Raw genomic sequence first — 57,671 nt, 5'->3', positions numbered from 1 at the left:
TGAAAGCAACTTTAGTGATGTTTTAGAACAAGCCTATGATCATCGTCTAAGCAAAAAAGGCTCTGTTTCTGAACAACAATTAACAGCAACATTACAAGATACTAAAATTGAATTGTCTTTAGTTGAACCTACTTCAACTCCTGTAGAACCTCTTCAACTTGAACGCAACTCACTTCAATTAGAGCCAAAGCCGCAGCCAGATCCTGCACCAACACATCAAGATACTGCTGCCCAAGATATACAAGCCAAACCAATTTTCAAAAATGCACCGATCCTAGAACAGATCATGCAATCTCTCGATAAAGGTGAAATTCAGCTTAAATATCAACAGCTTTATGATAAGCATGATAGTAGTCTTAATACTTATGAAGTCACCAGTGGTTTTATTTTTGAAAATCAATGGAAAAAAGTCAGCAATTTAATTGAACTCGATGACGATATTGAACTATCTATTAAACTTGATCGCTGGATTTTAGTTGAAGCCTGCAAGCAACTTCATAACTTTATTACTCAATATCCACAAGCAAAATTAATTGTTAATTTGAATCGGCATGTATTATTCCACGATAAGCAATTTCCAGAGCTTATTTCTAAACTCCTGACCATTGTTGGCAGCCGTCAATCACATCCATTGATTCTACAGTTTGACGAAGAAGATATTGCAAAAAGTATTCTCGAGACACAAAAGCAATTTGCAATTCTACGCGACCACGGTGCTGAGATTTCAATCCGTCGCTTTGGCTCAAGCATTTCCAGCGAAACGATATTAAAACAGTTAGATGTCAGTTTATTAACGCTGGATGAGAAATTCACACAGAAGCTAAATAGTGATACGACCATGGCTCAATTTCAGCAGACACTTGAAAAGTATCAAACCATTAAACCTGTGGAAATGCTGCTTAAAAACCTAAATGATATGAGTTTATTCGCAAATGCTTGGAATGTTGATGTTCGATTCTTACAAGGTGAATATTTCCAGAAAAAACTCGATCATCTAACCGATGTTCAAGATCAATAAATAATGCTTATTTAAGATTGAGTATAGGGGTTCAATACTCAATCTTTTATACATCAATCTTTTTCATTGATCATAGACACAAAAAAACGGGCAAAAGCCCGTTTTTTTATGTTTTGTCGTATTAACGCTTAACAGAGCGTGACATACCAGCAAAACGTTGTTTGAACTTATCGATACGACCGCCAGTATCAACATTCTTCTGTTTACCAGTATAGAATGGATGGCAAGCTGAACATACGTCTAGGTAAATCGTTTCTTTACCTAAAGCAGAACGAGTTTCGATAACGTTACCACATGAACAAGTAGCAACTAATTTTTCGTATTTTGGGTGAATATCGGCACGCATGGTCGATTCTCCTAAGTTAAGAAAGGTTTAGCTGTCATCGCAATTAACCACTCTCAAACATCTAAAAAAGCTTTGAGGAAGGCTGAACATCTTCAGCAGGTTAACACCACAACAGACCATTTCTTTTGGCCCACCGAGACTATAAGTGTCAGAGCTAAGCACAACAAGTGGGCAACATTATACGTGATAAATATTTCGATTGCGATCTATTTTCAACAATTTGATTAAATTTACTCGCCTGAATGTTGCTGTTTAGACCAATAGTTTGCTATGACTCCACAGACCATTAACTGTATCTGATGAAAAATCATGATCGGCAATACAATCATACCTAAAGGTTGACCAATAAATAAAATTTGTGCCATCGGTACACCACTGGCGAGAGTTTTCTTCGAACCACAGAAGAAAATAGAGATTTGATCTGCCTGACTAAAGCCCAACCACTTTGGAATGTATAAGGCTAATAGCATAATCGCAGTCAATAAAACCGAGCAAGCCAATACCAAATAGATTAATGTCGTTAAGCTGACTTGATGCCATAGCCCCGCAACAACTGCCCCACTGAATGCGCCGTACACCACCATTAAAATAGAACCTTGGTCAAAAACTTTGACAATTTTTGGCATTTTTTGCATTAAAGGAAATACATAAGGACGCAAAACCTGTCCAAGAATAAAAGGCACCAACAGCAATAAGGTAATTTCAATGATCGATGAAGTTGGATCGTAATTGTGCTTCGATTGTCCAAATATAAACAAGCTGACTAAAATTGGTGTAATAAACATCCCGATTAAATTTGAAAATGATGCACTACATACTGCTGCCGCCACATTACCTTTTGCCACCGAAGTAAATGCAATGGATGATTGCACCGTGGATGGTAAAAAGCACATGAACAGAAAGCCCCAATACAATTGTTGCCCCAATAAAGGTTCAAGTACGGGTTTAGCCATCAATCCCAATACAGGAAATACAATAAATGTGATCGCAAAGACCAAAGCATGTAATTTCCAGTGCAGAATACCTTCAACCACAGCTTCACGAGATAGCTTTGCCCCATGTAAAAAAAACAAAACTGCAATTGCGATTGTGGTAACTTTACCAAAAATAGCGGCTGCTTGACCTGAAATGGGTAAAAATGAAGCTAAAAGCACCATTGCTACCAACAGTATCGTAAAGCGATCTAATGCCAATAGTTTCAACATTTTCATAAGCAACTTCCTGTATTTAAAATATGAAAAAGCTCAGTAGTTTAATTTTACTTTGAGGTAAAATTCAATCTTACTGAGCTCCAAAAATAAAGCTACTAATTTGGCTAAATGTTCACTATTTATTTACGACACATATCAACTTAATTTAACACACTGTTAGGTGATTAATTGTTTCTTGCATTTTGATCTTGCTGGATTAATTCAATTTTATAGCCATCTGGATCTTCAACAAAGGCTATTACAGTTACTCCACCTTTCATTGGTCCAGCCTCACGCACGACATTTCCACCACGTGCTTTAATCTCTTCACATGCTTTATATGCATCTTCAACACCAATCGCAATATGTCCATAAGCATTGCCTAACTCATAGCTTGCAGTGTCCCAGTTATGGGTGAGTTCCAATACAGTATTATGCTCTTCATCACCATAGCCGACAAAAGCAAGGGTAAAACGCCCTTCTTCATAGTCACGTTTACGAAGTAATGTCATACCGAGAACTTCAGTATAGAACGCCAAAGACTGTTCTAGATTGCCTACGCGTAACATGGTATGTAGCATGCGCATGATTGATTGTCCTGTTAAATCAGATATTGCCTGTCAATATAGGCAATACTGTTCGATATTTCAATTTTTACCTATTTGGCAAGATTAAAGCACATATCAGATGAATGAAGTTTGACCACAAACTGACTTTTTTACTGAGTCCAGCCTCAAATGAAGTTTTGCTTTGACCCTTAATCCAAACTTCCATACGGTATAAATTGCCTTTCACTTTCGATTTGTCAATCTCGATAAAAAAACCTATTTTATCTTCACGATAAAATAGGTCATTTTCCAAAACATTCCATCAAATTGAGCGATGAAAATAAATCGTTTTAATCTTGCGTCTCTCTTAATTGATGTTCTCTTAATAACTTTGCCACCCACAATACCAACAATAAAATTGGGATACCAATTAAGGTGGTCATTAAGAAAAATTTTGGATAGCCGATATTGGTCACAATAGTTCCAGAATATCCACCTAATATTTTAGGCGTTAAGGTCATTAATGAACTAAAAATTGCATATTGAACAGCAGTGAATGACACACTCGTTAAACTAGACAAGAATGCAATAAAGGCAGCACCTGCCAACCCTGAAGCTAAATTATCCACCACAATCGCAAAATATAACCATCCTGAGCTATATTGTTCAATCACCTTACCTTTAATTTCAACAGATGTATTGGTATCTGCTTTCACCACAGGGACAGGCTGAATATCAACGTCAATATCTGCTTTTTTCTCAGTCAATTGATAGCGCTGATCAGTGTAAAGCGATGTTTTTGGATTTTTATAATTGACGACTGCAATGATCGTTTTAGATGCTGATGCTTGTAAATCTTTTCCATCGATCGTCCCACTAAACAAACCATCTTTGTCCAGTTTAGCAGCATAGGTTTTAGCATCCAGTTTTAAAGTAATCGGTTTATCTTCTTGAAGATCAGTAAGTTTCAACCCAACTGTTTGACCTTTAATCACAATACTTTGCTTGGACTCGGCAGCAGTTAAGCTATTATCACTAGTGACCGGAAATAATTTAATTTGGGCAGTACCATTGTCAATTAAATAAGGCACTGTATATTGCTGAGCTACTGTTTGATCTGCTAGAGCAGCATCGATACGTAATGTTTTAGTTTGAACCAAATCTTGGCTTGGTATTGTAACTTTCCAGTACCCCACCTCATCAGGTGTTGCTTGAAAAGTTTTATCAGCAACATGGATTTGAACCGCTTGCATCGGCGCGCCAGACTTCACCAAACCAATAAAAATCAAGTTAGTTGAACTTGCCAGAACCGCTCCAACAAACATTAATTTCATAATGTTCATACGTTGTGCAAGTAATCCACCAAGAAAACCACCCAGTAAGCTAAAAATTACACCATATATTTTAACAGCTTCAGCAATTTGTTCTTTGGTAAAGTTGAGATCTTGATAAAAAACGTTTGAAATAACGCCTGCAATAATGTCTGAAATTCGATAAAAACCAATGAGCAACAATAAAACCAATGCCAACTTTAAACCATAACGTTTAAAAAAGTCTGCGATCGGATTCACCCATGTTTCATAAGCCATCTGTTGATTGACAACCCCCAATCGAATCAACACAGATGCAACAAATACAGCACCAGCACCTGATCCCAAAAACCGTACAGCTTCCATTAAAAATTTAAGAAAACTATCTTCAATTTTCCAAATTGATTGCAGGTATTGAATGAGGTCATCTGAATAAATGTAAAAACATACAAAGCTTGCAACCGCTAAAACAAATACGAGAACCAGACGATAATAATCAATATTCTTATAGTGCTTAACAACACGGTTAACCTGTGGTTCACGGATCAAAAGTGTGGTAACTAACCCCACAACCATGACAACAGCCATCGTTAAATATGTGTATTTCCATGCCTCATAAATATAATTGCCTTTTGCTGTTCCTAATGACGCAGCTAAAAACAGTGCACCAGCACCCGCAACAATCATCCCCAAACGGTAACCTGCGTTATAGGTGGATGCCAGTACAGTTTGCATTTCAGTTTCAGCTAACTCGATTCGATAGGCATCGATAACAATATCTTGGGTTGCGGCGGAGAACCCTAGCAATACAGCACCCACAGCCATTTGGTAAATATAACTTTGACCCAATGCTGGATCTGAAAATGCCATAATACAAATTGCACAAATAATCAGTAATTGTGCGATCAACAGCCAAGCTCGTCGACGACCCAATTTTTTCGTTAAAACAGGTACTGGCAGTTCATCAATCAATGGCGCCCAAACAAATTTAAAAGAATAGCCCAAAGCTGCCCAACTAAAAAAAGTAACAGCACTTTTTTCAATTCCAGCCTCTCCCAGCCATAGAGATAAACTCGAAAAAATCAATAAAATCGGAATACCTGCTGAAAAACCAAGAAATAGCATGATTGCAGCGCGGCGGTCTAAAAATGCAGCAAAAGCAGATTTCCATCCATTTTTCGCGGTTGAATTCTGCTCAGACGATTGCTGAGATAGTTGCGTTGTCATTGCGTTGTTATTTTCTGAAAAATGAAATAATGCTATTCAACCTTTTAATGCTTAGAGTTTCAATCACTTTTATGCAACTAAGGTCGCCTTTTACAGATATTTCCGCTATAGATGCTTGATCTTTACCCCCAATCCTGTATACCTTAAAGCTTTCAACCCATATAAGTTTTGGATTTCACCTGTGACCCAAAGACACGATCAATTAAGCTCTACCGCTGTTTCAAATATTCACACTGCAAGCCTAATACAAAAAACTGAAACCCATTTTCCATCTGCTTTTGATCAAACGGAAATTCAAAATACCTTGACACTCACAGCCCTAAAACCTGAACAACTGACGCATATTCCTGATCTCTCCAAGATTCCTTCTTCAACCAGAAGAATCAAACCCTTAAACAATTTTTTGGGTCAAGATCGTGCTAAAGCCTCTGTTGAGGCAGGTATTGCCCTACCTTATTCTGGCTATAATATTTTTGCTGTAGGTACAGCAGGGCTAGGCAAACGTACCATGATTAAACGTTTGCTTCAGCAACATGCCAAAGCGATGCAAACACCAGATGATTGGGTATATGTCTATAATTTTAAAAATGCACGCCAGCCTATTGCATTACGCTTTCAAGCAGGGCAAGCCAACAAATTCCAAACACTGTTACATCAAACTTGGCAAACCATTCTTAAGCAGCTCGAACGTCGTTTTAGTGCAGAAACCTATCATAACCGTATCGAACGTATTCGCCAGATTACAGGCAATGAGCAACAGCTTGCATTAGTTGAACTGACCAAAGAAGGTGAAGATCTCGACTTAAAGCTAGTCAATCGAAACGACGAACATATTTTTGTACCCATTCATGTCAAAGATGACAAAGTATTGGAAATGTCACAAGAAGACATTAATGCACTTGATAGCAAACAACGTGCAGAAATCAACTCCAATATGCGTTATATGGATAAAAAGCTGGAACGCCTCGGTCTGCAATTAGGTGATCTTGAAGATGATGCACGTGATCAAGTTTCTGAACTCAATCGTGATATTGCCAAGCAAGTGGTGCTTCCTCGTATTGAGCAGATTCTCAATAAATTCAAAACTGTGCATGGATTAGAGCAATATTTAAAGCTTTTTGCGGCTGATATTATTGACAATGTTGAGACAATTTTAGATCAAGAAGGCGAAGAGTTTTCTCCATCGCTCTTTAATCGCGTCCCTTCCAGATACCAAGCCAATGTTGTGGTGAGCAACAAACCAAACTCTGGTGCACCTGTAATTTTTGAAGACTTCCCTACCCATTACAATTTACTTGGGCATGTGGAGCAACTCACACAAAACGGAACCATTACCACAGATTTCACGCTGATTCGTCCAGGTTCATTGCACCAAGCAAATGGTGGTTTCTTAATCTTAGAAGCTGAACAACTCTTAGAACAGCCATATGCATGGCAAGGATTAAAACGTGCTTTAAAATCAGGTCAGCTCAAACTGTCATCTTTAGAACATATGCTGACTTTGACAGGAAGTATTTCTATAGAACCGGCTTCAATTCCACTCAACCTTAAAGTGGTTTTACTCGCTGAACCAGAAATATATTATGAAATTTTAGAAGTAGAACCTGAGTTAGGCAGTGTCTTTAAGATTCGTGCAGATTTTACTGATACCTTGCAACGAAATGATGACAATGAACAAGCCTACATGCAGTTGATTGCAGACTATGTTCAACAAGACAAGTTATTACCTTTTGATCGCTCAGCTTTGGCTGCTTTACTTACAGACTCTAGCCGTCAAGCAGAAGACCAAAGTTCTCTGTCATTACATGCATTGACTTTAGGAGATTTGATCCGTGAGTCACACCATCATGCTGCACAATCGGATGAAAAGCTCGTAACCTCACATCACATCAACACGGCGCTCAAACATCGTCAGTATCGCTTAGGTTATTTAAGAGAGCTATATTGGCAAGACCTTTCCCGTGGCACACAGCTGATTGAAACGCGTGGGCATCGTTTAGGTCAAATCAATGCCTTATCTGTGATCCAATATGCGGATGTTGAATTTGGCTTACCATCACGTTTAACTGCTTCAGTATACCAAGGTGGTGGTGATATTCTTGATATTGAGCGTAGTGTTGAATTAGGCGGCTCTTTACATGCAAAAGGCGTTTTGCTCATGTCCAGCTTCCTTAAAGCGCACTTTGGACGTGAACAAATCCTTCACTTCTCTGCGGCACTTGCCTTTGAGCAAAGTTATGGACAAGTCGATGGTGACAGCGCTACGGTTGCTGAGTTGTCAGCTTTAATCTCTGCAATTTGCCAATTGCCAATTGATCAATCTTGGGCAATTACAGGTTCAATGAACCAATTGGGTCAAGTACAACCTATCGGTGGGGTTAACGCAAAAATCGAAGGTTTCTTTGATGCATGTAAACTGCAAGGTTTGACTGGAAAGCAAGGCGTCATTATTCCACGTCAAAATATGCAACATTTAATGCTACGTCAAGACGTTATAGATGCAGTAAATCAAAATCAATTCCATATTCATGCCATAGACACGATTGATCAGGCATTGGAAATTTTAATGGCTCGTCCAGTCGGCAGTTTGGATAAAAAGGGACGTTATACCAAAGGTTCTATCTATGCTGCTGTGATGGCTCAACTTGAATATTGGCAAGCACTTGAGGATGGTGTTGAAATCGAAGAAAAACCAAAGAAAAAGAAAAAAAAGAAGGATAAAAAAGCCAAGAAAGTTGAGATTGACCCTGCATTATTAACTGAAGATGCCGCAGACCTTGTAACTCAGCAAAATAAATGCAAGTAAAACCTATACAAGCTAAGCTTGGTGAAGCCCCTAAATTGGAGCTTCATCTATTATTGTATTTTGCAACATTAGGCAATAAAAAAGCACCTTACGGTGCTTTCTTTGCATCAGTGGCTTATTTTGCTTCTGGTGCTGGGCTATATTGTTCAATCAATGGTTTTAATTCACCATTTTGGAACATTTCTAGCATGATATCGCTACCGCCAATCAACTCACCATTGATCCACAATTGTGGGAATGTAGGCCAATTTGCAATTTGTGGCAAAGTTGCACGAATATCTGGATTTTCCAAGATATTTACATAAGCAAATGGACGACCAATTTGGCTAAGTGCCTCTACTGCACGAGCAGAGAAACCACATTGTGGGAATTGTGGTGTACCTTTCATATAAAGAAGTACAGCATGTTTAGCAATTTGGTCGCGAATTAACGCTTCTGTATCACGCGCTTGTTCAGTCATTGATTAAATCCTCAACTCATCTGCCTGCATTATACCTAAATCCACAATAAAGAGTATGTCTAGACGATTATTTCCAATTTTATTTACATTTAGGCTTTAAATCTTCCGCATATTTTGGTTAGATAATCCTTTCTTTTCCCTCCTAACAGATAAGAGTTAGTCATGAACAACATTACCCTTGCTCCGGTACAAACTGATCAACCTTCACATTTGATGCCTGTATTCAGCCGTCAACCGATCAGCTTTGTTCGAGGGCGAGGTTCTTATCTTTATACTGAGGATGGAACTGAATATCTTGATGCATTAACAGGTATCGCTGTCTGTGGTCTTGGTCATGCACATCCTGTATTGGCTGAGGCAATCGCTGAACAAGCTGCAACACTTATCCATACCAGTAATATTTATGAAGTTCCTTGGCAAACAGCAGCTGCACAAAAGCTGGCTGAAGTTTCAGGTATGGAAGAGATCTTTTTCTCAAATAGTGGTGCTGAATCCAATGAAGGTGCAATTAAAATTGCGCGCAAATTTGGTCACTTACAAGGCATCGCCAATCCTAAAATTATTGTAGCAGATCATTCATTCCACGGTCGTACACTTGCCACACTCTCTGCCACAGGCAATAAGAAAGTACAAGAAGGTTTTGCACCTTTGGTTGATGGTTTCATTCGTGTACCTTTTGGAGATGTAGAAGCGATTGAAGAAGCAGCAATTAATCATCCTGATATTGTGGCAATTCTGGTTGAACCGATTCAAGGCGAAGGTGGTGTAAATACTGCCCCTCAAGGCTTTAGTTATCTTGAAGATATTCGTGCTATTTGTAACCAACACAATTGGTTAATGATGTTAGATGAAGTGCAGACTGGTAATGGTCGTACTGGTCAATATTTTGCTTATCAACACACCAATATTGTTCCTGATGTTTTAACTACGGCAAAAGGTCTAGGCAATGGTTTCCCGATTGGTGCAGTAATGACTCAGGGTCGTGGGGTTGGTGTTTTGACTGCTGGAAATCATGGTTCGACTTATAGCGGTACACATTTAGGTTCACGTATTGTGTATACCGTGATTGATTTAATCCAAAAAGAAAACATCATGTCCAATGTGAATGAAATTGGTACTTATTTGGTGGATCAGTTCCGCATTCAGCTTGCAGCACAAAATGTGATTGTCCGTGGTTTCGGTATGATGATTGGGATTGAACTTCCAAAAGACTGTGGTGAATTGGTGAATATTGCTCGTGATGAACATCATTTAATTATCAATGTGACTTCTGGCAATGTAGTTCGCCTATTACCTGCATTAAATATGAATCGCCAACAAGCTGATGACCTCCTACAACGCTTAGTTCCTGCAATTCAGAAATTTCTTGGATAAGACTGTTTTTAAATATCATTTAAGGAGATTAAGTTGATGATCTCCTTAAATCCAAATTTCAAATATAGAAAAGCCGCTTTAAAGCGGCTTTTTTATTCAAACTTATTAGAACTTGGGCTTTTAAGAAGCTTCTTGGAAAATTCTACCACCAGGTAACTGGCTAAAATATTGTTTTAAAGCATCCAAACAGCGGTGAATTTTCATCGGTTGCTGTTCACGCTTTAAAGTAACTGCACTTAGCGTGAAAGTTGGTAGTTTCCATTCAGGAAGCACTTCAACCAAAGTACCGTTCATCAATTCTTTTTGTACATCTAAATAAAGAATACGTGCAATGCCATGTCCGTGTTGGCACAATGATTTTGCAACAAATACGTTATTTGTTTGAAGACGATGCTTCATTTCTAAATTTACAACTTCACCTGTTGCACTATGCTGAAATGAAAAATGTTGATAATTTTTCATAATATTCACAGGAATCAAATCATGATTCTGTAAATCTTCAGGTCGTGAAATGGGCACAGTCTGATTTAAGTAGCTTGGCGATGCGACTAAGATTTGATCTACTCTCGCAAGTGGCGTACAACTTAAATTATTCGCATCTTCCATTTTAGAAGACATACGAATTGCAATATCTATGCGTTCCTCGATTAAATCGATATATTGGTTATCCGCTTCAAAATGAACCATCAAACCACGATGCGCAGACATCCAATGTGATAATGCAGGCACAACATGTGTAGCACCTATTTCCGGGGTGGTCGCTATGCGTAAATCACCGACTAAATCGTCTCGCAACTCATTAATACGGATTTTTCCACGCTCAGCCGCAGCGAGCATTTCTTGACAGCTGTGGAAAAAAGCTTGACCAGCTTCAGTTAGACTCAGCTTTCGTGTAGAACGATGTAGAAGTGTAACTTCCATCTCTTGTTCTAAAGATCTAATTTGCTGACTAACCGCACTAGTTGTAATGCCAAGATCACGCGCGGCACCACTAAAAGAGCTTTTTTCAACAACGCAAGCAAAGACACCCATTGCTCGAAGTTGATCTAACATAAATTTCCCTCTGAAATTATGAGCTGCTTCACATTTTTTATTTAAAGCAACTCATTGTATTATACGAAGAAAATTACATTTTGCATTAAAATATTTAATTTATTGGTAAAATATTTGCAGGATTGATAGGTTTTCCGTCCAAACGCACTTGGAATTCCAGCATTGTGCTTGTCGCACCAGAAGATCCCATCTCTGCAATCTTCTGTCCTGCGGTCACATTTTGACCACTTTTTACCAACATTTTACTATTATGTGCATATGCAGTAATGTAACCATCAATATGTTTCACCAAGACAAGGTTACCATATTCTTTCAATCCATCTGCAGCATAAACTACCTGTCCATCTGCTGCAGCAAAGATAGGATCGCCTTGATTTCCACCAAAACGCAATCCCTTAATATTATTCGCAAGATTATAACTTGCAATCACAGGTCCTGTAGACGGTTTAACCCATCTTAAACGAGTAGATTGTACTGTCGTTGTTGTTTGAGCTGGCACTGTTGTGACAGACGGTACTTTTGTTGTTACAGACGGTGATGTTGTCGTTTGCTGCGTCGGCAACTTAATGGTTTGGCGTTGAATTTGTGGCTCATTGTTTGTCAAAGCTTTGGTTGTTGAACGGTTAGCATTCGCCCCACCCTTTTTCAAACGCAATGACTGTCCAACATAAATTCGATATGGCGCAGCGATATCATTCATTTCAGCTACACTTAAATAACTCAAACCGTAACGCATAGCGATGCCGCTAAGCGTATCACCCGAACGTACAGTATAATACTCTGGTGCAACTGCATAACGTGTTGGATTATTAATCTGTGGCTTCGATGCACAACCAGTAACAAGTATTGTAGAAGTAATGGCAACTGAGGATAAAATGATTTTTACCCATCGCTTAGGCATTTGAATATAAAGCTTTGATCGAGCCAAAAGCATTGATTTCCCTCTCTACAATCTTAAATTTAAAAATATTTGCTTAAGATTAGCAAAAAACACACTTATTTCACTGTTTCGCAGTTCTTTTTCACAAACTTATAACACTCACACATCAAAATGACTATGTGAGAGCTGAGATTGTAAAGTTTCCAAGATTCCATAGTTGGTCGCATCCATTTGAATCGGTGTGATACTGACAAAACCATTGGCGATAGCAAAAAAATCTGACTGGATATGCTGTAAGTTCTTTTTAGGGTCTGTAACCGCCTCGCCTGCCAACCCAATCCAATACACTTGACGACCACGCGGATCAACCTGACTGGTGATTGGTTTTGACTGTACCCGTCGCCCTTGATAGGTAATCTGAGCGCCCTGAATTTCAGCAACATCTGGGATATTAATATTTAAAATATGTCGCGGTGGTAGCTGTGGTAGTCCTTGAGCAATAAATGTGTAAACCCACTGTGCTGCTTGTGCATAATCATCAGCACGCTCATAAGCCCGAACATTACTACCTGCTAATGAAACTGCGATTGCAGGTAAAGTCATTAAACGCCCCTCAAATGCAGCACCTACTGTTCCAGAATAGAGTACGTCATCTCCTAGATTCGCTCCGCTGTTGATACCACTGACAACCAAATCAAATTCAAAATCAAATAAACCATTCATTGATAAATAAACACAATCAGCAGGAGTGCCATTGACTGCCCACATATCTGGAGCAACTTGAATTGGACGTAATGGTCGATCTAAGGTTAAAGCGCTAGAATAACCGCTACGTTCACTTTCAGGTGCAACAATTACAACACGTCCTAGCGGTCTTAATGCTTTTGCTAAAGCTTGGATACCTGGTGCAAATACACCATCGTCATTGGCAATTAAAATATTCACTCAAAAACTTCTCTTAATAACAGCATGAATTCATGATTTCGTTATCTAACAATGTATCAGTTCATTTTAAAACATACACTGAATTGTATAACACTCAATGCTTATGACTTAAAGTCTCCATTCCTACAAATCTGTTGTTAAAAAGAAATCCATCTTGAAATTATAGATCAAGTCATTTAACGCGCTCACTTAAAGCAATTAATTTCTCAATCAGGTCATTTTAAAAATATCAAGTCTCGACACATTCAGGTTATCAACCTATTCACATACATCTTCTAAAGCTTATCTTGATACCCGTTAATCAATTATCACCCAATTTCACATAAATTATGTCATGACTATTGAGTAATTTAATACAAATTTATTCAGCAATTATATATAGTTACTCACTCAACTTTAAATTAAATTTGTGACTAAAAAGATGATTACACGTTCTCTTACTCGTACAATTTCTATTGCATTCATCACACTTTGCACACACACTGCATTTGCAGAAGGCTTAACCACTCAAGAGGCTGATCTCTTAGCCAAAGAAGATATTGCAGCTACACAGGTACTTGCTGAAGTCTGCCCGTCACTGATTGGAAATAATGCTACATTCCAAAGTAAGATTGATACATTAACGCAAACTTTATTGAAAGATTTATCTAAAACAACGACTTTAGATCAACTTAAACTAGATCCTGAATATCAATCAGTTTTTAAAGAAGCACAAGCAAATGCCAAAGAAGTAGACCAAGCCGAACACAAAGCTGTCTGTAATGATGTACTTGAACTCAAGCACTAAAAATAAAAATGAGGATAAGAGATGTTAAAAGCATTTTTTTAACATCTTTTTAAAATATTCTTTTGCGAAAAATTCAAATAAATCTACAACATCAATACATTTTATCTATATTTTTGACTGTTTTTACGTTTACTCTATGCCTCTTGTTAAGAGAAATAATTGATTAGGTCCATCATGCGTATGACTTTAAAAATGCTTACATTAAGCCTTGTTTCAGCCAGTGGTTTATTTATGACTCATGCTTTTGCAGCACCTAAAGACGCAGCTTCGCATGAACAGAATATTGAAGTCACACAACAACAAGTCTCTAAAGAAGAACTTGCAGCAATTTATGTACTTTCTGATATTTGCCCGAGCTTGATTAAAACTGATGCTGCATTTGAAAAAGGTTTCAATCACTTATTGAAAGATTACATGCCAAATGACAAGAACCCGAAAGAAGCTTTAAAAACTTTAGCCAAACAAAAGGATTTTCAACGTGCTTTGAAAGAAGCCAAAGCTGATGCCAAGAAAGCTGGAGATACTGAAAATACTGCGATTTGTAACGACATTAGTCGCTACGGTGCATAATCGTGGTGCAATTTATTAGACAAATAATGAAATAGTTACAATAAGTAAGAAATAAGCCGACTTTCTGTATAGAAGTCGGCTTTGCTTTGTCCTAAAATGCTAGCCTGTTTGTGCTCATATAACGATTGGAACGACCTAGAATGACCCCAAAAAGCGCCATTGCTGCATTATTACTTTTACCTTCATTTTCTTATGCAGCAACCGTCTTAACAACTCCGCCAGAATTAAATAATAAATCTTACGTCTTAATGGACTATGAGACAGGTCAAATTCTTGCTTCGAAGAATGAAAATGAAAAACTAGCACCTGCTTCGATGACCAAAATGATGACCAGTTACATCATTGAGCAAAAACTCCTCAAAGGTGAACTGACTGAAAATGAAAAAGTTCGCATGAATGAGTCCGCTTGGTGTCGAGGAAGTAGCACTGAATCTTGTATGTATGTTCCGCTCAATGGTACTGCAACAGTTTTAGAAATGTTACGCGGTATTATTATCCAATCGGGTAATGATGCTTCCAAAGCGATGGCTGAACACATTTCTGGCAATGAAGGTTCATTTGCTTATGTCATGAATCAAGAAGCTAAACGTGTCGGCATGACCAATACTCACTTCATCAATGCAACAGGTATGCCTGCTGACGGTCATTACTCCACTGCGAAAGATATGGCAGTTTTAGCCAAACATATTATTCATGACAGCTCAAAATACTACCCAATTTATTCTGAAAAAGAATTTACCTTTAATGGTATCAAACAAGGTAACCGCAATGCCTTACTTTATACCGACCCAAGTGTGGATGGTTTAAAAACAGGTCACACCAATGAAGCTGGTTTCTGTTTAACCACTTCTTCTAAACGTGGTCCAATGCGTTTGATTTCTGTAATTTTTGGTGCACCATCAATGAATGAGCGTGCCAATCAAACACGCTCACTGCTTTCTTGGGGATATTCAAACTTTGAAACTGTGAGTGTTCATCCTGCAAATCAAGTTCTTGCTAAAGCTAAAGTTTATTTTGGTAAAGAAAATGATGTTCAAATTGGTTTAGCTGAAAACTTCAATGTGACTATGCCAAAAGGTCAGGCGAATGCGATCAAAACTCAAATCACTGTCCAACCGAACTTAAATGCACCTTTAAAACAAGGTCAGGTTGTCGGAAAACTAACAGCGACTTTAGATGGTAAAGTTATTGCAGATAAGCCTTTAGTGGCATTAAAAGCAGTGGAAGAAGCAGGTTTCTTCTCTCGATTGATTGATCACATCAAAATGTTCTTTAGCAACTTATTTTAATTTATTTGTGAAAGTCTAATTCAACTTTACTGATTAGACTAAAGCACAGGCATCCTGATCGAAGATTAGGATGCCTTTTTATTTTATACTGTGATGACGGTTTTTAAGTTTTAAGCTTTGATAAGGACGCCAACATGAAAAAGAATATTCGTAGGTATTTACAACATCATCCTAAAATTGACTCGACCTGCTACATTGATGATTTATCCGTGATAATCGGTGAAGTCAGTTTAGCTGAAAATGTTTCGGTATGGCCTTTTGCTGTGATTCGTGGTGATGTTAACCACATTAAAATTGGTCGAAATTCCAATGTGCAAGACCATTGCATGCTACATGTCAGCCATAAAAATGATGCAAAACCAAATGGCTCTCCATTGATCATTGGTGAAGATGTCACTATTGGACATCATGTAACCTTACATGGCTGCCAAATAGGCAATCGAGTTCTCGTTGGAATCAACAGTATTGTGCTGGATGATGTGATCATCGAAGATGACGTAATGATTGGTGCAGGCTCATTGGTTCCACCACGTAAACGCTTAGAAAGCGGCTATTTATATGTAGGCAGTCCTGTACAAAAAGTGCGCCCATTAACAGACAAAGAAAAAGAATTTTTGCCTTATTCTGCAAGGCATTATGTGAAAGTAGCGAATAATTATATTGATGAATTGAATTAAAACTAAACCAAGCCCAATGCTTTATTAAAAGATTTATATTTTTAATAAAGCAAAATTTGAAATTTAATTGAGTGAGTATGATTGCTCTAGGCGTCTATTTAAAAGATCTCAAAATGAAAATAATATTCACAGTTAGATGGGTTATCACAATGATCACAGCAATGTTAAGTTGAGTATAAATAAGTTCTATTTTCTAAATGCTCTTTTAAGTTCCTGAAAACACTTGGCTAAAGTGCCCATCAATGACCTTTATTGCTGGACAAAAATCGCTTAGACACCGAGAACTAAAAATGAGAGAGATAGAAATCTTATTCGAAATAAGATCATACTATTCATCTGTGACTTCAATTTGTTCAAAATTTAAATCATCCCAAATCTGATGTTTAGATAAATAAATCCCAGCATCTTTAAAAAGATCATCCATATCCCTTAAAGCGCTTTGTTTTAAGCTAAGTTGATTCTCTAAAAAGCCAATCATAGCTTGTGTTTGTATGTGTAAAATACCTTATTTTGCCCTAACTATAAGCTCTACTTGCGCTGAAAATACTCGCTTTCCAATTCACCAAGCCAATACGTTAGATATTTCATTTTTCCAAAAACTGGAAATTCTTGTATATTTGTATATTTGTATGTGAAAAAAATCGCAACTCATTTATAACCACATAATTTTCAATATTATTTTTAACGTGACACGTCGAGGAAATTTCCAAATATCCAGATAAATGGGTTTTAATTTCAGCTAAATCAAGTGAAATTAAAACCCAATTTGATCAATATAAAGTGCTTATTCATTCACTTTATAGTATTTACTTAACTCTTCAAACACAGGCGCTTTTACATTATCTTTCACGATATAACGTTTAATTACACCCTGATCTGTATGAATTTCCATAAAGACATTTTCTGAGCCTCTGAAATCAACCATCATATTCACAGGAACTAAAACACTGTTACGTGAACGATTGGCTTTAAATGCAAAATCAATTTCAGTAGGTCCAATCACATTAAATGAATGACTTTTCACCCCATCACTAAATACGACTTTTTCAATATTATATTTGGTGTATGCGCTGTTTAAACTCAGTTTAACTTTTAGAATGTCTTTATGTGCTTCGTTCCATGCCACTGTCACAATCGGGCAAATTTCACTTGGCTGACAGATTAATAAGCCTTGAGTACCCACATTTGAATTCGCATTATTAGGATTTGAAGCACATCCTGCGATAAGCAATGCACTCAAAGGAATGTACCAAAGTTTTTTCATCATGTTTTTTATATCCTATTGGATGCCCAGAAATTGGAATGGTTGAGCGACCTTAAAAGAAGAATTAGCCTTACCTGCATACACTTTCGCTTGGTCAGCACCCAACTCAAGCTTTCTGGTTTGACCATCTTTAAAATCAATCTCCTTTAAGTCTACCCAAAAAACATTAGGTGATACAGCAGATTCAAAGAAATATAGTCCTCGTTTATGATCTACAACGGTTCGCCAGCGTGTAGACGAAATGTTCGGCTCCTCTTCAGTATTGAGTCCAAAAGGAACAGAGGTATTACGGATCACACTAAATACGCTGGCTAATGAATGTTCCGGAGAGGCATTTTTAGGAATGGCATTGATATAAAACGATGCTCTTGCAAATCGATCTGCAGCACGATTTGTCCCTGGTAACATCGTGGTTCCACCAATCTGTTTCCAGTAAGTATTCAATGCAAGCTGTTGATCAAAGGTAGGAGAGTTCGTCATGACTTGATATTGACGATTATGATGAATGACTTGCTTACCGCCAATATATTCTATAATGGCACTGTCACCAGTCGAATCAGAAATAGATAAATGTAGCGTTGCTAAACGTTTCTCTCCTGGCACTTGATCTGTGACAATCATGAATGGCTCTTTTTCTAAGGCTTGTATCGCTTCATTAACTGTTGCGTAGTTATCCAATACATACTGCGCCCATAATGAAATACTGAGCGGTGGTTTTTTATTGTTTTTTACATCTGGATATTCCGACTCCACCAACCACAGCAAATTTGCCACCAACCCTTTTTCGTTGACGCCATCAGTTGTAGAAATATCATACCCAGTAGCCACAACACTGCCATATTTCGATGTCCACTGAATTGACTTTGGTCCAGCCATTCCTGTGCGTTTAACATTATTCGGTAAAATCCATAGATTTGTTCCAACATCGCTTTTCCAATCCATCGAACGTGCTGTCATCACATCATTATTGCCAAGATACACAACACGAGTACATGCAGTTGCCACCTCAGCAGCGACCAAAAGCCCTGCTGCAAACAACACTTTTTTTATTGCCTTATTCATGATTAAACCCTCTTAGAAAATTGGTAGATTGATCCCTATCACAGGACCTTGCTGACGAACATCCCAGTGAAAATTATTCGATTTATGATCTTGTTCAAAGTAACGATAGCCTGCGCGTAAATTGAAATTTCGATGAAAAACAGGAATCCGATAACCTAGATATGCATGTGCAACAGTGGTGTTTTCAGTGCCAACTGTGAATTCTGCTGCTAAATTCCAAGGCGAGTCGAAATTGTATTTAAATCGTGATCCCCAAAAAAACTCTGTCCACTTTGCATCTGCTGCCAGTGTTTGATTAAACGCTCCAAGTGTTGCTGCTGCCTGAGTTCGATGTAAACCAAGTGTGGGTTCTACAATGAACTTTGCCTGTTGCTGCGATGTTGTTTCGGTTGAGACATAGGCTTGATAATACAACCCATAACTACTTTGATTGAGCTTAGTGCTCAATGCGACGGGGATATTGATTGCGCTTTTTTCCTGTGATGTTTTGACATACTGGTGATCTGCATAAAGCCCCCAGTTGCCTTTATTCAAATCCACATGCCCCATAAAGGATTGATCAAGCGCCTTGACTGTTTCTTTAAATGGCTGATCGATATCGTATTTTATTTTACCTTTTTGAATATTCCCATCCACATCTGCAGCAAATACATAGAGATTAAAATTAAGTTTTACAGGTCCTTGAAATGTATCTGAGAAAGTGTCAGCGAGTGTTGCTTGATTTAAAAGCAAACCGATCAGAAAAAATAAGTATTTGTTTGTTTTCATCAATACCCTCTTTATAGATATTTTTTATCATGTGTTTTAATAAGCATTACGCTTAAATATGAACCTTAATCACATAAAAAATCAAGGGAATTAAGTATTAAAAAATAAATAATCGAATAAAATTTAGTTTATTTCCACTGATAATATTTTAAAATAAAAATATAAATTAATAACTTACAATAAAAAGGTCATGAAAAATATTTTTTACCAACTATAAAACCCTAAAAATAAAATAACTTTTTAATTAATTTTTACAGTGAATTTATTAAATTAAACAATACTCTTGATGACATTCAATGTTCAGCTCATCTCGGTGCTTATATTGAAATAAGTCATATATTACCAATCAATAGATTCGTCCAATTGGGGTGATATACTTTACCCCATTGCTCAAAGAAAAAGCCTTGAACATAGCCACCAAGCTGAAAATTTTGTAGAATAATGCTTTATCTCCCATGGTGCTGATTATGAGCTCTTGGTCTCCACATGTAACTGTCGCAACTGTTGTTGAAAAAGATGGAAAATTCCTGTTTGTAGAAGAACATACAGAAGGTGTTAGTCATACTGTTTTTAACCAGCCTGCTGGACATGTAGAGCGCGATGAAACCATTATTCAAGCTGCTATACGTGAAACAATGGAAGAAACAGGATATGCGATTGAAGTTGATTCTCTAGTTGGCATCTATACCTACACTCCGCCCATGTTTCCAGATCGTACTTATTTTAGATTCTGCTTCTTAGCCCATATCACAGAATACTTCCCTGATGCTCAACTTGATACTGGAATTATTGGTCCGCAATGGATGAGCCTTGAAGAATTACTTGATTCTGCACGTGCCAGAAGCCCTCTTGTGATTAAAGCTGTACAAGACGCATTATCTGGGCAAAAATACCCACTTTCGCTCATCTATGAGCACCAAAACTCTCCTTTAATTTCAAACTTGGATGCCTAATCCTATGCAACAACGTGTCATCGTCGGTATGTCTGGTGGTGTAGATTCATCTGTTTCTGCTGCGCTTTTACTTCAACAAGGATATCAAGTTGAAGGTCTTTTCATGAAAAATTGGGAAGAAGATGATGGTACGGAATACTGCACAGCTATGGAAGATCTTGCTGATGCACAAGCGGTCTGTGACAAAATTGGCATCAAATTACATACTGCCAACTTTGCCATGGAATATTGGGATCGTGTTTTTGAGCACTTTTTAGCGGAATATGCTGCTGGTCGTACCCCAAATCCAGATATTTTATGCAATAAAGAAATTAAATTTCGTGCCTTCCTCGACCACGCTGTAAGCTTAGGTGCTGATTTTATTGCGACTGGACATTATTGCCGTCGTGGAGAAACAGCGACCAATAGCAAAGGCGATCAATATGCACCTTTACTCCGTGGTGTAGATAACAATAAAGACCAAACTTATTTCCTGCATGCAGTTCATGGTCGTGAAATCAATAAAACATTATTCCCTGTGGGTGAGATTGAAAAGCCTCAAGTCCGCAAGATTGCTGAAGAACTTGGTTTGGTAACTGCAAAGAAAAAAGATTCAACAGGTATTTGTTTCATTGGTGAACGCCGTTTTAATGACTTCTTAAAACAATATTTGCCTGCACAACCGGGAAAAATTGTTTTAGATTCTGGAAAAGAGGTTGGTGATCATCACGGCTTAATGTACTATACGCTCGGTCAACGAGGTGGTATTGGTCTTGGTGGATTAAAAGGTGCCGAAGAAGGCGCTTGGTTTGTTCTACACAAGGACCTTGAAGGCAATCGTCTTGTCGTTGGTCAAGGTCACGAACATCCATTGATGCAAAGCACGATTTTATGGTCTGAAGCAATTGATTGGGTTGCTGGAGAGCAAGAGATTTCTGAATCAGGTTTCCGATGCACGGCAAAAACTCGATACCGCCAACCAGATCAAGCATGTACAATTTATAAAGACAGCAATACACCAAGTGGTGTACGTGTCGAATTTGATGAACCACAACGTGCCGTTACACCGGGACAAAGTGTTGTTTTTTATGTTGATGAAGTTTGTTTAGGTGGTGGGGTGATTCATCATACCAATGCACCAAAACCAGACTTTATCGAGTCATGATTAAACATTATTTAAAGGAATTTAGGCATGGTTGAGTTGCCCTTTCAACAGCCTCAGACTTTGAATCAACGCCAAAATCGAGCTTTGGCGTTAGCGGCTGTGTTTCAAGCAACACAGCTGACCCATATGACGGCTATGACTGGTCGTCAAAGCATCGGGGAAAGTGGCAATTTTTATTTTGAACAATTGATTAAAGCTAGCCTCAATATACGCCCTTCAGACAATCAGTCTGGTCAAACCTTAGATTTTTTTAATCAATTGGCTGATATTTCTTTAGGTTTAAAGGCATTAGAAAGCAGCATCACTCAGCCCTTTTCCACCTCACCCAAATCCAGAATTCCCAAGTTAGCCAGTGCAAAACTGCCAATGTCATATGCAATGTCATTGTTAGCATTAGAAAAAAAAGTCTATAGCAACCCAAAATTCGTTGAAATTATTCATCAATCCCAGCAAAAAATTTTAAAACAGTTGTCCTTCTTCGATAATAACTACTTACACCCGAGTATTATTGCCAACTTAGCACAAGCATATGTCGACACTGCTGGTCAAATTAATCCAAGAATTTTAGTGCGAGGCAATGCAGAAGCATTTAAAGATACTGCACACACCAATCGTATTCGCGCAAGTTTATTTACAGGTTTACAGATGGCTCACCTATGGCGTCAATTAGGTGGTAGTTCATGGAATATGATCTTTAGCAAACGTAAACTTCTTCAAGATATTCAGGATCTTGCTCGATTACAATATCAGGTTGTGTAATTTGATATTGATCGAGTTTCGGTTTTACACAGGGTCATGTTGATATTTTATAGATGGTTTTAACATTGAGTATTTGTAAAATATAAATATGACCTATATTCCAAAGTTTAAGGAATCTTTATGAACGCTTTAACCGCACTTTCTCCATTAGATGGACGCTATGCAAGTAAATGTGATGCTTTGCGCCCTTTCCTCTCTGAGTTTGGTTTAATTCATGCTCGTGTGACTGTTGAAGTGCGTTGGTTACAAGCGCTTGCAAACCGTCCTGAAATCACCGAAGTACCTGCTTTCTCAACTGACACAAACAATGCTTTAGATGCAATTGTGGCTCAATTTTCTGAACAAGATGCAAATCGCATTAAAGAAATCGAACGCACAACCAATCATGATGTAAAAGCAGTTGAATACTTCCTTAAAGAAAAAATTGCACATATTGATGAACTTAAAAATGCGGGCGAATTCATTCACTTTGCATGTACATCAGAAGACATCAACAACCTTTCTCATGCATTAATGCTAAAAAATGGTCGTGATGTTTTAGTGGCTTCAATGCAACAAATTGTTGATTCAATCGTAGATTTGGCTGAGAAACACGCTGAACAACCGATGTTGTCGCGTACCCATGGTCAAACAGCCAGCCCAACAACTTTGGGTAAAGAAATGGCGAATGTCGCATATCGTTTAGCGCGTCAGATCAAACAATTTAATCAAGTTGAATTGCTCGGTAAAATTAACGGTGCTGTAGGTAACTACAATGCACATTACTCTGCATATCCTGAAATCAACTGGCCTGCACATGCTCAAACTTTTGTTGAGTCATTAGGCTTAACATTCAACCCATATACAACCCAAATCGAACCTCACGATTATATTGCTGAATTATTTGATGCTTTACGTCGCTTCAACACAATTTTGATCGACTTTAACCGTGACGTATGGGGTTATATCTCACTCGGTTTCTTCAAACAACGTTTGAAAGAAGGTGAAGTTGGTTCTTCGACTATGCCACATAAAGTAAACCCGATTGATTTTGAAAACTCTGAAGGTAACTTGGGTATTGCAAATGCGGTATTGGCGCATTTGGGTGAAAAACTTCCTATTTCTCGCTGGCAGCGTGACCTTACTGACTCTACAGTGCTGCGTAACATGGGTGTTGGTTTAGCACAAAGCTTAATCGCATTTGAAGCATGCTTAAAAGGTATTGGTAAACTTGAATTAAATGCTGCTCGTTTAAATGAAGATCTTGATCATGCTCAAGAAGTATTGGCTGAACCAATTCAAACAGTTATGCGTCGTTATGCAGTTGAAAAACCTTATGAAAAATTAAAAGCATTGACGCGTGGTCAAGCAATGACACGCGATATGATGGTCAACTTTGTCAATGGTAATGAGCTTGAAGCTGTACCTGCTGCTGACCGTGCGCGTTTAGCTGAAATGACCCCAGCAACTTATACTGGTAATGCTGCTGATCAAGCGAAGCAAATTAAAGATCTCATCGCTAAAATCTAAGATTTGTAATCCTTTTTTTAGTCATAAAAATGCGAAGCTAAAGCTTCGCATTTTTTTGCATTTTGATTACAATGCGCATTAATAATTTTTAGAAAACAATATAATGATCTACCACTCTTTAACCCCAAAACATTGGCTAGTACTGGCAGTTCTAGCAATTGCCATTATTTTGGCAAGTATCAATCCATTAGAATATCCGTCCTACATGTTGCATCAAATTGGTACGGTGCTGATGTTGGTTGCTTTATTCTTCTGTTTAAAGAAAATTGGACTGAGTTTTTCCTCATTTCTACTCTATATCTTATTTCTGATCATTCATGTCATCGCTGCTCATTATCTGTATTCCTATGTACCGTATAATGATTGGTCAATCCAATATTTACACTTTGACCTTAACCAAGCCATGGGATGGTCACGCAATATGTTTGATCGCTTTGTACATTTTTTTTATGGCTTGTTTCTCTACCCATTTTTCTATCGCCTTTTCCAAGTCTGGCTACCAAATTTAAAACCAAGCGTTTTATTCATTCTGGTGATTCAATTTGTCATGGCAACCAGCTTATTTTATGAATGGATTGAATGGTGGTTGGCAATTGGTTTATCCCCAGAAGAAGCTGAAAACTATAATGGGCAACAAGGCGATGTTTGGGATGCACATAAAGACATGTTCTTAGCAACAATCGGTGCAATTATTACAGGATTGCTAAGTCTAAAAACCAACAAACAAAATTAAGATCACTTTTAAGACTGCATATATTCACCAAATGTTAACGGTTTGGTGAATATCAGTTAATCTAAGATTTATTTAGATTTTCTTTATTTGCCAAAATATCTGGCAAGCTTCTCTCGATCCAACCAATCACATAACTTATTTTTTCAGCGGCTTGTGCACCCAAAATCGTCAATTGATACTCAACCTTTGGCGGAACTTCTGGATAAACCGTACGTAAAATAAATCCATCTTGTTCCAATACCCGTAAAGTTTGTGCCAGCATTTTTTCACTAATACCTTCAATACGGTTGCGCAACTCACTAAATCGTTGCACACCATCACTTAAACACCGCAGAACTAACACAGACCACTTACTGGTTAAATGCTCCAATATTTCTCTAGATGGGCATTCACTGGATAAAACTTGACCAATTAAATAACTTGAAGCATAGATGCTCATGAATTCTCTCCATACAGTAATTAGCTTACTTTTCGGTACGTACTTACATTTGGTAAGTTTAGTAACTATGATAATAGCATCAAGTTTAAAAAACATCCAATCCAAATCAATCAAAAGGTGAACTTTATGAAAATCGCAATTACAGGCGCTACAGGTCAACTTGGGCAATTGGTCATTCAGAGTTTAGTGAAACGCATCCCGGCAGAAAATATCGTGGCTTTAGTCCGTAACTTAGATAAAGCACAAGCACTTCAACAAATCGGTATCGAACTTCGCCAATTTGATTATGACCAACCAGACACATTGGTTCCTGCATTACAGGGCATTGATAAACTATTACTCATTTCAGCCAATGAAATTGGACGCCGTACACCGCAGCATAAAGCTGTGATTGATGCAGCAGTGATTGCCAAAGTCCCTTATATTGCCTATACCAGCTTACTCAATGCAACGCATAGCCCATTGGGTTTAGCAGAAGAACATCGTGAAACTGAAGCCCTTATTTTAGCAAGTGGTTTGAGCTATACCCTGTTACGCAACAATTGGTATAACGAAAACTACTTAGCCAATGTGCAACATACCGCAGAAACAGGCACACTTTATGGCAGCGCTCAGGACGGCAAAATTAGTTCAGCGTCTCGACTCGATTATGCTGAAGCAGCAGCTAAAGTACTGAGTTCAACAGGTCATGAAAACAAAACCTATGAACTTGCTGGCTCAACCAGTTTTACGCTTTCCGACTTGACATCTTATATTGGTCAAGCGTCTGGCAAATCTGTTCACTACCAAAATATCAGTGCTGAGGACTATACACAAGCACTCACTACGGCTAGCTTACCAAGCGAATTAGTCCGTGTGATTGTCGATGCGGATGTCCAAACTGCACATGGTGCTATGTTCAGTACTCGTGAAGATTTAGAACAATTGATTGGTCGCAAAACCACCAATATTCAATCTCAAGTGAAATCACTTTTTTAGCATCTATGCGTTTGCGATCTATTCGCACCTTCTGAACAAGAGACAACCAATGCCACGATATTGAAGTAAATAAATATCGTGGCAAAACAATGCTATGGATGAATATTACGTACAGGTAGATCAATATTCATCTGTAAATCTGCGAATGATTGTCTTTTGGTGTTGTACATCGTTGCATCAAATGTCGCAATTTTTTGCATGGTCATCGGATCATTAATATTGAGCATCGGTTTTAGCTGATGTTTGACATATAAACTAATCAGCTCATTAAATTCCAAATAGACTGGACCATCAAACATGATTTTGATCGGTACTTGATAATGTCGCTTGATGTTGAAAGGTACAGAAAGTTTAATCGGAATGTCCAGTTTTAAAGGAAATTCAGGTAGCAGTTTATTTTGATAAACCAAATCAGTGGTTGTTTCTAATGGCATCACTGTTTCGATTTGGATTTGAGTCGAATAGTCTAAATCAACCTCAATCGGTGTGGTGACCACAAAACTTAAATTGGCTAAATATTTGCCATTTAAAGGTAAAGTTAATTCGCGATTGATATCTAGTGTTGTATCTAAAGCTCCTTTGGCATGAGTTTCTAAATAGTTACCCACATGAATTTTTGTAGGTAAAGATTCAGACAATTGAATTTGTGCCTGCTGAGCAGAAACTTGCATTGAGGTCTGAATGTTTAAATATAACCAGACACCGATTGCAACACATAATACGACAATGAGGAAACTGAATAATAACGTTTTAAGCGATTTAAATAACCACATATCCCAGATCAACCTAATTCAATGCTTCAGATTGAGTATGTTCACGCTCAGCTTGTCCAGCGGTCTGACGTGAAAGTTTTATACTGTTTAGCGGTATTTTTAATTGCCCTTTCTCAATTTTTACTGGCAAAGTATTTTGAACATCTACTGTGGCTTGCAATGCAGATTTGATCGGCACATTGAGGTGACCTTGAATCGGAATATTGGTTTTAAGCGTTGCGTCTAATGGAATATGCAAATTTTCTTTAAGTAAAACTTTGACAGGTGCATCAAATTTTAAATGTATGCTTTGATTCAACGGAACTTGTAAGTTAATGGGCACATCCATCTTCACCGGGATGGTACCTTTCAGAGGTAAAGTAATATCTTTTCCAAGAACTGTGACTTTCACTTTGGTATCAATCGGCATATCCTGATTGATTTTAATCACTTCATTCACAGGAATACTGGTTTCGATTGGTACTTGATTATCAAAGTAAACATGGGGCGTTAAAGTCTGAGTGATCGGTAAATTCAATTTTTCATGGATTGGAATTTCAGCATTCACTTTCCCTTTAACATCAACATTCAGGGCATCATGAATTTGTACTTTAGCTTGTAGCGGTTCTTTTAAATCAATACGGACAGCCTGATTTTCTAAAGGAATATAAATACTAAAATGCTTAAATACCCAAATAGCAAGCATAACTCCACAAAGTGTAGCCACACAGATAAAGGCGATTCCTGCCATAATTTGCTTCAACTGCAAAATCCATTCCTTAATTTTTTATCTAATAATTAAGGTTTATTTTAAATATTTATGTGAATAAATATGCTTTTTTATGTATAAAAGACGAAGTAATTTGTTCATTTACTAAACAAACAATCATTTTTATCTGCCTCTCTTATGCTTAGTTTAGCTCAAGCAACCAATAACATTGAACAATCGCAAGATTTTTCTTATATTCAACGCTGACCTGACTTTTCTGATGATTTTGTTTAAATTTGAGTGTTTTAAATTTCTTTTTAGCCGATTCTGAACTGAGATCAAAATATAAATATTCATTAAATTGCTGCGCTAGCCGCCCAAAACTAAATTCCATTTTGCGTATCGGTATACCAGCATAATTGACATTTTGGACTTGATATACACTGGAATCATAAACATTTTTATCGACATAGCTTGATTTTGTAGTATGACGCTTTAAGGGTTCAGTCAATTCATTATCATCATTATGAAAATCATATTGTTGTCGGATTGCGCAATTTTTCTCAAAGCGATCTTGTAATAAGGGGCGTAATTCTAAAGGCTTAGCATAAGTCACCTCAGTTAACAGCAATATCATGCTGAGTAATATCAGCTTTTTCATATTATTTTCCTTTAATGTAAATGACTGACTATGAAATCGCTTTTATTCAGCTGTATTTTTATCTGCCCAAGCGCAAATCGCGATACCCTTATTTTTGCCTTCTCCAACCATTACAAAATTTGCAGCTTTAGCATTTTGCTGTTTTTTCTTTTTAATTTCATTAAATTGTTGCTGTACTGAAGCAGTTGGGAGATCGAAATGTAAATACTCCATTAAAGTCAATCCCCGCCCCCATACAAACTCAATTTTTGTGACAATCAGTCCCCGATAAGTCGTATTTTTTAAAGTAAGGATTCTACTCATATAGGCGTTTTGTTCATCAACTTCATCTTTAGCCACCTGATTCATTAATATTGGCAGAATTTCATCATCGCGAACATAATAATCAAATTGCTGGCGAACCTCACAATTTTGTTCAAAACGATCTTGCAATATTGGGGTTAAATCAAGGCTTGTTTGCGGGGTTGCATGGATTATTGTTGATAAATTCAGCAAAACCAAAGCGAAAATTGGTAAATTTTTATTCATTTTTAATATGCTCTAAATTTCGGTTAAAATCGTTTATTAGATTTAAACCAAGATAAATTTAGAATATAAAAAAAGGAGCTTCAGATGAAGCTCCTTTTTACTGAATATTACAAATTATGCATTTGTTTCAGCAGGTGCTTTTGGATAGCTTACACCACACATTTGTTCAGCAATACGTAATACTTGGCAGCTATAACCCACTTCGTTATCGTACCAAACATAAGCTGTTAAACGGTTACCTGATGTAATCGTCGCTTGTGCATCAAATACACCAGCAGTACGAGAACCAATAAAGTCAGAAGATACGACTTCAGTAGAGTTTGTATAGCCAATTTGACCTTGAAGGCTTGAGTTGATCGAGATTTGACGAATATATTCGTTTACTTCTTCACGATCTACTTCTTTCTCAAGTGTTAAGTTAAGAATAGCCAACGAAACGTTTGGTGTAGGTACACGTACTGAATTACCTGTTAATTTACCTTGCAACTGAGGTAATGCTTTTGCAACAGCTTTTGCAGCACCAGTTTCAGTGATCACCATATTTAATGTTGCAGCACGACCACGACGATCTGCTTTATGGTAGTTATCAATCAAGTTCTGGTCATTAGTGAATGAGTGAACTGTTTCAACATGACCATTGATCACTTTGTATTTGTCTTCTAATACTTTCAAGACAGGTGTAATTGCGTTGGTGGTACAGCTTGCTGCTGAAATGATTTTATCTGAATCGATAATGTCATTTTGGTTCACACCAAATACAACGTTTTTCATATCACCTTTACCCGGAGCAGTAAGTACAACACGACCTACGCCTGGACATTTAAGATGTTGTGATAAACCATCGATATCACGCCATTTACCTGTGTTGTCAATCACAAGTGCATTATCTATACCATAAGCAGTGTAATCTACTTCAGCAGGGCTAGATGCATAGATCACTTTAATGAAGTTACCGTTGGCAATGATTGCTTCATTTTCTTCATCTACAGAAATTGTTCCTGCAAATGGACCATGAATTGAATCACGGCGTAACAATGAAGCACGTTTTTCTAAATCACCATCAGATGATTTACGTACGACGATTGCTTTCAGGCTTAAACCACGACCAAGACCCGATTGGCTGATGATCAAACGCGCTAAAATACGACCGATACGACCAAAACCGTAAAGCACAACATCTTTCGGTTCAACTTGTGCCGGACGACCTTCTAAAGAGCGAACAGCTTGAGCAACAAATGCATCAACATCGCCACCCTTTTCTTTGTATTCAACAGCAAGTTTACCTAAATCAACTTCTGCTGAACCAATATTATCTAATTTTGCTAAAGCTTCTAAAATAGGAAACGTATGTACAACTGAAAGTTCAACATCCATCATACGCGTACGACGGTGAGCTTTAAGAATTTGAATTACTGAACGGTTCACTAAAGAACGACCGTAAACAGAAGTCACAATATTTTTTTCACGGTATAATTGACCGATTAATGCAATCATACGTTCCGCGATTTCTTCACGGTTTTTCCAGCGACCTTGGTGCTCTGCATGTAGGGCGATGATAGTGTCTTTGCTCACAGATACGTCCTCTATTTATGTATATCTAGACATGGATTTTTAAACCCCACAATTGTAATGGAATTCTCATTTAGTTGAAATCAATTCATGGTAGATTTTTATAATAATTTGTCATGTTAGATATTTTTATAAAAATTAAATATTGATATCTAAACTATAATTGAGATTTCTTTGTTTATAGATCTTTAACATAGTGTTACATGCATTCCATAACACGAATGAAAAACATCCAGTTGCTTCATTTCAAACACGATTAAACTCAGTTTAACTGCTTTCCTCATCGAGCATTGACAGATCAACAGCCTATATTCAGTCGATATGATGGTTGGATAAACAGCGCTCAAGTATGAAATTAATCCATATACATGGATGCATGAAAAGCTTCAAAATCAAAATCTGCTAGATTCTCAGGAATTTTCATTAAAAAAGGGAAACGAATAATACCATTGTCCCCTGAAGGAAAAGCATAATGCCGTTCTAATTCACTCAAAGAAGTTAAGCTTTCAAATTCAATAAATACACTATATTTCGATAAACCTTTTGGAACGCTCAATACATCTAAGTATGTCTGCTTCTTAATCAGCAGTGTGGCATGTTTAGCTTGCAGAATGTCTTTTTCTACTTTTCCACCTTTTACAATTTTCTTGAGCAAAGAGCCTTTTACTTGATTCTGTTCATGTTTTAATTGTTGGATGTAGAGTTGTAATTCGTTGTAGTCTTTGGCTTGATCAAACATAATCTCTTGAAGCTTTTTTATAGGTTGTTGTGAACGTTCATGCATGACTTGCCATTCCTGTTTACTCATCGGAATAAAGATTTCGTCCTTACGTTTTTCCAAAAGCTTCAAATATGCCAGTAAACGATATTCAAATAACTGCACATGTGCATTAAAAAATAATGCTGGCTGCTCTTTAAAATCGCGATAATGAGACAAAATCTCAGATAAAATGCGATGAACACTCATAAACAAATATTCAAATTCTTCTAAATGTGATAAATCATTTTTTACGGCATTTCTTAGCGGCATTAACACATTGGCAATCAACATTTGTTCAATGGTTTTAATATGATTTTGTGCCACGAGATCACTGTTTTTACCAACCATCCCAAGCGGTTGCATTAGAAATGGCAATAGCTTGGTTTCAGTAAAACTTTCAAACTCTTGTACAATCTCAATGACATCTCGATGAACTTGATGTTGGATCGTCACCATTTTTTGTATCAACTGATCTGTTTGCACGCGATATGCATTCTCACTGATCTGTTTTGGATCAATCACTAATCCTGTTAAATAGATTTGATTGTTATATTCAATATGTTCTTCAAACAAAAATCGACGAATTGAATATGGGTTTTGCTCAAAATGTTGTATTGGTGCTATCAAATAAATAAATTCAGAAGTATTCACAATATCGAATTTACGAATTTTCTGTTCGCTGACAATAAAATATTTAAAGAAGGGATGAGCAAATAAATTTGATGATTTGGTCAGTAAAGGTTTAAACCAATATCCTAATAATTGTTGCTTGATAAACACTTCGATAATAAAGCATTTGATTTGATTTACCGTTAAATCACGTACATTCGGATGAATGTGAATATTGAGATTTCGTACCAGCTTCGCCACATCTTGCAAAAAAACTCGGCGTATTAATAATTTTTCACGTTGCAAGCCAAGATGGTCATCGACTGGAATTAGATCAATCTGATGTAAAGTATTTTCAAGGTAATCTGCAATCTGTACACAATCAGTAATTTGTTCTAACCAATGGAGTGAGTTACTTAATTTATTGGCAATCGAACGCATGCGCTCATTGTCTAAACGATGCTTTAACGTTTCCAATGAGTTTGTAATTTTAAATTCAAAGGTATTTTCAGTTCTATTCCATTGTATCTCTTTAGGCTTTAAGATTTGACGATCAATTTCTTCGCGTACTTCAATATTAGCTTCATCAAAAATTTCGTACAACACCTTTGCCCAGTTCAAATCTGTACTCGGCTCAAGTTGCAAAAGGGTTGCCCGTATTTGATAGGGAATCATTGTTATATTCATCATCAATCAATATTCTTTTCTTTTTAAACATGTTTAAAGCACCAATATTGAGATATATTTAACATTTATTTTAATTTAAGTTCAAGGATTATCGTTTTTATATTTAAAGAATACCTGTTACTTCTTTCTTTTATCAAATTTTTTAATATTCAATTCCAAATTTTTTCGTTTCTTTCCTTGTTGATAAATATGCCAACTGCCTTCTAAAACCAAAACACCTACAGCGCACCAAATCGGGATATAAGTCAACCATTCATCTGCGGAAATAGACTCTCCTAAAGCCAATGAAGCCAATGCCAATAAAACGGGTTCTAAATAACTCAGTAAACCAAACAGCACCATAGCCAAATAACGACTGGCTAAAATATAACTCCCCAGACCAATAGCACTTAATGCACCTAGCCCAGCAACCACCAAAAATAAACTGGGCATTTCAATAAACTGCCCATAAGCATTCACTCCCATTTGAGTAAAATAGATGGCAACAGGTATGCAAATCAGGATGTCCCACCAAAACCCACCAAGATTATCCGTTTTGATTGCTTTTCGGATCAGAAAATACAGTGAATAACCCAAAGCAACACTGATGGTTTCCCATGCAATACTGCCCAAACGCCACAATTCATGACCTACCCCTAACACAGCAAATGCCACGGCAACCATTTGAAATTTTGATAACTTTTCTTTATAAAAAATACTACCCGCGAGAACCAAGACTAGAGGCAAAAGAAAGTATCCCAATGAAACTTGTAATCCTCGTCCATTCATCGGTCCCCATAGAAACAACCAAAGTTGGAAACAAGTCAACGCAGAAGTGATCAGCAGTAAGATCAATAACGCAGGTTGCTTCATCATACGCTGATAAATATTTCTGACGTGGGCAAAATCACCACTGAAAAACATAAATAAGGTTAGAAAAGGTAAGGTTGCAATGATTCGCCAACCAAATGTTTGTTGGCTATCTAAATCGCCTAATAATTTGGTATAAAAATACAATACTCCAAAGGTGACAGATGCCAATATAGACAATGCTACGCCCTTAAACATCTATCGCCTCTCGAAAATTCTCAAATAAATCTTTCAATAGTATAAACTTTTTTTCTTTCAAAATTATTTTGAATATTGCAATATTTTCTCAAATGAAGATTTGAAATAATCAAATATCAACAGACAAATTGCCAGCTTATGGAATTATTGTGAAACGTTCTGCTTGGTTCGAATAATATCTTTTAAATTAAAACCAACCGTTTGTGCATATCGTAGAAATTCAGTTACTTTGGTTTCATCAGGATGTGGATCACGTGACAATAACCATAAATATTTACGTTTAGGCTCTCCGACCAAAGCCATTTGATATTCTGGGTCTATTTTAAGCACCCAATAATCCCCTCTTCCCACGGGCATCCAGCGAATTGCCTCAGGAATAAAACTGACTTTAAACTTAGAGTTAAAGGGTTCATTACTGATAAAAGCTTCACCCAACGCACGCAATTCTTCGCCATTTTGATCAATACAGCGATTATCTACTGCAACATTGCCAAACTCATTGACGGTATAACGTGCAGTGACATCAGACTTACAGGCTTTTTGAAAATACATGGGTTTACGTGCAATTTCATACCATAACCCGAGATACTGACCTAGCTCTAATTTTGGAACAGCTGCCAATGTCGAATAATCCGCATACACTTTAGGATAAAAAAGAGTAGCAGAAATAATGCTGAACCCAATGATCATGTTTTTTAGCGTATAGGATTTGGGTAATATTTTGAATAATTGCACTTTATACCCTCAATCGTGGATTTTTACTATTTATTATAAAATAATCAGAAATGTAAACTTAGATTGTAGCTTTATGTATCCTATGTCCATATTAAAGCAACAATCTAAGTCAAATACAGCAATCACGTCTCAAACGAAATCACTTTAACATTCGCGCTTTTAAACGCACAATTTCGTCTCGTAAGCGTGCTGCTTGTTCAAATTGCAACTCTTTTGATGCTTTTAACATCTCTTTCTCAAGTTTAGTGATATGTTTAGTGAACAGTTTAGGGTCAGACAAAATATGACGTTCGTCCGCAGTTAAAGCATGTTGTTGCTCAACAATCGCATCATCAATTTGATCGTCAGTGAGCACCTCGCCGGTATCGATTTCTTTGATTGCTTGACGAACTGCACTGCGTGGAATAATGCCGTGTTTCTCATTAAATTGAATTTGTTTAGCTCTACGACGTTCAGTTTCATCTATGGCTTTCTGCATAGAGTCCGTCACACGATCTGCATACAAGATCGCTTTACCTTTGACATGTCTTGCTGCACGCCCAATGGTTTGGATCAGTGAACGTTCAGAACGTAAAAAACCTTCCTTATCCGCATCTAAAATCGCCACCAAAGAAACTTCTGGCATGTCCAAACCTTCACGTAGCAAGTTGATCCCCACGATCACATCATGTATGCCTGTACGTAATTCATGGATAATTTTCACTCGCTCAACCGTATCAATATCAGAATGCAAATACGCTACTTTTACGCCATATTCTTTTAAATATGAAGTCAAATCTTCAGCCATACGTTTGGTCAGTGTTGTCACCAACACTCGCTCATTCAGCTCTTTACGAATATTGATTTCGGAGAGTACATCATCGACTTGGGTTAAAACTGGACGTATCTCAATTTCTGGATCGACTAAACCTGTTGGACGAACCACCTGCTCGGCAACTTGGACTGATTTTTCCAGTTCATATTTTGCAGGTGTTGCGCTGACATAAATGGTCGTCGGAACAATACGCTCCCATTCCTCAAACTTCATTGGGCGATTATCCAAGGCGCTTGGTAAGCGAAAACCATAATTAACCAAGTTTTCTTTTCGAGAACGGTCACCTTTGTACATCGCACCAATTTGAGGAACTGTCACATGTGACTCATCAATAATCAGTAAGGCATCATCTGGAATATAATCGAACAATGTTGGTGGTGCTTCACCTGCCGGACGACCAGACAAATGTCTTGAATAATTTTCAATCCCATTGGTATAGCCGAGTTGTTGCATCATTTCCAAGTCATAACGCGTACGTTGTTCGATCCGTTGCGCTTCTAACAACTTTTCATGCTCTTTAAAGAAAACCAAACGTTCTGCAAGTTCATCTCGTATCGTTCCAATAGCACGTTCAAGATTATCTTTTGGAGTGACATAGTGGCTTTTTGGATAAATCGTCACACGAGGGGCTTTACGTACCAGTTTCCCGGTAATTGGATCAAACCAACGAATCGAATCGACTTCATCGTCAAACAGTTCAACACGGATGGCATGTTGGTCCGATTCGGCAGGGAAAATATCAATAATTTCACCACGAATACGGTAAGTACCTCGTAAAAACTCCAGCTCATTGCGTGTATATTGCATTTCGACAAGACGGCGAATAATGTCATCACGACTGATTCTGTCTCCTTGTACAATATGCAACAACATACTCATATAAGCATTTGGATCACCCAAACCATAGATGGCTGAAACTGAAGCCACAATAATGGCATCCCGTCGCTCTAACAGTGCACGTGTTGCTGAAAGACGCATTTGATCAATATGATCATTAATCGCTGAATCTTTTTCAATAAATGTGTCAGAAGAAGGCACATAAGCTTCGGGTTGATAATAATCATAATAACTGACGAAATATTCGACAGCATTGTTGGGAAAAAATGCTTTAAATTCACCGTAAAGCTGGGCTGCAAGGGTCTTATTGTGCGCCATGATAATAGTTGGTCTTTGCGTCTGAGCAATCACATTTGCCATGGTATAGGTTTTACCAGAACCAGTCACACCCAATAAAAGCTGATCATGAAAACCTTGATTTATCCCTGCAACTAATTTTTCGATCGCCTGCGGTTGATCACCAGCAGGCTGGTAGTTTGTAACAAGTTCAAAAGGTTGATGATCATTCACAATAATTCACTCTTTTAACCAAGAAGAAAGAAGCTCGTGCAGTTTAACAGAAACCGACTTGAGCAAAAGATTTACCTTAAACTTAATGGGGGTTTTTTACACAATATTCAACAAATACCTTGACCCTTTTTTATTTCGATAGCAACATGGAATTAAGCCGATTAAAGGATTGAAAAACATGACATATCACTACCATGATGAAAGCATTATCAAAACTTTACCTGAAGACACTGTATTTGTTTTCGGAAGTAATTTGGCAGGAACACATCAAGGTGGTGCTGCAAAAACAGCGCATTTATTTTTCGGGGCAACCAAAGGTGTGGGACGTGGTTGGGCAGGTCAGAGTTTTGCAATTCCAACCATGAATGAACATTTACAACAAATGCCGCTTTCACAAATTCAACATTATATTGATGATTTTAAAATATATGCGAAGAATCATCCAAAAATGAAGTATTTCATTACGTCTGTGGGATGTGGTGTTGCAGGTTATAAAGTTGAAGAAATCGCGCCCATGTTTAAGGGAATCGCGCGTAATGTGATTTTTCCAGTCTCATTCCGCCCTTTCGTTGAAAAGACATTACCCAAGCTGACGCAAAAATTGTTGCATAGTTTTATTACAGATCAGGTCATTTTTAGTGCTGATCCTGAGCAAGCAATAAAAAATTTAGATTTAACAGATGCAGAAAAAAGCCTAGCCACGATTATTTTAAACACGCCCATGTACCCAAATGACAGTAATGGACGTGATCGGATTTTTGAAATACAAGACATTCTTCACAATCTGCATGGCAAAATAATTGAATTCCAACCGAACTCTGAAGGTTCAATGATTATTGGTGGTGCGATTCTGGCATTGTTAGAGCTTTATCATTTAAATGAAACAGATTTTATTGATGTATGGACAGGTCAACGTGTGATTGCAGCGCCTAAAGCAGAACATCATGCCAAGAAGTAAGTCAGGTATAGTGCATAGGATCACTTTTTCTTCACATCACAATATATTTAGGTATTGCCATTTTACCGTATTATATTTAAGCTAAATTTATAAATAATAAAATGGAATAAGAATGGAGCAAATCGATTTAACGATTTTTAATTTGTCTCCCATTGCGATGTGGCTACAGGATTTTAGTGGCATCAAAAAGATTTTTGATGCCTGGGCTGCTGAAGGTATATCTGATATACAGCATTATTTAATCGAAGATCCTCAACGTTTAGTCCCCTGTCTAGCTGCAATTAAAACCATTGATGTCAATCAAAGTACACTCAATTTGTATGAAGCCCATAATTTAGAAGAAATTATAGAAAAATTTTCAGAAATGCATACTCAAGACACTGAGATGATGCATATTGAATTTTTTTCAGCATTGTGGAACAAACAAAAAAATTGCTCTATTCCAGTCATTAACTATACTTGTCAAGGTAAAAGAATCGATGTCCAGTTGAGAGCCAACATTTTGTCCGATGACAAGGATTGTTGGGATCGAGTGCTATTGACCACTGAGGATATTTCGCAATCACAAAATGCGCGGCGTTTTGCTGAATCTTTATTTTTACATTCCCCAACCGCACTGTGGGTAAAAGACTATAGCAAGATCAAAACAATATTTGATCAACTCAAAGCCAATCACCTTACAGATTTAAAAAGCTACATCGAAAAAAATCCTGATTTTTTGTTTTTTTGTTTTAAAAACATTCAGACTATGGGTGTCAATCAGGCTTTACTTGATCTCTTTTGTGCCTATAATAAACAACAGTTTTGTCTGCATCTACATCGTATTTTTAAAGATCATCTTCAAAATTTTTCTCAACAACTATTATATTTATGGGATGGACAGCATCAAATTAAACGAGAATGTGAATATCAGTCGGTGCATGGTGATTTAATTCATGTTCAAGAACACTTCGTCATTTTCCCTGACTCACAACATAATTGGGATACCGTGCAAATTGCATTTACAGATTTAACTGAACGAAAAAAATTAGAAGATTATTTACACTACGCCAATCAACATGATCAATTGACCCAATTATATAACCGTACGTTTTTTAGTGAAGAAATCCAACGTTTACAATCCACAGCATTTCATTCACTTTCCTGTATTTATTTGGATATTAATGGATTAAAAAAAATCAATGATGTTCAAGGTCATCATATTGGAGACTTATTAATCCAAAGATTTGCAGAACTTTTAAAAACATCAACCATAAAAACCAATTATTCAGTATCTCGTATAGGCGGAGATGAGTTTGTAATTTTAATGCCTGAAGCAAATCAACGTGATATAGATAATCTCATAACCATAATTCAAAAAAAATTATTGGCTGATCAATTAGCGTTTCCACACCATCCAATTCGTGTTGCATTTGGTTATGCAAGTATAAATCAGCAAGGTGATATCGCGGATTTATTAAAAAAAGCCGATCAAATGATGTATAAGGATAAACAATATTTTTATTTAAATCAGGTCAGTCGTCAGCATGATTTTAAATATTAAAAATACACTTTTACACTAATTGTCAGTAAATGGACAAAGTGAGTCAGTTATCACTATTTTTTAGAGATAATAAATAATTTACATTTTATTTTTGCTTATTATTTTACATCCTTAAATTTTAGGATATATTCCAAAACAATTAAATGACTTTTATAGCAAACGAGAATCTTGTAATGGCATTTTCCGATTCTTCTATTTTTGATATATCCCCCACACCTATGTGGTTAGAAGATTATAGTGCAATAAAAGAACAATTTAATCAGTGGAAAGGTCAAGGGATTACAAATCTTCAAAGCTTTTTAGAAGCACATCCAGAACAAGTGACTCAATGCGCACATAAAATTAAAATTGTTAAAGTGAATCAAAAAACTTTACAGCTTTTTGAAGCAAAAAATCAAAAACATCTCTGTCAAAATTTAAATGTTATTTTCCAAAAAGAAATGTTTGATTCACATATCAAAGAGTTGGTTGCACTTTGGGAAGGTCAGACAGAGTTTTCCAGCACCACTGTAAATTACACGATTTCAGGAAAAAAGCTGGACATCAAACTACGTGGCGCGGTGATGCCTGGTTCAGAAGAGAGTTTAAATCAAGTTCTTATTACCACAGAAGATATTACAGACTATCAAAATGCCCGTCGTCTAGAAGAAAAAAATCGACAACTTGCAGAATCTCGCTTTATCTATTCACCTGCTTCATTATGGGTAGAGGATTTTAGTCGGGTCAAAATGCGTTTAGATCAGTTACGCCAAATCGGTATTGATGATTTTAGAACCTTTTTGGATGTACATACAGACTTTGTGAACCAATGTATTGAAGATATTATTTTACTGGATGTCAATCAAGCAACACTGGACTTATTTAAGGCTCCAGATAAAGAAACCTTATTTAAAAACTTAAACAAAGTCTTTGCCAAAGAAATTTACCAAACATTCCGAGAGCAGTTGATTGAATTGTGGAATGGTAAAATTCACCATCAACGTGAAGCGATCAATTACGCTTTAGATGGCTCGGTACGGAATGTATTGTTGCAATTTACTGTTTTCCCTGGTTATGAGGAAGACTGGAGTTTAGTTCAAGTCGCACTCACCGATATTACGGCGCGTAAAAAAGCAGAAAGTTATTTGGAATACCTAGGTAAACATGATGTATTGACCAAATTATTTAACCGTTCATTCTATACAGAAGAAATTAATCGTTTAGAACGCAATATATTGCGTCCGACCTCTGCAGTTTTCATCGATATGAATGGGTTAAAAGCCATTAATGATCAATTCGGTCATGATATTGGGGATGGTTTGTTACGCCGAATGGGCAATATTCTCAGTCGTACGATTGCCAATACCAGTTATACCGCATCCAGGATTGGCGGAGATGAATTTGTACTGCTCATGCCTGCAGCCAATGAGCAAATGGTTGAATCTATGATTATGACCATAGAGGAATTACTGAATATTGATAATCAGTACTACTCTTCACAGCCGATCAGCATTGCAATTGGTTATGCCACAACCAATGAAAATGAAAGTATTGATAATATGTTGAAGCGTGCGGATTTATTGATGTATCAAAAAAAGAAAAATTATTATGAATACGTCACTGAAATGCTCAATGAACAAAACTTAATATAAAACGGGAAAGCTTAGCCGAAACCCTCAACACCAGCTTGATATATCTAGGGTCTGTGGACAATTCGTCTATGTTTGCGACTAGGTGTGTTTTTTAGGCGATTCTAGGCGCGAAATACGAAATTTAGTCATTCTAAGTGAGTAGTTCGTAACGACGAAGTGCCAAAAAACACGCTAGTCCCGAAGGGTTGTGGCTAAAATTATCTCAGGCTACGTTATGAAACTTAAAAATAGTCTCGCTATTCTCTTCATTTCATGCCTTGCCTGCTCAATTTTAACCTACAACGCAAGCCATTTATGAAATGTCCATAGACCCTAAAAATAAGACATAAAAATAGGTGCTTTATGCACCTACCTTTTTTATTCAAACTTTAACGTTTACCCATCGAACGACGTGTACCACGTGGAGGCATCCAAGTACGGTCTGCATATTGCTCAGGTTTTGGGCGCACTTGATTGTGGGCAACATCATCTACATTTTCAATAGCTGATGGTATTGGAAAAGGTAAATTCACCAATGGCTTTTTTTTGGGAGTATTTTGGGTGCTCATGTGATTCACTCAATTTTAACTGGCTATATTGTACGTAAATTTTGCCCTTGATGCGAGTGATCTCCATTGCGCTTATTTATTTGTATTCTCTTGATACATTAATTTTTTGTTTTTCGTGAATATTTGGTCAATTTGCATAAATATTAAACGACCAAACCTTAAAATTTAGGCTATGATAATGTGCTTTTTATTTTTTAATCCCTATAAGAAGGAATAATGCCGTGGACGTACGTCTCTCTGATCGTGTAAATGCCATCAAACCGTCTCCAACGCTTGCTGTTACCAATAAAGCTGCTGAATTAAAGGCTGCTGGTAAAAATGTAATCGGATTGGGCGCAGGCGAACCAGATTTTGACACCCCACAACACATCAAAGATGCTGCTATTACAGCAATTAACAACGGTTTTACCAAATACACCGCTGTTGATGGTACCCCAGGCCTTAAAAAAGCGATTATTGCTAAATTAAAACGTGATAATAATCTTGATTATGCAGCAAACCAAATTTTGGTTTCGTGTGGTGGTAAACAGTCTTTCTTTAACTTGGCGCTGGCTTTGTTAAATAAAGGTGATGAAGTGATTATCCCTGCACCATATTGGGTTAGCTATCCTGACATGGTGATTATTGCAGAGGGTGTTCCTGTTATCGTGAAGTGTGGTGAAGAACAGCGCTTCAAGATCACTCCTGCTCAATTAGAAGCAGCGATTACTGATAAAACACGTTTGGTGGTTTTAAACAGCCCTTCAAACCCTACTGGGATGATCTATACTAAAGCTGAACTTGAAGCCTTGGCTGAAGTTTTACGCAAATACCCTGAAGTTTTTGTAGCATCAGACGATATGTATGAACCAATCCGTTGGGATGATGAGTTCTATAATATTGCAACAGTTGCACCTGATCTTTATGACCGTGTCATCGTGTTGAATGGTGTATCTAAAGCTTATGCAATGACTGGATGGCGTATTGGTTATGCTGCTGGTCCAGCAAAATTAATCGGTGCGATGAAGAAGATTCAATCACAATCAACATCTAACCCAACATCGATTTCACAAGTAGCTGCTGAGGCTGCATTGAATGGTCCTCAAGATGTTCTTGAGCCAATGATTGAAGCATTCAAACGTCGTCATGATCTTGTTGTTCAAGGTCTAAACGACATTCACGGCATCACTTGTTTACCTGCTGACGGCGCATTCTATGCTTATGCAAACATTCGTCCTTTGATTCGTGCTAAGGGTCTAAAGTCTTGCACTGAATTCTCTGCATGGTTACTTGAAGAAACTGGTGTTGCTGTTGTACCTGGCGATGCTTTTGGTTTAGGCGGGTATATGCGTATTTCATACGCAACTGCTGATGAAGTTCTAGTAGATGCGCTTGCACGTATCAAAAAAGCTGCTGATTCAATTGAAGGTATTGATGCTGCAATTGCTTCTATCGAAGCTGAAAAAGCAGCGCAATAGTCTACTATTATCACTGTGATTTGATGTAAAAATGGGTGTATTGATACACCCATTTTTTTGTCTATTGCTCTATCTGCTGTAATACCTTGTTGATCCATCAACGCGAATAAAGATTATTCCTGAAGCAGTAGTCCTGTCGTATTATCACCATCGTTACCTGTACCGTAATGCTCAATTCGTCTTTGATCAGGTTGTGGTGTATAGGTATTTGATAAAGCATAAACTTTTTCATGGTCAACCAATAATAAACCTGAAGTATTGTCACCATCGTTACCTGTACCATAATGTTCAATACGCGGTTCTTTGGTTCTTTGTTGCTTTGATGCCGGAACGAGTTTCATCGGCTGTTTCAGCAAAAGACCTGAGCTATTATCACCATCATTACCTGTACCAAAGTGATCAATTTTCATGTTTTGCTCATGATGTTGTGATGCAAAACTAGAACTTGCAACACCACATAGACCAATAAAAACAAATTTGATCAAAGTTTTCATGTAATTCTCCTGTGATAATTCAATTTTCATTCTAAAGATTGAAGTTATACAAAGAATGGTCATGAAAATTACATTTGAGACATACAAAGCGGGCTGCATACTTCTTGAATAATCATGATGTTGAGTCAAATTGCTGAAGTACGTAGCGTTACTTTTCCTTACTATCTGATCCATCCCCCGCCAAGCGCTTTATATAGCTGGATTTCATTGTTCAATTGTTCCAAACGCGTTTGGATTAACTGCTGTTGGGTAGCATATAAGGTACGCTCTAAATCTAAAACGACAAAGTAATTATCTTGACCTGCTTTAAACCTCAGCTTTGCCAATTGATATGCTTTCTCACTGGCATTCACACTTTGCTGCTGTGTTTTAATTTGCTCATCCAGTGTGGCTTGCCCTGCAAGATGATCCGAGACTTCACGAAATGCAGTTTGAATAGCTTTGTTATAATTCACTATTTCGATTCTTTTTAACACTTGAGCATGATTTAAATTGGCTCTATTCGCACCAGCATGAAAAATAGGTAAGCTAATCTTAGGAATAAAATTCCACATACCTGTTCCTGAATCAAACAGATCACTTAAACTAGAACTCGCAATACCGACTGAACCAGTTAACTGAATAGAAGGGAAAAATGCAGCACGTGCCACACCAATATTGGCATTGGCACCTAAAAGCATATGTTCAGCCGCTCTAATATCTGGACGTCTCATCAATAAATCAGAAGGTAAGCCTGCGGAGATCTGCGAAAGCAATTTGCGGTCTGATAAATCTTTAGCTTGGTCAAGTTCTAACGCTATTGATTGAGACAAAGGCGTGCCCATCAATAAAATTAAAGCATTGCGATCTTGTGCAACCAATCTCACCATTTTTGACTGATCAAATTGTGCCGCACGTAAGGACATTTCAGCCAAACTTAAATCAAATTGTGTGGCTTGACCATTTTTAACCAAAGCCTTGGTCAGCTCATAGGATTGTTGCTGTGCCTGAACTGTTGCACGTGTCAAACTCAATTGTTCGTGGTTTGCCTGTAAGGTCATATATGCACGTGCAACTGCCGAAACTAAACTCATGTGTACCGCAGTTCGTGTTTCGTCTGAGGCTAGATAATTTTGTAATGCCTGTTCATTTAAATTTCTTAGTCGTCCCCACAGATCAAGTTCCCATGCCACTGAACTTAACCCCAATTGATATATACGACGATTATAGGCAATATCTGACGGAAGCTTTTGAACTGTTGCATCAGCATTGGTGCTTAAATGTGGAAACAAGTCTGCACGTCGAATACGATATTGTGCTTCAAGTGCAGCAACATTTAGCGCAGCTATCTTCAGATCATGATTGTTCGCCAATGCATGTTCAATCAGTTGCTGTAGTAATGGATCCTTAAAAAAAGCCCGCCAGCCGATATCTAGAACATTCTCAGCATTCTTCGGATGTGTATATATTTTTGGATACGCATCTCCTTGTGGATATTGCAACGCAATATCCACATTTGGACGTTCATATTTAGGAGCAAAAGAACAACCAGAAATCAGCACGATTAAAAAAGTAACAACCAACTGCTGATGAGGTATAAATCGATAACGTAAATATTGCTGTTGTATATGAAACTTGCTCATTACAATTTCTCCTCATTCGCTAAACGTGCCTTTTGTTCACGCGCTAAAATAAATTTCCGAATGACGACATAAAACACTGGGGTAAATAATAAACCGAATATAGTGACCCCAAGCATTCCAGAAAATACGGCGATTCCCATTGCATGACGCATTTCCGCACCTGCACCTGTGGCTAAAACAAGTGGGATAACGCCCGCGATAAAGGCAATCGAGGTCATTAAAATAGGACGTAATCGTAAGCGTGCCGCTTCCAAAACAGCCTCGAGTGGATCTAATCCCTCCTCTTCTTTGGTTCGGGCAAACTCAACAATCAAGATCGCATTTTTTGCAGCCAATCCTACCAACACAACGAAGCCAATTTGCGTAAAAATATTATTGTCACTGCCAGACAACCACACACCAACTATTGCAGACAATAGCGCCATAGGTGCAATAAGAAGTACTGCAAACGGCATAGACCAACTATTGTACTGAGCCGCCAAGATCAAAAAGGCTAAAATCACGGTTAGAGGGAAAATGTAGAGTGCTGTATTGCCTGCCATTTTTTCTTGATAGGTCAAATCTGTCCACTCATATGTCATGCCTTGCGGAAGTGTTTCCTTAACAATTTTTTCAATTGCATCTGCTGCCTGACCTGAAGAATATCCTGGTGCAGGGCTACCACTAATGTCTGCAGAGCGAAAACTGTTATAGTGCATCACACGGTCTGGTCCTGAGCTTCGGGTAATATTGACAAAAGTTGAAAGCGGAATCATCTCACCAGCACTATTTCTGACTTTAAGCTGTTCAAGATCTTGAGATTGCATACGGAATGGTGCATCTGCCTGTACAATCACTTTATAAGTGCGCCCAAAGCGATTGAAATCATTGACATAGATCGACCCCATATTGACATGTAAAGTTTCAAAGATTTCATTTAAAGCCACACCTTGTGACTTGGCTTTGACTCGATCAATATCGACTTCAAGTTGTGGAGCATTTGCTTGGAAACTTGCCAACATGCCTACCAATTCAGGTGCTTGCGCAGCTTTTGCCATAATTTGTGCTTGAACCTGAGCCAATGCATTAAAACCATGTCCTGATCGATCTTCAATTTGTAACTTAAATCCGCCTGTAGAACCTAAACCCGGTACAGGTGGTGGTGGGAATATACCGACAAATCCGTCAGGAATTTGGCTAAATTTACCCATTAATTTGCCTGCAATGGCATTGGCAGACAAAGAAGGATCTTGTCGTTGTTCAAACGGGTCTAACATGGCAAACATGAGCGCTGAATTGGGAATATTGACAGGTCCATTCACCGATAATCCGGGGAATGCAACGACACTTTCAACACCAGGTTCATCTAAAGCAATCTGGGTCATTTTTTTTACCACAGCTTCAGTTCGATCAAGTGATGCCCCTGTTGGAAGCTGTGCAATCCCGACCAAGTAATATTTATCTTGCGCAGGGACAAAACCGTTTGGAACCTTATTAAAACCTAGCCAAGTTAGCGCTAAAAATCCTGCATAAAGAAACAGAATAATTGCACTCATACGCACACCCTTGCGTACAGACCAAACATAGCCATCTGATGCTTTATCAAAGAAACGGTTAAATCGCTTAAAGAACCATCCAAATAAAAACTCGATCAATCGTGATAAACGATCGCGTTTTGTTGTATCACCATGAGGTTTGAGCAGTATTCCTGCCAACGCTGGAGAAAGCGTCAACGAGTTAATCGCAGATAAAATGGTTGAAATTGCAATCGTTAAGGCAAATTGTCGATAAAACTCACCTTGTAAGCCTGTTAAAAATGCAGAAGGAATAAACACTGCTGATAAAACTGCAGTAATTGCCAAAATCGGTCCCGTGACTTCAGTCATTGCCTTGCGGGCAGCTTCTTTAGGTGCTTCGCCCCCGACAATATGCCGTTCTACATTTTCCACAACCACAATTGCATCATCGACCACAATACCGATGGACAACACCAAACCAAATAGGGTGAGTGTGTTCAATGTAAAGCCAAAATAATGCATTAATGCGAAAGTACCTACCAGTGAGACAGGGACTGCTACCAATGGAATGATTGAAGCACGCCATGTTTGTAGGAACACGATAACCACGATTACAACTAAGGCAATCGCTTCTAAAAGCGTGATGATTACAGATTTTAGAGAAGCACGGACAAAAATTGTTGGATCATAGGCAATTTTATATTCCATGCCTTGTGGAAAATTCTTTTGCATTTTTTCCATACTGCGATGAACCGCAGTGGATACATCCAAGGCGTTTGCCCCTGGGCTTTGAAAGATCTGTAAAGCCACCGCAGGTTTACCATCTAATAGGCTTCGTAAAGAATATGCATCTGCACCCATTTCAATGCGTGCGACATCTTTTAGATAAGTAACCTGACCATTCTCACCTGTTTTTAGGATAATCTCGCCAAACTGCTCAGGTGTTGTCAAACGCCCCAAGGTATTCACGGTAAGCTGAAATGCTGCTGAAGCATGCGGTTGCTGTCCGACAGAACCGGCTGCCACCTGAACGTTTTGTTCCCGAATCGTTTTGACCACATCATTTGCTGTTAAACCACGATATGCAATTTTTTTAGGGTCAATCCAAACCCGCATTGCATATTCTCCCCCCCAAGCCACGACACTTCCCACGCCAGGCAAACGTGAAAGCTCATCACGTACATTTAAATTTGCGTAATTTGAAACATAGAGGTAGTCATGATATTTATTTTTCGATTGAAGATGGACCACCATCAAGATATCAGGAGAAACCTTTTGCGTGATTACTCCAATTCGTTGCACTTCAGGAGGTAGTCGAGGTAAGGCTCTTGATACCCTATTTTGTACCTGAATTTCTGCCAGATTGGGATCAGTTCCTTGCTTGAATGTTACGGTCAGCACCATTCGACCATCTGTAGCGGTTTGAGAATTCATATACAGCATGTTCTCAACACCATTAATTTCCTGTTCCAATGGTGAAGAAACAGTTTCTGCAATCACTTGTGGATTTGCACCTGGAAAACTCGTTGAAACTTGGACTGTAGGCGGCGTAACCGGAGGATATTCACTGAGCGGAAGTTTAAATAATGCCAAAGTTCCGACAATCAACATCAATACAGAAATGACGATTGCAAATATTGGTCTATCTACAAAAAAGTGAGGGAAATTTTTCATTATTTTTCTCCCTGATTCGCAACTTTAGCTTGTTGTGTATTGTCTTGCATAGGAACGATATTGGGGTTTACTTGCATTCCAGGTCCAACCAAACCTTTGAGAATGATTTTTTCACCAGATTTCAAACCTTGATCGATAATGCGAAGCCCATTAAACATTGCACCCAATTTGACAGGTCGATATTCAACTTTATTTCCAGCACCGAGTATTAAGACATAATTTTTATCCTGATCTGAACCGACTGCCTGATCATCTATTAAAATCGCTGGATAATTTGCACCTGTTGTTAACTGAATACGTGCAAACATTCCAGAGCTTAATTCACCTTGTTTGTTTTCTACTGAAGCTCTGACACGAATTGTTCCTGTGCGCTGGTCTACTTGGTTACTGATAAAATTTAATTGACCGAGATAAGGATGATTTTCGGTATTGGCTAATCCCATAGCGATGGGTAAATTAAGCAATCCCTGTTTGTTCTGCTCTTTTAACTTTAATAAGGTGGCTTCATCCAAATCAAAATATACGTACAAAGGGTTTACGGAAACAATGCTGGTCAACAAAGTCGTATTACTGGTATTGCCACCCGTGATTAAATTACCAGCAGTCACTAAAACGCGATCAACACGCCCTGATATGGGTGCTTTGATATTGGTATAAGACAAGTTAAGTTTTGCTTCATCTACAGCCGTATGTGCTTCTTGCACTTGAGCCTGACGATTGTTTTTTGTGGCTAGAGCGTCATCGTATATTTTTTTAGAAACCGCGCCACTGGCAAGCAATTGATTGGCACGATTAAAGTCTGCAATGGCTTGTTTATATTGGACATCAATCGCCTTTAATCGTGCTTGAGCAATGTCCAATGCCAATTGAAAAGGTTCAGGATCAATTTTAAAAAGTGTCTGACCTTTTTGGACATAACTTCCTTCTGGCACACTGACCCTTTCAATTACACCACCGATACGAGAACGTAACTCAACGCTTTGGGGAGCAGACAAATACCCCGTATATTCAGCAGTGGGTCTAAGTTCATGTGTAATCACTTCTGCGACTGGAACTGTAGGTGCTGGTGCTGCGGTTGCTGCCTGTGCTTGAGTTTTACTTTGTTGGTTTTGTGCATTATAAATGAGCCCCCCTGAGATCACAGCAGCGACTGCAATAGAGACTACGATCATTTTAGCTTTCATATTATGCCCCATTTCCTGAGATGCTACGGTGTATTCAAAACGTTGTTGTAGCGATAGCGGTCAGGTTAAAGCTTCCCATTACTGGAAAGTCAATAGGATTATTTAGCAATATTTAATGATTTGATAAGGAAAAATAATAAAGAAATAATGCTGAAAAACTTTAAAATTCACATATGTATTTTTTTCTAATACGAAATTAAAACTTTAAAAAAAGAGTTCTTACAAATTAAGTTTTGGCTGATTTCTAAAATTATAAAGTTTTTTGACTATGAAACTTTGAATATCGCATCATAATACGTAGATCAAGATCAAGTGCGTAATACCTTGTTTTATATTTAAAGTGTAAATCAAATTTGCATCATCCACCTATGGTCAATCTGCTGAAAAACACGTACAGCAAAATCGAATTTTTTTGAATAATAAAATTAATGTGATGAAAATATTGTTTGATGATACAAAGCTTTTATAGCCTTGCTTTTCTAAAGTTTAAATCCATTTCTGTAGGCGAAGACTCGTTTTACTTAACTCATTTTTATTTAACCACATTCTTGCGCTACAAACAAAGCAGTGCTTTGTTTTTGCTTATATCCCCCGCTCAGCATGGCGACTTCCATGTCGTCTCAGGATAGAAAGGTGATCTATGATTCAAAAGTGCAAAACAAATGAAATCATCCAAGTCTTTAAAAACTTGTATAAAAAGCATAAAGTTCATTGCATATAAATGTTTGATATCAAAGCGCATGTATGAGTAATCAGGTGGTTTGATGATATATTAAATGATGGAAATCCAGTCTCAACTCAACCGATATGAATATGCTGTCGTGCTTTGATTTACTCAGAATTTTTTCCCTGTAAATAAAAGCTGGGAGCAAGACCTAATGAGCGTTTAAATGCGGCGGTAAAAGCACTACTGCTGCTATAGCCTAACTCCATTGCAACATGGGTAATGGGTTGACCCAACTCCATACGCATGAATGCATTCAATAAACATGCCTGTTGTCGCCAATGGCTAAAACTCATTCCTGTTTGTAGTCTAAAGATTCGAGTGAAATGGCGTCGACTCATCCCGACTTGTTTTGCAATTTGATCAAGATCTTTATCTAAACTGGGTGCTTTTAAAATCTCTAAACATAATGCGCTCAACCTTGCTTCTTGAGGCAAAGGTGCATTGAGCGGTAATTCAGGCATCATCGCAATTTCTTTAATCATTAATTGCATTAAGTAATCATCTCTGCCATCCAGTTCATATTCCACAGGAATATCTATTGCCGCAGATAAAAGTTCATGCAGTAAGGGAGAAACATTAATGACCGCACAGTATTCTAACAACCCTGCTTTCTTAGCCACTTCTGGAACAATATAGGCACTGCGAGTTTTGGTGATGCCACGCATATGGACTTCGTGCTGTATACCATTGGGAATCCATAATGCACGACGGGGAGGAACAACCCAACTTCCAAGATCTGTATTGACCGTTAATACCCCCGTAATAGCATATAAGCATTGCCCTCTTTTATGGCTATGACTGGGTAATATTGTACCGTCTGGGTAATCATTCCCTGTTGCCATAACAATACGCGCTGTATCTTCAACATCACGCACCCGAATATTTCGCATGATTTTTCTCTTAAAAATGACCCGAACTCGATAGTTTATGTCCCAAATATGATTGTGGGTCAATGAAGCTTCAGTTTAGGATAAAAACACTCAGAAACAAAGCCTTTTATCGAATGCTGCAAGCATATAGAGCTTGTCGGAGAAATCATGCCAAGTCATAGCAATACCGTTGTCGAAACTCCATTTACCCAAGAAAAAATTCCGTCAGATGATTATCCGCAAAAGTTTGTATTGCGCATTGTCGGTGCCATCGCGATTGCCCATTTATTGAATGATTCTATTCAAGCCGTCGTTACAGCAAGCTACCCGATGTTAAAGGCAGAGTTTTCGCTCAGTTTTGCGCAAATCGGCTGGATTGCTTTGGTTTATCAAATTACTGCATCGTTATTACAACCTTGGATTGGCTTATATACCGACAAACATCCAAAACCGTATTTGTTGCCAGCAGGTATGGGAGTCACTTTAGTTGGAATCGGTTTAATTGCTATCGCCAGCAACTTTCAAAGCTTATTGATCGCAGCAGCGCTGATTGGTGTTGGTTCATCAACATTTCACCCTGAAGCATCACGTATTGCTCGTACAGCTTCAGGTGGTCGTTTTGGTACAGCACAATCGATGTTTCAAGTGGGGGGAAACACAGGATCAGCATTAGGTCCATTAGTGGCAGCAGCCGTGATCATCCCCAATGGTCAAGGAGCCATTGGGCTTTTTGTTGTTGTTGCTGCTTTAGCGATCTTTGTGTTGTTACGTGTGACCAAATGGTTGCTTCAACAAGCACCAGTACAAGGTACCACAAGTCAACAAAAAACCTCCAAACTCTCTCGCCACCAAGTCATTCAAGCGATGTCGGTGATTTGTGTTTTGATGTTTGCCAAATTTATTTATATTGCAGCCATTACCAATTATTTTACTTTCTATTTGATCGAACGCTTTAATGTTTCCATTCAAACCTCTCAACTGTATTTGTTTATTTTTCTCGGTGCGGTCGCACTTGGAACATTTGTTGGAGGTCCTGTTGGTGATCGAATCGGAAGAAAAGCTGTGGTCTGGGTTTCATTTTTAGGTGTTGCCCCTTTTGCGCTCATGCTTCCTTATGTGGGTTTAACAGGAACAGCGATACTCACCGTAATTATTGGCTTGGTGATGTCCTCTGCTTTTTCGGCTTTGGTGGTATATGCACAGGAAGCCGTTCCAGGGCGTGTCGGCATGATTGCAGGTTTAATGTTTGGTTTGATGTTCGGAATTGGTGGTGTAGGTGCCGCGGGACTGGGGCATTTAGCAGACACACATGGAATTGTCTGGGTCTCTAAATTATGCTCATTTCTTCCTTTATTAGGATTTATGACTGCTTTACTGCCAAATACACAACAGAAATAAAGTAAATCTCATGATCAGTAAAGCAATGTCTTTACTGATCTTTTCTAAAAAATTACCCTTTCACCATAAAACTCAAGTTGCTTGTTTGCATTTTTTCATACTTATCAAAACTAAGACTAACTTAGTTCCAAACTTACAATCGGCATGCTATAAAATATTGGTTTACTTTGCTGATCACAACGACAAATGTTCAATTAAAAAATCCAGAAAAACACGTGTTTTAGCGGGTAAAGAACGAGTATTTGAATAGAGCAATTGAATATTTTGCATAGGCAAATCAAAATCAGGCAATAAACGAATCAATCGCTTTTGTTGCAAATCATCTTCAACTAACCACGCTGGGCAAATGGCAACACCCATAGAGGCCAATGCCATTTGATGAATCGCTTCAGCTGAATTAGATTCGTATTGGTACCTCACAGAGGGTAAAGCGTACTGTTCACCACCACGGTTTTGTAAAACATATTGGGTATCCTGCCAGTTTAATAAACTGTGTCCAATCCAAGGGACATGGGCTAAGTCTGCAATCTGATTGATTGGATGATGTGCTAGAAATTCAGCTGTAGCAACTAAATAAATTGGGTATTGACCAATTTTTCGAGATTTCAATGATGAATCTTTTAAGTTTCCCAATCGAATAACCAAATCAAGTTTTTTAGTCACCAAATCATCCAAAGAAGAGTTAAAGGTATATTGCAGTTGCAGCTTAGGATACTGTTGGCAAAACTTTCCCAATAGCGGCAAAATATATTTTTGCCCAAACTCATTGGTCGAAGAAAATCTCAAAACACCTGTTACATTGGTTGCTAAATTTTGGCTACGTTCAAAAGCTTCATTAATCTGTAATTGAATTTGTTTGAAATCATCATAAAAATTTTTACCGATTTCAGTTAAAGCAATATTGCGAGTATTGCGGATTAACAAACTTGCATCTAACGACCGCTCCAAATGTTTGATATCAATACTGACCATTGATCGACTAAGCCCCAAAATTTCAGCAGCCTTGGTAAATGAACCAGAATCTACGACCTGTAAAAAGCTGGTAATTTGTTTGAGATTCTTCTGCATGGAATCAATCATTGTTTGAGATTATTAAACAATGATTTTACTGTGTATGCATCGACAGTAAAAGGTTGGCATCGTACGCTCCATCGTCTTGGAGGTCGCTATGTCTTATCGTTATAAAATAGCAACAGTATTTTTACTTGGGTTTTTTATTGATTGCATCAATATTTTTATGTCAGCAATTGCGCTACCCAGTATAGCAACAATATTTTCAGTCACTCCGTCCATGACTGCATGGGTAAGCAATGCCTATATTCTTGGTTTAGTCTTGATCATGCCAATCAGTTTGTGGCTTTCAAGCCTAATGGGATACCGAAAACTACTCTGTTTTTCAATGTTATTGTTTTCGTTCAGTATTTGCTTCATTGGTTTTAGCACTTCCATTTACAGTTTAATTTTTTGGCGTTTCATCCAAGGAGTTTCAGGTGGATTATTGATTCCTGTTGGGCAGGCATTGGTATTTGGCTTATTCCCTAATCATGAACGGCAACGTATCTCAACCCTGATTATGGCGATTGCTTTAATTGCTCCTGCGTTTTCCCCAACACTAGGGGGAATCATTGTAGATACGTTCTCTTGGCGCTGGGTATTTTTTTCAAACCTCCCATTTTCATTACTGACCGCATGCCTAGCTTGGTACTGGGTAAGAGATGAGCAACGTCAGTCCGATCAACACCCTGATTTTAAAGGCGTGATTCTCATCAATACTGGACTTTTATGTCTATTGTTGTCATTTTCATTCTACACAGATCTACATCATATTTTCTTTGCGATCACAAGCTTCGCAATTTCAGTCTTGATGCTTATTGTTTATTTGCAGCATTCAGCGCACTGTCATGCTCCCATTCTCAATCTGCAATTATTAAAGAATTGTAATTTACGGACAGCATTTATTGTCTATTATGCAGTACCTGGCATTTTTACTGGCGTGAATTTACTCAATATCTTTAATTTACAATTTAATCTTGGTTTTAATGCCAAACAAACAGGATTGTTTATGTTGCTCTATGCAACAGGTGCACTCGTCTGCATGACAAGTGGTGGGTTTCTCTATCATCGCTTTGGTAAAAAAAAGTTGTTTGTCATCGGAATCACCCTGCATAGCTTAGGCATAGGACTGTTATTTTGGGTAAGCCATGCGACTGATTTAATTCTATTATTTTTTGCATATTTGCTGATGGGTATGGGGGGTGGACTAAGTGCCAATATCGCCCAAATCAGTTCACTTGAAGATTTTACTGGTCAAGATTTATTACAAGGAAGTGTGCTGTGGAACATCAATCGCCAAGTGGCTTTTAGCATAGGGACTGTAGTTCTTCTTTCTATCTTTAGTGTCTTGCCCATCTCAAATCGTTTATTGCATTACCAATATACTTTTCTCATCGCAGCACTTTTGTGCGCAACCGCTTTAATTTTTGTTTGGAAGGAAAAGCCGCATGAATCATCAAATCAATGAAGCTTTAAAAAATATTGTAGACCTACATATTTGGATTGAAGATGTATTTACCAATCCCAATGCACAAGACAGCTTAAAAAAGCTTTTGTCGAGTTTTGATCAAAATTTTAAAATGATTACGACTCAGGGACATTGTGTTAATTTAACTGAAATCACTGCATTATTTAACGAAAATGTAGGGAAAAAACCGTCTTTAAAAACCACACCCTTAAATATTACCCCATTATTTGAATTTGAAAATCATTACTGGATTCAATACCAAGAACATCAACAGTTTCATCAATTACATACATTAAGGATTTCCACAGTGTGTATCAAAATTGAAGATGATCAATGCTATTGGGTATATCTACATGAAACGCCAGTACAATTAACTTAATCATAAGTGGAGAGAATAACTGCTTATATTGACGATCAGTTTTAGCAAATGGTTTCAAATCAAAAAAATCCAAAACCCTCATTAGCAGACAATGGGACTATATGTCTATATAGTCCCGTTTTTAAAATCAAATCGTCATGCATTTACACATAGTTATAATGACTTTGTGCTTAACACGGCATCAAATAATCTGTGAAAATAACAAGATACAACATTTACCCTGCCGCCACTTCTTCGCTAATCCATTGCTGTAATTTGCGAGGTATATTTTTTGTGTTTTCATCAAAACCAAAATATTGCACACCATCATAAGAGCTCATCAAAGCCATAACTTTTCCTGTTTTGGTATTGACGGCGATCACAGCTTTGCTCGCGCCTGCCCCTTTAGGATCATAACCGCTACCAATTAGCCAATCACCCTCACGTTTCATTGCGCTTGATACCACCAACGATGTTTTAACTTTGCTGTATTCTTTGCCTGTCAGTTGTTGAAACTTCTTTTTCCAAGGTTCTGCCTGAATCACATCATAAGGTAGTTTTCCATCTGGTTTCGCCATACCGGCAGTGGCGACTGGGCGTGTACCACACTGTCTTTTGATTTCAGCTTCATAACCAATATTGCCAACTTCCTGCACATTGACACTGCGACCAGCCTTATCCGCACATTGTTCCCATTGTTGTAAGGTTTTTGCCTCAGCAAATAGTGGAATAGTTAACATGCCTGCAATTAAAAATTTAATCGTTTTCATCATTGATCCTTTATCTAGATTGTATTGTTTAATAACCTGACTTTTTCACAAGTTTTGGTGCTTCTGCTTTCTTGACAGAGATCAGTTTTGCAGTATCAAACCCCTCACTCTCACCCCTATATACGGCATAATCACCAACGGTCACCGTGGCATGCCCCGTGTAACCCTCATAACCTTGTTTAGACTTTTTATTAATTTTAAACGCATTGATGGCTTGACTAGACTGGGTAAAACAGAACCATCGTGAACGCTGATCGTTCGAAGTCCGTGGAATCAATTTATCCGAAGGTGTATAAGGATGAAAACAAACCACATCCCCTAAAACTTCATCTTCAAAATAATATGAATATTCGCCACTGACCGTGATTTGTCCTGTGTATTGATCAAACTCACCTGTACTATTCTTTAACTTTAGACCTTCTGCGTGTGCGATCAGCGGAAAGCTTAAAATAGCTGCCAGTAAAATTTTTTTGATTTTCATCCTGTTGTCCTTGAACAAGTGATTTATTTTCAGCACAAGTAGCTGATCTATCATGAAATTATCTAAAGCATTGTTCCATTTTTTTGATGCGATGTTTTCTGAATCATTCAGCCCAATTCCAATGATCTAAATGTATAAATCCGAACAAAACTCATCATGTTGAGATTATTGAGCATCTAATCTTTAAAATTATGTGAAACTGTTAAATACATAACTTAAAAAATTGAATGCGTTTTACATAAAAAATTTTCTATATACAGCGAATACTTGATCCTTTTTCTGTTGAAATAAATATCTATATTTTATCCAAGGTTCAAACTTAGCTTAAAACTTCTGCTTATTTTTCAGCAAGTACGCTTTTATTTATATCATTTTTTTGTAAATCTGATTTTGGTATTTCTCATATTGCCAAACATATGTGACATACTTAAAAAAATAAACACATGAAAAATAATTTAAAAAAATAGAATTATTGATCAAAAACTTTATTTCATATTTATTGAAATATTATGCAATACTCACACTAGTCTGTTGTGCAAAAATCAAATTATTTGGTGCTATTTTGCTTAAACTTTCTGGGATTATAACTAAGATTCATCTATCAATATGCAAAAGGCTTATACGATGCAATTAGATAAAATCAATATAAAACAAGTTCTTGGCATAACTACATTGATGCTATTTTTATCTGCATGTCAATCGAGCAGTGTCAATAAAGTTGTCAAAGACCTCCCCTCACCTCAAGGTCATTATCATGTTCAGGTACTTCAATGCCGCGCAAATGATGCGATGTTTGGTGGTGCAACACAAGTTCAAGTATCAGTACTAAAAAAGGGTGAAACTGAAAGATGTAGAGCTTTTATTCAGTCGATTAACCAGTTTTCAGTGAATACCATCGACTTTGGGCATCCCAATAATGCTTTAGAGTTAGAATGGTTGTCTGAAAATAAATTAAGAGCGTGGCATCGAAGTTTTGCTAAAAATCCAAACAAAAGCTTTGTTGGTCCTTATGTATATGAAAAAAGTGGTCGCTCATCTGTTGATGTTATTTTTTCACCAAAACCATAATCATATTTTTAAACTTGAAATGCTTTAAGAGCACGGTTGTGCTTGATCTCATTTAGAGTAACCTGAGTTCGATAAAAATCCTTGATGAAATATGATACTCGGAAACGTCATCCGCAACTGTTCGAGGCAGGACTACTTTTATAAGATATTGTTTCTGCGACAGATTAAATGTATTACTATTGGTTGACGAGTTTTGCGGTGAGCAGCGATGTCGCTGCGCAAGATGGTTGCCTTGCGGAGCTTCGCTCCTCATGCCAAAACAAAGTATGGCTAGCCACAGGCTGATCTAAAAATTGGATGAACACTCAGCAAGACTCCGCTGAGACTTATTTTTTTCAATAAGTTAAAGGTATGTTTGCGTCGAACTCACATTAGAGTATATTTTTCAAAGCTAACAAAGCTTTTTAATCAGTAGACCTTTTGCGAAAATCATTTTTTAATCATCCAATTGATTAATCCGGCTATCAAATTCATTCTTAAACCAAAGCGTTTACACCTATTTCTATACCACTCAGACAATATCCGAAACATCTTTAATTTTGAATTAAGTGGCTGTACTAGATTA

52 protein-coding genes and 1 pseudogene (1 of these 53 running past the window's edge) are annotated in these 57,671 nt (G+C 37.6%); 21 read left to right on the top strand and 32 right to left on the bottom strand.

What is annotated here, in order from left to right; translation table 11 throughout:
* A protein-coding gene (locus AAV97_RS06160) for an EAL domain-containing protein (RefSeq protein ID WP_046760109.1) crosses the window boundary here: on the top strand, window positions 1-1,018 show its 3' portion. 1,220 nt of this gene lie to the left of the window's left edge; 1,018 of the gene's 2,238 nt are visible here — the last part of the coding sequence; the start codon falls outside the window, past its left edge; its stop codon occupies window positions 1,016-1,018.
* Between the two features lie 121 nt (window positions 1,019-1,139).
* On the opposite strand, the gene rpmE is transcribed toward AAV97_RS06160, so the two are convergent.
* From rpmE to AAV97_RS06135, 4 genes are all read right to left on the bottom strand, one after another.
* Window positions 1,140-1,364 carry a 50S ribosomal protein L31 gene (gene rpmE / locus AAV97_RS06155; RefSeq protein ID WP_004831212.1) on the bottom strand — a complete coding sequence of 75 codons (225 nt, stop codon included), beginning with the start codon at window positions 1,362-1,364 and terminating at the stop codon, window positions 1,140-1,142.
* A gap of 230 nt (window positions 1,365-1,594) precedes the next feature.
* Entirely contained in the window at window positions 1,595-2,575 is a 981-nt protein-coding gene (locus AAV97_RS06150; RefSeq protein ID WP_004831213.1) for a bile acid:sodium symporter family protein, read from the bottom strand.
* Window positions 2,576-2,739: 164 nt separating this feature from the next.
* Window positions 2,740-3,141, bottom strand: coding sequence for a lactoylglutathione lyase (gloA, locus tag AAV97_RS06145; RefSeq protein WP_004831214.1), 402 nt, complete (start codon window positions 3,139-3,141; stop codon window positions 2,740-2,742).
* A 311-nt stretch (window positions 3,142-3,452) separates the two neighbouring features.
* Window positions 3,453-5,639 carry an AmpG family muropeptide MFS transporter gene (locus AAV97_RS06135; RefSeq protein WP_046760108.1) on the bottom strand — a complete coding sequence of 729 codons (2,187 nt, stop codon included), beginning with the start codon at window positions 5,637-5,639 and terminating at the stop codon, window positions 3,453-3,455.
* A gap of 226 nt (window positions 5,640-5,865) precedes the next feature.
* On the opposite strand from AAV97_RS06135, the gene AAV97_RS06130 reads away from it, so the two are divergent.
* Window positions 5,866-8,445, top strand: a complete 2,580-nt coding sequence (locus AAV97_RS06130) for a Lon protease family protein (RefSeq protein ID WP_416202216.1) — start codon at window positions 5,866-5,868, stop codon at window positions 8,443-8,445.
* 115 nt (window positions 8,446-8,560) lie between these two features.
* Here AAV97_RS06130 and grxD read toward each other — a convergent pair whose 3' ends face one another.
* Entirely contained in the window at window positions 8,561-8,905 is a 345-nt protein-coding gene (gene grxD / locus AAV97_RS06125; protein ID WP_004831217.1) for a Grx4 family monothiol glutaredoxin, read from the bottom strand.
* Between the two features lie 162 nt (window positions 8,906-9,067).
* Here grxD and AAV97_RS06120 point away from each other — a divergent pair, with 162 nt between their 5' ends.
* Window positions 9,068-10,279: an aspartate aminotransferase family protein gene (locus AAV97_RS06120; RefSeq protein ID WP_009587226.1), complete on the top strand. Its 1,212-nt coding sequence runs from the start codon at window positions 9,068-9,070 to the stop codon at window positions 10,277-10,279.
* A gap of 120 nt (window positions 10,280-10,399) precedes the next feature.
* Here the strand turns inward: AAV97_RS06120 and AAV97_RS06115 are convergent, their stop codons facing one another.
* From AAV97_RS06115 to surE, 3 genes are all read right to left on the bottom strand, one after another.
* The gene (locus AAV97_RS06115) at window positions 10,400-11,332 is read right to left on the bottom strand and encodes a LysR family transcriptional regulator (protein WP_004831219.1); all 933 of its coding nucleotides are present in this window, start codon (window positions 11,330-11,332) and stop codon (window positions 10,400-10,402) included.
* Window positions 11,333-11,426: 94 nt separating this feature from the next.
* Window positions 11,427-12,266, bottom strand: a complete 840-nt coding sequence (locus tag AAV97_RS06110) for a peptidoglycan DD-metalloendopeptidase family protein (protein WP_004831220.1) — start codon at window positions 12,264-12,266, stop codon at window positions 11,427-11,429.
* Window positions 12,267-12,371: 105 nt separating this feature from the next.
* Window positions 12,372-13,157 (bottom strand): 5'/3'-nucleotidase SurE, encoded by a 786-nt coding sequence (gene surE, locus AAV97_RS06105; RefSeq protein ID WP_004831222.1) that lies wholly within the window; start codon window positions 13,155-13,157, stop codon window positions 12,372-12,374.
* 421 nt (window positions 13,158-13,578) lie between these two features.
* On the opposite strand from surE, the gene AAV97_RS06100 reads away from it, so the two are divergent.
* The 4 genes from AAV97_RS06100 (at window position 13,579) to AAV97_RS06085 (ending at window position 16,480) form a co-directional block, all read left to right on the top strand.
* On the top strand, window positions 13,579-13,944 hold the full coding sequence (locus AAV97_RS06100; RefSeq protein ID WP_046760106.1) for an MCR_0457 family protein: 366 nt from the start codon (window positions 13,579-13,581) through the stop codon (window positions 13,942-13,944).
* 174 nt (window positions 13,945-14,118) lie between these two features.
* Window positions 14,119-14,514 (top strand): MCR_0457 family protein, encoded by a 396-nt coding sequence (locus AAV97_RS06095; protein ID WP_046760105.1) that lies wholly within the window; start codon window positions 14,119-14,121, stop codon window positions 14,512-14,514.
* 140 nt (window positions 14,515-14,654) lie between these two features.
* Complete coding sequence (dacC, locus tag AAV97_RS06090; protein ID WP_005029677.1) at window positions 14,655-15,803, top strand: D-alanyl-D-alanine carboxypeptidase PBP5/6; 1,149 nt, start codon at window positions 14,655-14,657, stop codon at window positions 15,801-15,803.
* Window positions 15,804-15,937: 134 nt separating this feature from the next.
* Window positions 15,938-16,480, top strand: coding sequence for a gamma carbonic anhydrase family protein (locus AAV97_RS06085; protein WP_046760104.1), 543 nt, complete (start codon window positions 15,938-15,940; stop codon window positions 16,478-16,480).
* Window positions 16,481-16,808: 328 nt separating this feature from the next.
* Here AAV97_RS06085 and AAV97_RS21185 read toward each other — a convergent pair whose 3' ends face one another.
* The 4 genes from AAV97_RS21185 to AAV97_RS06070 all read right to left on the bottom strand — a co-directional run bounded on the left by AAV97_RS21185 (window position 16,809) and on the right by AAV97_RS06070 (window position 19,574).
* Window positions 16,809-16,958, bottom strand: coding sequence for a hypothetical protein (locus AAV97_RS21185; RefSeq protein WP_171249352.1), 150 nt, complete (start codon window positions 16,956-16,958; stop codon window positions 16,809-16,811).
* Window positions 16,959-17,264: 306 nt separating this feature from the next.
* Window positions 17,265-17,747: a hypothetical protein gene (locus AAV97_RS06080; protein ID WP_004831228.1), complete on the bottom strand. Its 483-nt coding sequence runs from the start codon at window positions 17,745-17,747 to the stop codon at window positions 17,265-17,267.
* A 12-nt stretch (window positions 17,748-17,759) separates the two neighbouring features.
* The gene (locus AAV97_RS06075) at window positions 17,760-18,806 is read right to left on the bottom strand and encodes a linear amide C-N hydrolase (protein WP_004831230.1); all 1,047 of its coding nucleotides are present in this window, start codon (window positions 18,804-18,806) and stop codon (window positions 17,760-17,762) included.
* A gap of 12 nt (window positions 18,807-18,818) precedes the next feature.
* Complete coding sequence (locus tag AAV97_RS06070; RefSeq protein WP_046760103.1) at window positions 18,819-19,574, bottom strand: hypothetical protein; 756 nt, start codon at window positions 19,572-19,574, stop codon at window positions 18,819-18,821.
* A gap of 467 nt (window positions 19,575-20,041) precedes the next feature.
* Between AAV97_RS06070 and AAV97_RS06065 the strand changes: the two genes are divergently transcribed.
* The 5 genes from AAV97_RS06065 (at window position 20,042) to AAV97_RS06045 (ending at window position 24,672) form a co-directional block, all read left to right on the top strand.
* On the top strand, window positions 20,042-20,527 hold the full coding sequence (locus AAV97_RS06065; RefSeq protein ID WP_009587264.1) for an NUDIX hydrolase: 486 nt from the start codon (window positions 20,042-20,044) through the stop codon (window positions 20,525-20,527).
* 4 nt (window positions 20,528-20,531) lie between these two features.
* Entirely contained in the window at window positions 20,532-21,671 is a 1,140-nt protein-coding gene (mnmA, locus tag AAV97_RS06060) for a tRNA 2-thiouridine(34) synthase MnmA (RefSeq protein WP_005029683.1), read from the top strand.
* A 27-nt stretch (window positions 21,672-21,698) separates the two neighbouring features.
* Window positions 21,699-22,430, top strand: coding sequence for a high frequency lysogenization protein HflD (gene hflD / locus AAV97_RS06055; RefSeq protein WP_004831235.1), 732 nt, complete (start codon window positions 21,699-21,701; stop codon window positions 22,428-22,430).
* Window positions 22,431-22,550: 120 nt separating this feature from the next.
* Entirely contained in the window at window positions 22,551-23,939 is a 1,389-nt protein-coding gene (gene purB, locus AAV97_RS06050; protein ID WP_009587232.1) for an adenylosuccinate lyase, read from the top strand.
* Window positions 23,940-24,042: 103 nt separating this feature from the next.
* On the top strand, window positions 24,043-24,672 hold the full coding sequence (locus tag AAV97_RS06045; protein ID WP_004831238.1) for a DUF2238 domain-containing protein: 630 nt from the start codon (window positions 24,043-24,045) through the stop codon (window positions 24,670-24,672).
* A gap of 61 nt (window positions 24,673-24,733) precedes the next feature.
* Here AAV97_RS06045 and AAV97_RS06040 read toward each other — a convergent pair whose 3' ends face one another.
* Window positions 24,734-25,111: a winged helix-turn-helix transcriptional regulator gene (locus AAV97_RS06040; RefSeq protein WP_046760102.1), complete on the bottom strand. Its 378-nt coding sequence runs from the start codon at window positions 25,109-25,111 to the stop codon at window positions 24,734-24,736.
* Window positions 25,112-25,237: 126 nt separating this feature from the next.
* Between AAV97_RS06040 and AAV97_RS06035 the strand changes: the two genes are divergently transcribed.
* Window positions 25,238-26,089 carry an SDR family oxidoreductase gene (locus tag AAV97_RS06035; protein WP_046760101.1) on the top strand — a complete coding sequence of 284 codons (852 nt, stop codon included), beginning with the start codon at window positions 25,238-25,240 and terminating at the stop codon, window positions 26,087-26,089.
* 92 nt (window positions 26,090-26,181) lie between these two features.
* Here the strand turns inward: AAV97_RS06035 and AAV97_RS06030 are convergent, their stop codons facing one another.
* The 9 genes from AAV97_RS06030 to uvrB form a co-directional block, all read right to left on the bottom strand.
* Complete coding sequence (locus tag AAV97_RS06030; RefSeq protein WP_004831241.1) at window positions 26,182-26,862, bottom strand: hypothetical protein; 681 nt, start codon at window positions 26,860-26,862, stop codon at window positions 26,182-26,184.
* A gap of 13 nt (window positions 26,863-26,875) precedes the next feature.
* Complete coding sequence (locus AAV97_RS06025; RefSeq protein WP_373865962.1) at window positions 26,876-27,592, bottom strand: MFS transporter; 717 nt, start codon at window positions 27,590-27,592, stop codon at window positions 26,876-26,878.
* Window positions 27,593-27,752: 160 nt separating this feature from the next.
* The gene (locus AAV97_RS06020; protein ID WP_046760100.1) at window positions 27,753-28,211 is read right to left on the bottom strand and encodes a hypothetical protein; all 459 of its coding nucleotides are present in this window, start codon (window positions 28,209-28,211) and stop codon (window positions 27,753-27,755) included.
* 42 nt (window positions 28,212-28,253) lie between these two features.
* The gene (locus AAV97_RS06015; protein ID WP_046760099.1) at window positions 28,254-28,739 is read right to left on the bottom strand and encodes a hypothetical protein; all 486 of its coding nucleotides are present in this window, start codon (window positions 28,737-28,739) and stop codon (window positions 28,254-28,256) included.
* Between the two features lie 114 nt (window positions 28,740-28,853).
* On the bottom strand, window positions 28,854-30,311 hold the full coding sequence (locus tag AAV97_RS06010; protein WP_005029703.1) for a glyceraldehyde-3-phosphate dehydrogenase: 1,458 nt from the start codon (window positions 30,309-30,311) through the stop codon (window positions 28,854-28,856).
* 352 nt (window positions 30,312-30,663) lie between these two features.
* On the bottom strand, window positions 30,664-32,367 hold the full coding sequence (locus AAV97_RS06005) for a hypothetical protein (RefSeq protein ID WP_228136516.1): 1,704 nt from the start codon (window positions 32,365-32,367) through the stop codon (window positions 30,664-30,666).
* Window positions 32,368-32,481: 114 nt separating this feature from the next.
* On the bottom strand, window positions 32,482-33,411 hold the full coding sequence (rarD, locus tag AAV97_RS06000; protein WP_046760097.1) for an EamA family transporter RarD: 930 nt from the start codon (window positions 33,409-33,411) through the stop codon (window positions 32,482-32,484).
* A gap of 144 nt (window positions 33,412-33,555) precedes the next feature.
* A complete protein-coding gene (locus AAV97_RS05995) occupies window positions 33,556-34,146 on the bottom strand; it encodes a lipocalin family protein (RefSeq protein ID WP_004831251.1) in 591 nt (196 codons plus the stop codon).
* A 139-nt stretch (window positions 34,147-34,285) separates the two neighbouring features.
* Window positions 34,286-36,307, bottom strand: a complete 2,022-nt coding sequence (gene uvrB, locus AAV97_RS05990; RefSeq protein ID WP_046760096.1) for an excinuclease ABC subunit UvrB — start codon at window positions 36,305-36,307, stop codon at window positions 34,286-34,288.
* Between the two features lie 178 nt (window positions 36,308-36,485).
* Here uvrB and AAV97_RS05985 point away from each other — a divergent pair, with 178 nt between their 5' ends.
* From AAV97_RS05985 to AAV97_RS05975, 3 genes are all read left to right on the top strand, one after another.
* The gene (locus AAV97_RS05985) at window positions 36,486-37,265 is read left to right on the top strand and encodes a hypothetical protein (protein WP_009587228.1); all 780 of its coding nucleotides are present in this window, start codon (window positions 36,486-36,488) and stop codon (window positions 37,263-37,265) included.
* A 112-nt stretch (window positions 37,266-37,377) separates the two neighbouring features.
* Window positions 37,378-38,808 (top strand): GGDEF domain-containing protein, encoded by a 1,431-nt coding sequence (locus tag AAV97_RS05980; protein WP_046760095.1) that lies wholly within the window; start codon window positions 37,378-37,380, stop codon window positions 38,806-38,808.
* A gap of 173 nt (window positions 38,809-38,981) precedes the next feature.
* Window positions 38,982-40,439, top strand: coding sequence for a diguanylate cyclase domain-containing protein (locus AAV97_RS05975; RefSeq protein WP_046760094.1), 1,458 nt, complete (start codon window positions 38,982-38,984; stop codon window positions 40,437-40,439).
* Window positions 40,440-40,807: 368 nt separating this feature from the next.
* Here the strand turns inward: AAV97_RS05975 and AAV97_RS05970 are convergent, their stop codons facing one another.
* On the bottom strand, window positions 40,808-40,987 hold the full coding sequence (locus AAV97_RS05970; protein ID WP_046760093.1) for a hypothetical protein: 180 nt from the start codon (window positions 40,985-40,987) through the stop codon (window positions 40,808-40,810).
* A 221-nt stretch (window positions 40,988-41,208) separates the two neighbouring features.
* Here AAV97_RS05970 and AAV97_RS05965 point away from each other — a divergent pair, with 221 nt between their 5' ends.
* Window positions 41,209-42,444: a pyridoxal phosphate-dependent aminotransferase gene (locus AAV97_RS05965; RefSeq protein WP_005029711.1), complete on the top strand. Its 1,236-nt coding sequence runs from the start codon at window positions 41,209-41,211 to the stop codon at window positions 42,442-42,444.
* A 113-nt stretch (window positions 42,445-42,557) separates the two neighbouring features.
* Here AAV97_RS05965 and AAV97_RS05960 read toward each other — a convergent pair whose 3' ends face one another.
* From AAV97_RS05960 to AAV97_RS05940, 5 genes are all read right to left on the bottom strand, one after another.
* Window positions 42,558-42,938: a hypothetical protein gene (locus AAV97_RS05960; protein ID WP_005029715.1), complete on the bottom strand. Its 381-nt coding sequence runs from the start codon at window positions 42,936-42,938 to the stop codon at window positions 42,558-42,560.
* Between the two features lie 161 nt (window positions 42,939-43,099).
* Window positions 43,100-44,560: an efflux transporter outer membrane subunit gene (locus AAV97_RS05955; RefSeq protein WP_046760092.1), complete on the bottom strand. Its 1,461-nt coding sequence runs from the start codon at window positions 44,558-44,560 to the stop codon at window positions 43,100-43,102.
* Complete coding sequence (locus tag AAV97_RS05950) at window positions 44,560-47,730, bottom strand: efflux RND transporter permease subunit (protein ID WP_046760091.1); 3,171 nt, start codon at window positions 47,728-47,730, stop codon at window positions 44,560-44,562. The genes AAV97_RS05955 and AAV97_RS05950 overlap by 1 nt, the downstream gene beginning before the upstream one ends.
* On the bottom strand, window positions 47,730-48,914 hold the full coding sequence (locus AAV97_RS05945) for an efflux RND transporter periplasmic adaptor subunit (RefSeq protein ID WP_004831261.1): 1,185 nt from the start codon (window positions 48,912-48,914) through the stop codon (window positions 47,730-47,732). Before AAV97_RS05945 ends, AAV97_RS05950 begins: the two co-directional genes overlap by 1 nt.
* A gap of 831 nt (window positions 48,915-49,745) precedes the next feature.
* Window positions 49,746-50,531: an AraC family transcriptional regulator gene (locus AAV97_RS05940; protein WP_046760090.1), complete on the bottom strand. Its 786-nt coding sequence runs from the start codon at window positions 50,529-50,531 to the stop codon at window positions 49,746-49,748.
* A 147-nt stretch (window positions 50,532-50,678) separates the two neighbouring features.
* Between AAV97_RS05940 and AAV97_RS05935 the strand changes: the two genes are divergently transcribed.
* Window positions 50,679-51,908, top strand: coding sequence for an MFS transporter (locus AAV97_RS05935; RefSeq protein ID WP_046760089.1), 1,230 nt, complete (start codon window positions 50,679-50,681; stop codon window positions 51,906-51,908).
* Window positions 51,909-52,082: 174 nt separating this feature from the next.
* Here AAV97_RS05935 and AAV97_RS05930 read toward each other — a convergent pair whose 3' ends face one another.
* Window positions 52,083-52,976 (bottom strand): LysR family transcriptional regulator, encoded by an 894-nt coding sequence (locus AAV97_RS05930; RefSeq protein ID WP_046760088.1) that lies wholly within the window; start codon window positions 52,974-52,976, stop codon window positions 52,083-52,085.
* A 100-nt stretch (window positions 52,977-53,076) separates the two neighbouring features.
* On the opposite strand from AAV97_RS05930, the gene AAV97_RS05925 reads away from it, so the two are divergent.
* Entirely contained in the window at window positions 53,077-54,429 is a 1,353-nt protein-coding gene (locus tag AAV97_RS05925; protein ID WP_046760087.1) for an MFS transporter, read from the top strand.
* Window positions 54,410-54,808 carry a hypothetical protein gene (locus AAV97_RS05920; RefSeq protein ID WP_046760086.1) on the top strand — a complete coding sequence of 133 codons (399 nt, stop codon included), beginning with the start codon at window positions 54,410-54,412 and terminating at the stop codon, window positions 54,806-54,808. Before AAV97_RS05925 ends, AAV97_RS05920 begins: the two co-directional genes overlap by 20 nt.
* Window positions 54,809-55,023: 215 nt before the next feature.
* Here AAV97_RS05920 and AAV97_RS05915 read toward each other — a convergent pair whose 3' ends face one another.
* Together AAV97_RS05915 and AAV97_RS05910 are read right to left on the bottom strand one after the other, a co-directional pair.
* The gene (locus AAV97_RS05915; RefSeq protein ID WP_046760085.1) at window positions 55,024-55,557 is read right to left on the bottom strand and encodes a hypothetical protein; all 534 of its coding nucleotides are present in this window, start codon (window positions 55,555-55,557) and stop codon (window positions 55,024-55,026) included.
* A 28-nt stretch (window positions 55,558-55,585) separates the two neighbouring features.
* Window positions 55,586-56,038 carry a hypothetical protein gene (locus AAV97_RS05910; RefSeq protein WP_009587255.1) on the bottom strand — a complete coding sequence of 151 codons (453 nt, stop codon included), beginning with the start codon at window positions 56,036-56,038 and terminating at the stop codon, window positions 55,586-55,588.
* 624 nt (window positions 56,039-56,662) lie between these two features.
* On the opposite strand from AAV97_RS05910, the gene AAV97_RS05905 reads away from it, so the two are divergent.
* Window positions 56,663-57,106 (top strand): hypothetical protein, encoded by a 444-nt coding sequence (locus AAV97_RS05905; protein ID WP_046760084.1) that lies wholly within the window; start codon window positions 56,663-56,665, stop codon window positions 57,104-57,106.
* Window positions 57,107-57,535: 429 nt separating this feature from the next.
* On the opposite strand, the pseudogene AAV97_RS21375 reads toward AAV97_RS05905, so the two are convergent.
* Window positions 57,536-57,671: pseudogene (locus tag AAV97_RS21375) on the bottom strand (IS5/IS1182 family transposase); the annotation flags it as partial.

It is taken from the genome of Acinetobacter sp. Ag2, from assembly GCF_001005515.1.
Lineage (GTDB): Bacteria > Pseudomonadota > Gammaproteobacteria > Pseudomonadales > Moraxellaceae > Acinetobacter > Acinetobacter bereziniae.
The sequence above is the reverse complement of the archived record's forward strand: the minus strand, read 5'-3'. Positions and strand labels throughout refer to the sequence as shown.

What these genes read in the sequence shown, in the direction of transcription:
- rpmE (WP_004831212.1), bottom strand. Translation starts at nt 1,364, where the DNA reads ATGCGTGCCGATATTCACCCAAAATACGAAAAATTAGTTGCTACTTGT.
- AAV97_RS06150 (WP_004831213.1), bottom strand. Translation starts at nt 2,575, where the DNA reads ATGAAAATGTTGAAACTATTGGCATTAGATCGCTTTACGATACTGTTG.
- gloA (WP_004831214.1), bottom strand. Translation starts at nt 3,141, where the DNA reads ATGCGCATGCTACATACCATGTTACGCGTAGGCAATCTAGAACAGTCT.
- AAV97_RS06135 (WP_046760108.1), bottom strand. Translation starts at nt 5,639, where the DNA reads ATGACAACGCAACTATCTCAGCAATCGTCTGAGCAGAATTCAACCGCG.
- grxD (WP_004831217.1), bottom strand. Translation starts at nt 8,905, where the DNA reads ATGACTGAACAAGCGCGTGATACAGAAGCGTTAATTCGCGACCAAATT.
- AAV97_RS06120 (WP_009587226.1), top strand. Translation starts at nt 9,068, where the DNA reads ATGAACAACATTACCCTTGCTCCGGTACAAACTGATCAACCTTCACAT.
- AAV97_RS06115 (WP_004831219.1), bottom strand. Translation starts at nt 11,332, where the DNA reads ATGTTAGATCAACTTCGAGCAATGGGTGTCTTTGCTTGCGTTGTTGAA.
- AAV97_RS06110 (WP_004831220.1), bottom strand. Translation starts at nt 12,266, where the DNA reads ATGCTTTTGGCTCGATCAAAGCTTTATATTCAAATGCCTAAGCGATGG.
- AAV97_RS06100 (WP_046760106.1), top strand. Translation starts at nt 13,579, where the DNA reads ATGATTACACGTTCTCTTACTCGTACAATTTCTATTGCATTCATCACA.
- AAV97_RS06095 (WP_046760105.1), top strand. Translation starts at nt 14,119, where the DNA reads ATGCGTATGACTTTAAAAATGCTTACATTAAGCCTTGTTTCAGCCAGT.
- dacC (WP_005029677.1), top strand. Translation starts at nt 14,655, where the DNA reads ATGACCCCAAAAAGCGCCATTGCTGCATTATTACTTTTACCTTCATTT.
- AAV97_RS06085 (WP_046760104.1), top strand. Translation starts at nt 15,938, where the DNA reads ATGAAAAAGAATATTCGTAGGTATTTACAACATCATCCTAAAATTGAC.
- AAV97_RS21185 (WP_171249352.1), bottom strand. Translation starts at nt 16,958, where the DNA reads ATGATTGGCTTTTTAGAGAATCAACTTAGCTTAAAACAAAGCGCTTTA.
- AAV97_RS06080 (WP_004831228.1), bottom strand. Translation starts at nt 17,747, where the DNA reads ATGATGAAAAAACTTTGGTACATTCCTTTGAGTGCATTGCTTATCGCA.
- AAV97_RS06075 (WP_004831230.1), bottom strand. Translation starts at nt 18,806, where the DNA reads ATGAATAAGGCAATAAAAAAAGTGTTGTTTGCAGCAGGGCTTTTGGTC.
- AAV97_RS06070 (WP_046760103.1), bottom strand. Translation starts at nt 19,574, where the DNA reads ATGAAAACAAACAAATACTTATTTTTTCTGATCGGTTTGCTTTTAAAT.
- AAV97_RS06065 (WP_009587264.1), top strand. Translation starts at nt 20,042, where the DNA reads ATGAGCTCTTGGTCTCCACATGTAACTGTCGCAACTGTTGTTGAAAAA.
- mnmA (WP_005029683.1), top strand. Translation starts at nt 20,532, where the DNA reads ATGCAACAACGTGTCATCGTCGGTATGTCTGGTGGTGTAGATTCATCT.
- hflD (WP_004831235.1), top strand. Translation starts at nt 21,699, where the DNA reads ATGGTTGAGTTGCCCTTTCAACAGCCTCAGACTTTGAATCAACGCCAA.
- purB (WP_009587232.1), top strand. Translation starts at nt 22,551, where the DNA reads ATGAACGCTTTAACCGCACTTTCTCCATTAGATGGACGCTATGCAAGT.
- AAV97_RS06045 (WP_004831238.1), top strand. Translation starts at nt 24,043, where the DNA reads ATGATCTACCACTCTTTAACCCCAAAACATTGGCTAGTACTGGCAGTT.
- AAV97_RS06040 (WP_046760102.1), bottom strand. Translation starts at nt 25,111, where the DNA reads ATGAGCATCTATGCTTCAAGTTATTTAATTGGTCAAGTTTTATCCAGT.
- AAV97_RS06035 (WP_046760101.1), top strand. Translation starts at nt 25,238, where the DNA reads ATGAAAATCGCAATTACAGGCGCTACAGGTCAACTTGGGCAATTGGTC.
- AAV97_RS06030 (WP_004831241.1), bottom strand. Translation starts at nt 26,862, where the DNA reads ATGTGGTTATTTAAATCGCTTAAAACGTTATTATTCAGTTTCCTCATT.
- AAV97_RS06025 (WP_373865962.1), bottom strand. Translation starts at nt 27,592, where the DNA reads ATGGCAGGAATCGCCTTTATCTGTGTGGCTACACTTTGTGGAGTTATG.
- AAV97_RS06020 (WP_046760100.1), bottom strand. Translation starts at nt 28,211, where the DNA reads ATGAAAAAGCTGATATTACTCAGCATGATATTGCTGTTAACTGAGGTG.
- AAV97_RS06015 (WP_046760099.1), bottom strand. Translation starts at nt 28,739, where the DNA reads ATGAATAAAAATTTACCAATTTTCGCTTTGGTTTTGCTGAATTTATCA.
- AAV97_RS06005 (WP_228136516.1), bottom strand. Translation starts at nt 32,367, where the DNA reads ATGATGAATATAACAATGATTCCCTATCAAATACGGGCAACCCTTTTG.
- rarD (WP_046760097.1), bottom strand. Translation starts at nt 33,411, where the DNA reads ATGTTTAAGGGCGTAGCATTGTCTATATTGGCATCTGTCACCTTTGGA.
- AAV97_RS05985 (WP_009587228.1), top strand. Translation starts at nt 36,486, where the DNA reads ATGACATATCACTACCATGATGAAAGCATTATCAAAACTTTACCTGAA.
- AAV97_RS05980 (WP_046760095.1), top strand. Translation starts at nt 37,378, where the DNA reads ATGGAGCAAATCGATTTAACGATTTTTAATTTGTCTCCCATTGCGATG.
- AAV97_RS05975 (WP_046760094.1), top strand. Translation starts at nt 38,982, where the DNA reads ATGGCATTTTCCGATTCTTCTATTTTTGATATATCCCCCACACCTATG.
- AAV97_RS05970 (WP_046760093.1), bottom strand. Translation starts at nt 40,987, where the DNA reads ATGAGCACCCAAAATACTCCCAAAAAAAAGCCATTGGTGAATTTACCT.
- AAV97_RS05960 (WP_005029715.1), bottom strand. Translation starts at nt 42,938, where the DNA reads ATGAAAACTTTGATCAAATTTGTTTTTATTGGTCTATGTGGTGTTGCA.
- AAV97_RS05955 (WP_046760092.1), bottom strand. Translation starts at nt 44,560, where the DNA reads ATGAGCAAGTTTCATATACAACAGCAATATTTACGTTATCGATTTATA.
- AAV97_RS05950 (WP_046760091.1), bottom strand. Translation starts at nt 47,730, where the DNA reads ATGAAAAATTTCCCTCACTTTTTTGTAGATAGACCAATATTTGCAATC.
- AAV97_RS05945 (WP_004831261.1), bottom strand. Translation starts at nt 48,914, where the DNA reads ATGAAAGCTAAAATGATCGTAGTCTCTATTGCAGTCGCTGCTGTGATC.
- AAV97_RS05940 (WP_046760090.1), bottom strand. Translation starts at nt 50,531, where the DNA reads ATGCGAAATATTCGGGTGCGTGATGTTGAAGATACAGCGCGTATTGTT.
- AAV97_RS05935 (WP_046760089.1), top strand. Translation starts at nt 50,679, where the DNA reads ATGCCAAGTCATAGCAATACCGTTGTCGAAACTCCATTTACCCAAGAA.
- AAV97_RS05930 (WP_046760088.1), bottom strand. Translation starts at nt 52,976, where the DNA reads ATGCAGAAGAATCTCAAACAAATTACCAGCTTTTTACAGGTCGTAGAT.
- AAV97_RS05925 (WP_046760087.1), top strand. Translation starts at nt 53,077, where the DNA reads ATGTCTTATCGTTATAAAATAGCAACAGTATTTTTACTTGGGTTTTTT.
- AAV97_RS05920 (WP_046760086.1), top strand. Translation starts at nt 54,410, where the DNA reads ATGAATCATCAAATCAATGAAGCTTTAAAAAATATTGTAGACCTACAT.
- AAV97_RS05915 (WP_046760085.1), bottom strand. Translation starts at nt 55,557, where the DNA reads ATGAAAACGATTAAATTTTTAATTGCAGGCATGTTAACTATTCCACTA.
- AAV97_RS05910 (WP_009587255.1), bottom strand. Translation starts at nt 56,038, where the DNA reads ATGAAAATCAAAAAAATTTTACTGGCAGCTATTTTAAGCTTTCCGCTG.
- AAV97_RS05905 (WP_046760084.1), top strand. Translation starts at nt 56,663, where the DNA reads ATGCAATTAGATAAAATCAATATAAAACAAGTTCTTGGCATAACTACA.